Below are 57,671 nucleotides of genomic sequence, written 5' to 3'. Positions count from 1 at the left end.
ATGAAATTCGTTACCAAGAATAGGGGGAATTAGGAATGGCAAGACTTTACCCATCTTTAAAAGGGAAATTAGGAAACACGGAATATTATTTAACTGTCATGAAGGCTGCGGATGTTATTCGAGATATTCGATCAGCGGATGAACTTGCCGACTGGAAAGACTTTACAATTGAGGAGCGGTTACAACGAGAAATTAACTGGGGTAGAATAAAGTCAGAATTGGCTCCTTACTTAATAGAAGATGAAGACAGGTTTTTTGGCTCATTAATTGTTGATATCTACAACGATCAAGGTGTTGAGTTCGAGCCGCTTTCAGCTACATTTAAAACTAATAACAAATTTTACGAGAGTGCAGCACAAGTATTTGGTTTCTTGGTCATGAGTGGAGGCGAAAGTCTCTTTGCATTAGACGGACAACACCGACTTAAAGCGCTCCAAGTAGCGATTACGGGCAAAGGGAAGGATGGCGAGCTTATTGAAGACCTCGGCCATAACCCAGATCTAGGACAGGAAGACGTTACTGTCATCTTTATTCGCCACGAAGGGAATTCCCAAAAGATTCGAAAGATCTTTAATAAAATAAATAAGAACGCAAAACCGACATCTAAAGGTGATAATATCATTACCTCCGAAGATGACCCGTTTGCTTTGATTTCCCGCAAACTAATCGGCCCCGATGCACCATTGAAAGAAGCCCAGGTCAACTGGAGGTCTAATACATTATCTAAGACATCGAAGCAGTTTACGACTATCGGTACTCTTTATGAGAGTGCAGAAATCTTGCTTCGCAAAAAGAATTTAGTTAAAAATCAGTTGCCGAAAGACCTTTCAAAATACTATAACCATGTAAAGTCAGTATGGGAGCAGCTAGTTAAAGAGTTTGAACCGTTTACGGAAATGATCCATTCTACTGAAATTGGTAAATTCCGCGAACAGCTTCTGGTTGGTAAACCTGTTGGCCAGATGGCTCTAGTTGAGGCCATTCAAATCTGTTTTGAACACGAGTATGATAATTTGTCTAAGATTATTGCTTCTCTCAATAAGGTGAACTGGGATTCAGATTCCAACACGTGGCTTCATGTTATGTACGAGCCGGGTGGAAGGATAAAGGCTAACAGCACGTCGCGTAAGTTAGCGGCTCGTGTAATTGCCTATATGGTAGGTGTAAATTACAATGATGACGAAAAAGCACAGCTCATTACAGATTACCGGAATATTAAGAAAGAGCCTAATGCAATGCTGCCTGACCCTGTCGAGTGAGGTTAGAAAGGAGTTTTTTAATTAATCTGGGCAAACTTATTAAACGTAGCTTTGGAACTGAAGCCTCCAGTACATACCAGTAAAGCTGGGGGCTTAGCATATTAAGTGAAGGGGGCAAAAATGGAATGAAAGAATCGCTTCCAACCAAAAAGCGAAAAATAGTAAATAGCGCGATTGAATTGTTACTTCACAGACCTGAAGGAATGAGATTTTCTGAGTTGAAGAAAAAGATTAATGAACAACACTTTGAGATTGGTAACAGTACGATAGGTTCAACAATTGTTAGCCTTGAACAAGAAACTAAAGGGACCATAGTTAAAGTTGACAAAGGCTTGTTTAAACATTCAAGTTATGTCGACAATCAAAGTCTAGGTAATGAAGGATCGGTTGTAATACCAAATACTGAAGTTACAGAAAGAGAGCGGGAAGAGAAATTTTATGCTCCTTTTGCAGATTGGCTAACTGATGATATTGAAGAATGTACACATGCCATACCTTTAGGAGGAAAGCGCTTTAAAGACAAATGGGGCACTCCGGATGTTATAGGTATCCGTGAATCTAGAAGGGGAGCTGTTATCCAGTTTCCAATAGAAATAGTGGCTGCCGAAATTAAAGTAGAGACTAGAGATTTAATTACAGCTTTTGGACAAGCAAGTGCGTATAAACTATTTTGTCATAAGTCTTACATTGTTATTCCAAATTATGCTGATAAGGCAGACATTGCACGTCTTGATGGATTATGCCGTATTTCAGGAATTGGCCTCATATTGTTTGACTATAAGAACTCTGATAACCCTAACTTTGAAATACGGGTTCGTGCAAACAAAAATGAACCGGATATGTTTTATGTAGACAAGTACATAAATTTAATTGAAGATGACTTATTTCCACGAAATCAGAAAAGAAGATAATTTGAGGTGGTAATGTTATGGCATACGATTTGACAAATTATTTAGTCATTGGAGTGTCATCAAGAGCTCTATTTGAATTATCAGAAGAAGAGGAAATTTTTCAAACTCAGGGTCTAGAGGCATATTCGAAGTATCAAATAGAAAATGAAAACAAGGTTCTAAAACCTGGAATTGCTTTTAGTCTGATAAAAAGCATCTTACACTTAAATGAAATTGTTGAGGGGAAAAGAAAGACTGAAGTCATAATAATGTCTCGGAATAATGCAGATACAAGTCTTAGAATATTTAATTCCATCGAACACTATGGTCTTGATATTACACGAACGGCACTTACAAGCGGACGATCTTTAGCTCAATATCTTAAGGCGTTTGACGTAGATCTCTTTTTGTCCGCAGAAGAGAAAGATGTTCAGGGGGCAATAGATGCAGGTGTTGCAGCGGGATTAGTTTACAAAACCGACACCTCTTACGAAAATAACTCTACATCTGAAATAAGAATTGCATTTGATGGTGACGCAGTTCTATTTTCGGAGGAATCGGAAGAGATATATCAAACTCAAGGTCTTCCGGCATTTCTTGAACATGAGAAAAGGAATGCGGAAAGGCCCCTCTCTGATGGTCCGTTCGCTAAATTACTTAGAACTATTTCGTTTTTGCAGAAACAATTTGGTCCCGATAATAATCCAATACGTACAGCATTGGTAACGGCTAGAAATAGTCCGGCTCATAAGAGAGTAATATTAACATTGAGGGGTTGGGGAATAAGAATTGATGAGGCTTTCTTTCTTGGAGGGGCCCCCAAAGAAGGCGTGTTGAAGGCGTTTGGAGCACATATTTTCTTTGATGATCAAGATGTTCACTTGAATAGTTCATCTAGGGTAGTGCCATCAGCTAAAGTTCCAATTAGAACGAAGGGTTGAAATGTAAGCGGGCTCGATAAATGACCGTTGCTCTAGTGAATAATTAATTACTCAATTGCGAAATTTCGCTTTACAGAAATAGTTTAAATTGCTATTATGAATCCGTAAGACAAACCCCATCTACTGTCACACTAGCTGACAGTTTAGGCACTCTAGGAGGAGTACAAATGAGAAAATTTGAGATCCCTGTAAAATCGTTCAGACGGCAAGATGATCCTTTCGGAAGAGATGACCGAAAAAAGTATCGTTGCTACGTACACGTGAAAAGTGTGCCTAGCGATATCCCTATGGTAACAAACCCAAGGGATCAAAACTTAAAAACAGATGTGGCTAAAGCGATAGAGGACTCCCTGACATCCGACGACATGAACTTCTATAACTATAACAGAGGTTTGGTGTTATCAGTTAAAAGTGTTAGTTACAACTCTGGAACAGAGATGATGACTTTTATTATTGAAGATGAAGAGGTCCATGGTAATATCGACGGAGGACATACTTACAAACTAATCCTTAAACATAAAGCTAAAGATGTAAATCAGTATGTCGAGTTTGAAATGATGACGGGAGTGGAAGATGTCATTCTAGCTCTCGCCGCTGCACGAAACACCTCGGTCCAAGTAGATGAGAAATCTCTAGCTGAGCTGGAAGGTAAATTTGCTCCGATAAAAGACTCTGTCGGTGGAATGTCTTTTTATAACCGAATTGCTTTTAAGCAAAATCAATACAAAGGGCAAGGGATCAGAATCATTGACGCACGGGAAGTAGTTGCAATACTTACCATGTTTAACATTGAGGATTATTCGCAAAATGTCCATCCGACAGGGGCCTTTTCTAATAAAGCGAAAATTTTGGACAAGTACTTAGAGGATCAATCTCCCTTTGAAAAGATGCATAATATAGCACCTGATGTATTTGACCTCTACAATCAAATAGAGAATGATTTGCCGATTGCGTATAATGAGAATGGGGGCAGATACGGTTCTAAAAAGTTTTCGGGGTATAAAGATGGGAATGTTGTCGGTAAAGTAAAGTTTGGTGATGAGGAAATAACTTATAAAGTTCCAGATGGAATCATATACCCTGTTCTTGCAGCATTTCGTGCACTTATTGAAGAAGACTCTCAAACTAAAATGTATAAATGGAAGCAAGACCCGTTTGAGATTTATCGAAAGCTCCGTATAGAACTTGCATCGAAAGTAATAAAGTTCTCTGATTCTGTAAGTAATAATCCTCTGTCAGTAGGCAAGGATTCTAACGTGTGGGATCTCCTGCATATGACTGTCGAGAGAGCTATATAATAAATATAATTAGTCATAAAAGCCGTAACTATTACGGCTTTTATTGATTTTCAAAGGAGTTGCATGGAATGTTTGAAGTGAAAATTAAGCTCAAAGAGGTCATTGAAAATCACCCTAATAAGCTCACCCAAAAGGATCTCGCCAGAATGACGGGTATAAGAGAAGCTACAATTAGTGACTTTGCTCGTGGTTCCAGAACGGTTATTAATATTGAACATCTACAGAAAATAGCCAATGCTTTAAACATTACCGATATAAGGGAATTAATTGATCTGGTTGAAAAGGAGTAATAAGATCTAGCCTGTGTAGTTTCATCAATGAAGCTGGAGCTGTAGATGAGCGTATAATACAAGTAATGCGAAATTAATTTTTGAATGTCGCTGATCAAGAAATTTCGCCCTATAGATGATACGGTGAGCCTTATCATAAGTAGGGCTAGTATTTTGCGAATTCTAGCATTCCCTTTCGAAAAAAGTGTAAGGTCCCGCACGGAGCCTTCTTACGTTTTGAGGTTGTTAACTGTTTAGATCTATGGTAAGTACCGTCTGATACCATGTGTTTACGTTTGAAGTTCCTGCAAGGCTAGAGATCTAAAGCTGGCTTGTTTTAGTGCATTCATTACATGCAAGTAAGGATGCGGACCGCAACTTATGCGAGCAACACCTAATGCGACCAGTCTATGAAGAGAAGGCGATTCCGGGGATATCATCACGTTAACGGGAATTGGAGATTGCCGACACAAGCTCTCGATGTGCTTCTCGTTGCACAGACCTGGAACAAAGAATCCGTGAGCGCCAGCTTCTGCATAGACGTGTGCCCTTTGGAGGGCAGCTTCTACATGTGCCTTATTGTGCTCATTTGCAGAGGCTTGTAAGAAAATATCGGTGCGAGCGTTAATAAAAAGAGGAATCGACGTATGTTCGGCGGCAATTCGCACAGCTGCGATACGAAAGGCGTGCTCTTCTTCCGAATACAGTCCAGTTCCATCCATGCACTGATCTTCGATATTGATACCAACTGCTCCGCTCTCGATAATCTTTATTACGTTCTCCTTGACGATTTCTGGGGACCGACCATAGCCGCTTTCTATATCAATTGTAATGGGCAGATCCACGTGATTGTAAATCCGCTGAAGATTTGATAGGACAAGGCTGAAGGGGAGTGCCTCGCCGTTGTCGTATCCATGTGCAGCCGCTACTGACCAACTACCGGTAGCAATGGCCTGAGCACCGGCTTGTTGAACGGTCCGTGCACTTCCGGCATCCCATGCGTTGACGAGAACGAGCGGGCGGCTATTTCTAGCAATTCGTGAAATATCTTTGCTTGTTCAAGTTGATTTTTCATAAGCTTGATGTTCCTCTTTTCTCGTCATTTAGAAGCCATTCTTTGCGAGTGACGCCGCCTCCATATCCACCGAACTTGCCATTGGAGTTGATCACACGGTGACAGGGAATGACAATGGCCAATTGATTAGCGCCGTTCGCTTGCGCAACTGCACGATAAGCATTCGGTTTCCCAAGTGCCTTCGCGATGTCAGCATAGGAACGGGTTTCCCCTGGCGGAATACGTCTTAATGATTCCATACGCTTTGTTGAAAAGGCGATCCTACTAAATGGAGTGGAGTCTTGAAATCAGTTAACGTACCTTCAAAATATTGAGTGAGTTCTCGTTCCAGCGACTGAATCGGTACGGTCTGTCCGGGAATAATCGCAGCTTTCATTCTTTTCCTTAGCCGTTCAACTTCGCGTTCCAGTCCTCTACGATCGACGAATTCTAAAAGAAACAGCTTACTTTCGTCCGTTATTGCGATCATAGGTCCGAGCTGCGTGTCCAGCCAGGCTGCTTTGAAAATACGGCTATCGTCTAGACGCGTAGGAGGTGCGCCCATGATGCGAGAAAACGCGTCTCTGAATCCACTGCTGGAATCGTATCCTAAATCTAATTGCGTGTTAATTATGTTCTCCCCCGATCGGATGCTCTTCAAGGCTAGTCCCATTCGACGGGCTCTGGCATATTCAACGAATGTCATACCGAATCGTTTCTTGAATTGACGGCGTGCAGTAGATTCGTCGATAGACAAAGCCTTGAAATCTTGTCCTTTCCAGCGCTTCTCGGGATTCTGCTCAACCGCCTCGACAAGGAACCGCACGATATCCGAGACTTGATTCGGGTGTGACAAGGGGCCGCAACGCTGACAGGGACGGAAGGAAGCTAGGAGCGCCTGTTGCGCTGACTCATAGAATTCGCAGTTACTGAACTTTGGTTTCCTCGCCGGACAAGTCGGTCGGCAAAACACACCGGTGGACGTGACGCCCACATAGAAAACACCTTCGTATTCGGAATTTTTCTCAACAAGCGCATTATAATATTCGATTTTTCGTTCCTGGATAACGATCATGCTAACACCTACTAATCAAGAATAAGTTAATTATACCCTGCGATTCCGATCTTCGTAGCCGAAAATCAGGCATCTATTTTGGAGGCATGAAGTGGCCCAAAAGCTTGCCGTTACAGACAGTGCGGTGAACCGTACCATAAGTAGCGGCTAGTTTTTTTGGGGGAGTTCCTTACGGGGCATGGATTTGTATATATGTGCAGGTTTCGGGTTATGGTAGCCTTAGAAAGGTACTTTGGGCTAACGTATTTTGAGTGCACCATCCTCGTCACATCCCACGGAAGGAAGAGAGCTGAGTGAACGTAGGAAGCTGGCCAGCTGCGTCAGCTGTGTAGGAATACCAGCTCTTTTTGCAGATTCGGGACTGGATTCCGAGCCTCTGCATAAGCGGGAGCACTTTTTTGTAATTCATCCAGATCCCTTTTTCCTGCCACAGAAAAAGCTGCGGCTGCCTGTACCGTAAGTGCCGTCGTACTTCTTATACAGATTGCTTACCAGCTGTTTGTCTGCCGCATCCCGATCTTCGCTCTACCGATTCAACCAGGCGTTATAGCCGTTTTTGGAGACGCCAAACAAGCTGCAAAGCCGCTGGATCTACCTTTTTTCATTCATTTGCCGAATGAGCGCATACCTCGCTTTTGTTCCTCCTCCCTCCAGATTTTTAAGCACTTTTTTAGCAACTCATTCTTTCGCTGATCTTCATTTGAAATATTATGCGCTACACGGCGGCCGAACGCAGCGAAGCGGCAGTCAAAGGGACAAAATGAAAAGGGAATCGGAGTCTTATACGAATCCTGTGAAATGGCATAAACGGCTTAAAGATAGATGGGTATGTTGTATAAAAAGTTTTATTTTACTGGCTCGTGTTAATAGGAGGGAGGGCTTTTAAATGTTTTTCTCCTATTTCGATTCGATCGGTTTGGTTGAAACCGGATAGGAAGCAGTCCAATACTTTTATACAGGAGGTAACGAACAGTGAAACGATTCAATCCGAAAAAGAGCATCCGTACTACACTGGCGGCTACGGTCCTGGTAGCAGGACTGGTACCGGCGTGGGGAGGATATTCCGTACAGGCGGCTGAAAGTGACGAAGTTATTTCCGAAGTGGTCGAATCCGAAAATGCAGAGATGATTCCGCCCGGCGCTACCGCCTTCACGGATATTGCGGATAGCGAGTACCAAGAGGAAATCGAAGCCGCATTCGAGGCCGGCCTCATCAAAGGTTACAACGATGGTACATTCCGTCCAACCGAAACCTTGAGTCGTGCCGAGCTCGTGACTATTCTCGGACGTACGCTGGATGTTGAAGCCGACCCTGCGATACTTCCGTATGACGATACGGTGCCGACATGGGCCGCACCTTATTTAGCGGGACTAGAAGAGCGGGATCTGCTGGGCAGTTTCGCAAATAACGAAATGTTCTATCCGAGTCAAGCCGTGACGAATCAGGAAGCGGTTGAACTGATTTCGCTGGCAACAGATGAGACGGTGTGGATAATCGGAATGCCGGGCACTGCGTCCGATGCGATTACACGCGGTGAACTGACTGACCTGATGGTCGATCATCTGTTGGACTAACCGAGTTCGTTTGTTTGAATGACAAGCGCAGTTCACATTCGAACTTTGATTAAGCAGTCCGGGCAGTCCGCCTCCTTCGGAGAGCGGGCTGCCTTTTGCTTTGCGCTGGAGAGCATTTGTTTATACGGTAATAGAGGAAAAAGGAGGAGAAACGAGCTCAAGTATGGCGATAGTCCGCCCAAATCCCGCTTAATCGCGCGACCAGTCCCGCCGAAGCGAGAACAACTCCCGCAGCGCATCCGTCGATAGCTCGGTAATCCAGCTCTCTGAGCTGGAGATCACGTTGTCGCTTAGCTGCTGCTTGTTCTCCAGCATCTCGTCGATGCGCTCCTCGAGAGTGCCGAGCGAGATGAATTTATGCACCTGCACGTCGCGTGTCTGGCCCATCCGGTAGGCGCGGTCGGTCGCCTGGTTCTCGACGGCCGGGTTCCACCAGCGGTCGAAGTGGAATACGTGGTTCGCCGCGGTCAAGTTAAGCCCGACGCCTCCTGCCTTGAGGGAAAGGATAAACACGTTCGGCTGCTCGGATGCCGGAAGGTCGCGGGACTGAAACCGTTCGACCATCCGGTCCCGCTGCGTCTTCGGCGTGCTGCCGTTCAGGTACAGTACGGGCTCGCCCAGCTCGCGCTGCAGGACATCCTGAATCATTTTGCCCATGCCAATGTATTGCGTGAAGATGAGGCAGCGCTCGTCCGCCTCGCGCAGCTCCTTGACCATTGCCAGCAGCCTCTCGAGCTTGGAGGAGCGGGCGACGATCGCCTCCGTGTGTAGAGGGCCATCCTCCAGCTCCGTTCCCGTATCCTCATCCAGCAAAGCCGGATGGTTACATGCCTGCTTGAGACGTGTCAGCGCTCCGAGAATGGCGCCTTTGCGCTGGATACCGTCGAGCTTCTTCAGCTTCTCGAGCAGCTCCTTGACGCAATTGTCGTACAAGGCAGCTTGCTCGGAGGTAAGCGGAACATACGTCTTCATCTCGTTCTTGTCCGGCAGGTCGAGCTGGATGGCGGGATCCTTCTTCTTGCGCCGCAGCATGAACGGTTTTACCAGCCGCTTTAGCTCAGCCGTGCGACGCCCGTCCTGTTCGCGCTCGATCGGCGCTGCGAAGCGGTCCTGGAACGCCTTGGCGGACCCGAGGTAAGTGGGCACGGTAAAATCGTAGATCGACCATAGCTCCGCCAGCCGATTCTCGATCGGTGTCCCGGTAAGCGCAATGCGATGAAGCGCGGGAAAGCTCTTGACCGCGGCGGCCTGTCTGGTCCCGGCGTTCTTGATATTCTGGGCTTCGTCCAAACAGACGGCTCCCCATTGGAAAGCGGCCAGCGTTTCCTGATCGAGCGAGGCGGTGGCATAGGAGGTCAGCACGACGTCAACGCTGCGTGCCTCGTTCCGGAACGCGTCGCCGCTCTTACGCCCGGAGCCGTAATGCATGGCCACCTTGAGCGATGGAGCGAAGCGGGAAATCTCCTTCTGCCAGTTGCCGAGTACGGACGTAGGGCAGACGATCAGCGAAGGGAGCCGGAGCCCATCGTCCGCCTGCTCCTTGGCGTGCAACAGGTAGGCAATCAACTGGACCGTCTTGCCGAGTCCCATGTCGTCCGCGAGACAGGCCCCGAGCCCGAAGCGGCGGAGAAAGGCCAGCCAGGCGAATCCATCCTGCTGGTAGCTGCGCAGCTCGGCACGCAGACCGGCGGGCGGATCGAGCCTAGGCCATTCGCTCTGTTGATTAATCTTGGCGAACAGCCCGGTCAAATGCGCATTGAGTTCGACTTCGAGCTCAACGCGGGCGGAATCGGCCCCGTGAGTCTCTGCACTGGCGTCTGTTGCACCGCCATCCACCTCGCCCTGAGAGAGCAGATGCAATTGCAGCACATCCTGGAAGCTTAATCCCTGGCTCTTGTCCATGCCTTCCATCATGCGGCGGATCTGGGCGATCAGCGCCGGATCGAGCACGATCCAGCGGTCCCGGAACTTTACGAGACGCTCCCCTCGAGCCAGCAGCTCGTCGAACTCCTCCTCGTTCAGGTCGGCGTCGCCGATGGAGATGCGCCAGTTGAAGCTCAGAATCGCATCCAGACCGAACAAAGACTTGCCGCCGCCCCGTTTCTTGGATTCGTCCTCCGACTGCACCGCTGCGCGCAGCCGCGGCTTCTTGCGGCTAGCGGCTTCCCACCATGCGGGCAGCAGGACCTGCCATCCGGCTTCGAGCAGCCGGCGGCTGTCCTCGTTCAGGAAGCGCCAGGCCGCCTCGTCGTCAAGCGGCTTGCCGAGTACGTCCTCGCCGCGCGACAGCCGATCGCGCGGAAGGCTGGCCCGCAGCCGCTGCAGCCAACCGTCCGAGCGGCTCCGAATAGCGTCCGCCCATGCGTCCGGCCACTTGCCTGCCACCGAGCCGTCGTCGCCGAGCCGTACTGTTCGAAGCTTAGCCGGATCGCTCTTGTCCTGCAGCACGAGCCGCAGCCGCCAGCGGGAGTGCTCGTCGCCCTCCCACGGCTCCATTAGCTGCAGCAGGGGGCGGAACGGCGCGACATCCGCTTTCCAGCCGATCTGCACAAGCCAGGTCTCGTTGTCGAGTCCCGCCGTCGCGGCCGCTGAGTTCTCGCGCGCGAACAGAGCCGGGAATTCCCGGCGCAGATCCGCTTCGTCCGACTCCGTACCATAGAAGCGGCTCGTTACGGCCGCCGAGAAGGCCGCCATTAGCCCGTCGCGCGCCTCATCGCTCCAGCCGCCGCGCTCCAGGTCCAGTTCGTTGCGGCGCGCCTGTCCGAAGGTCGCGGAGACCGCCGCCGCATCCCAATTCCAGCGCAGGGAGCCTCTGCGGTAAGCCGCAAGGTCGGGTGCGTACAGCCCTTTCTCCAGGCACTCACCCAAGAGCGGCGCTAATGCGGCCAAGCGCGCGGCATCGTCTTCCCACTTCCACTCCATATGCGCCAGTAGAGGTCCCGATGCAAAGAAGGGGATGACCTCTGCGGCGGGCAGCACGACGGCCTCGAGCTCCCCGACTTTGACGAGCTCCAGCTCGGTGCCATAGAAGGACGGTTCGTGCCAGGCGAACAGGCGATGCTTCAATTGAAGTCCGGTCCATTCCCGCAGCGAATTCGGGTCCGCGAAGAACAACGCGTCACCATGCGACGTCAGCACCATTCGAACCGCGGTGGTATCCAGGTTATAAGCAGTCGTCTTCGTCATGGAATTAGTCCTCCTCTCCGCAGCTCCTCCTGGAGGGCTCGCAATCGGCTATGCCGGCTGGCGAATGTCTCGATGTATGCCTCCCACCGCTGCTCGCGCTTCAGCTTCTTATACAGCTTGGCCAGACGTTTGAGCAGCTTGATCGCCCGCTTGTAGCCGTCGCGGTTTTTTAACAACACGTATTTCTCGACGCCTTGGTGATAAAAAGGCAGCAGCGTTTCCGGCGCCTCCTTCTCGATGGGCTGCAGATCCTTTGCTCGAAAGTCGAGCGGATCGCTGCCGAGGCTAAGCTGGTAATCGATCCACTGCCTCCAACAGCCATAGCGCATTAGTTTCTCCTCGTACAAGCTGCTGCAGTAGGGAGGCAGGCTCGTAATCGTGATCCACATTCGTTCCTCGGCCTCCGGCAGTTGCTTGACGACGGCATCCCAATAGCGGCCATACTCACCTAGGCTGCCGGGACTGCGCCCAATTTGCTCGTTCGAGCAATGGCTCAGCCAGGCTTCAAGCCGGGTCCATTCGTCATTCTCCTCCAGCTGGCGCAGGAAGCGAAATACCTGCCCGGGCTTTAGCCCATGCCGCCCAGCAGAATCCAGCAGCCGCCAAGCCTCTTGATCCTCACCCAGCCAGAAATACATCCAGGCTAGGGCGACGAGCGGGAAGAGCTTGTTTTCCATGCCGGGTCCCTGGGATAGATGCGCCAGCTCCTCCTTGAGGAGACGAGGGCTGTCCGCAGCGGATGAAACCAGGATCTGCCACAGCTCCACGTAGATATCCAGATAGGCTGGTGGGGACCATGCATTCGCGGTTGCCGTATCACGAATATATGCAGCCGTCTCCAGCAGCCGCCCCTGCTGCTTGACCGCGATCTCCGGCGGCAAGTCGTTATGGATGTGACTCTCGATGGCATGCAGCGTCTCGGATGCCGCCATCTGGGCGAAGTAGCCCAAGTGGCGGCCGGTCGATTGCTTGCGGAGCAGGAACAGGCCGACGTTCAGCTCGAACAGCCAGGCTTCCTCGGGTGTGAACTCCGACATGAAGGGGCGCACCATGGAGCGGACCTCGGTGCCATAATTTATTTCGTACGGGGTGTCCGCCGCTTTCCGGGCGCAGGTGGCGATTAGATCCTGCCACTCGGCAACGCTCAGCCCGATTGGTGAATTCGAATCCATTATTGTCATGATGGAACCTATTCCTTTCTTGAGCTTGGCCGCTCGTGAATCGGTTCCTTCATTATAACGATAAATGGTCAAGTCGGCATACAGCCAAAAGACCATTGATCTAGAACCCATTAAAACATCGGCTTAAAAACGACCTAGAATCTCTAACTGGCGACACCCTATAAGTGGAGTCAGCCAGCATTAAAACATGCTGATGATGGAAAAATAGTAACGTCGAAACGTGGTTTGTCCGAATCCCCCGTTGAACGAATAATGTATTCCAAGCGAAACAGGACGTTGCCGCCATTTTCCCCAATTATAGGCAGTCTAATGATACAATAACGGGACAAGCAGAATTACGGCGGGTATGGAGGGATGCGCATGGAAAATGATCCGGGTCGAAACAAAGAGAATTCTCTATCTAATTCCGAAGATAATCAAGAACATGAGAATGACCACCCGTATGCGGACGAGGAGTGGGACTTTGAGTCGGAAGAGGAGGACGACGACGGGGGTTCATCGGCCAACCGACGGAAGTGGATCAAAAGGACGATCATATCCCTGCTCGTAGCCGCTCTAGTCGGAAATATAGTGGCCTTCTGGCCGCAAATCTACAACATGAAGACGCTCCCCCTCTTGTTCGGGTCGAAGAAATTATCCAGACAAGCTGAAATCCAAAGCTATAAAGAAGCGGTTGTTACAGTCAGCACGGACAACGGCAAGGGCACCGGGTTCCACATTAACGGCGGCTACATTGTGACCAACTATCACGTCATCGAGGATAGCGGCTATATTATAGTAAAATTCCCGGAACAAAGTCAGAGTTATAAAGCGGAGCTGTCGGGCAGTGATCCCGATCTGGATATCGCCATACTGAAGGCGGACATCGGGGATGAGCGGCTGCCGTTTATTGAAGTCGAGCGAGACAACATGCAGTGGGAGCCGGATGAACAAATCTACGTGATTGGCAATCCGCTTCATTTCACGCAAATCGTCATTGAAGGCGCTATTATCGGCTTGGTCCCGATCCAAGGCCGTCAGACGCCGGTCATGGCTCTTGATGCGCCGATCTATAGCGGCAATAGCGGTTCTCCCGTCATTAACAAGCGTGGCAAAGCCATCGCCGTTGTATTCGCTATTGCCGATGTCCAGCATCAAGACCAAATGATAAGGGCTGGCTTGGCCGTACCGATTGCCGACATGGAGACCCTGCTGCGAACTTCGCTGCCGCCAGTAGAATAAAAACGAAGTAAGGGTGGATAGTCATGAGCGTAATACGTTTGGAGAACGTCACAAAGAAGTATTCCAAGCGCTATATGATGGGTGCCGAGAGTCGATATCATGAGCTCGCCTCTAGCACGCATACTTTGTTTACCAAATAAACAAAGCGTGGTACGATGGAAATGAAGTTTAGCGCTGGAAACCGTTTTGTAAGGCTGTCACCTTTACCAAGGAGGAGATCCCTATAACGAAAAAACAAGGCTTCAATCCCTATCTCCCTTCGTGGGAATACATTCCTGATGGGGAGCCGCATGTCTACCATGACCGTGTGTATGTGTATGGCTCACATGACCGCTTCAATGGGCATGTCTTCTGTCTGAACGACTACGTCTGCTGGTCGGCACCCGTGGATGACTTGGCAGACTGGCGGCATGAGGGCGTTATTTATCGGAAAACGGACGATCCACTCAATCCAGATGGCCGGATGTGCCTTTATGCACCAGACGTTACACAGGGCTCCGATGGTCGTTATTATTTGTACTACGTACTGGACAAGGTCCCCGTTGTATCTGTCGCAGTTTGCGATACGCCAGCTGGCAAATTCGAGTTTTACGGTTATGTGCAGTATTCCGACGGCACGCGTCTTGGCGAACGGGAAGGCGATCAACCCCAGTTCGACCCGGGCGTCCTGACAGAGGGCGACCGAACGTACCTGTACACCGGATTTTGCGCCATTGGTGACAAGACCCGGATGGGTCCTATGGCAACGGTGCTCGGCGCCGATATGCTTACCATTGTTGAAGAGCCTGTGTTCATCGCCCCAAGTGAACCATACAGTCAGGGCAGCGGTTATGAAGGGCATGAGTTTTTCGAGGCGCCTTCCATTCGTAAAATAGGTGATACCTACTATTTCATCTACTCTTCGGTAGTCATGCATGAATTGTGTTATGCTACGAGTCAGCATCCGACCCAGGGCTTCGTCTACCAAGGCGTCATCATCAGCAATAATGATCTCCATATAGATACCTACAAACCGTCGAACAAACCGATGTATTACGGCGGCAATAACCATGGAGGCATCGTGGAGATTCTGGGAAAATGGTACATTTTCTATCACCGGCATACCAACGGTACGAGTTTTTGCAGGCAAGGCTGCATCGAACCGATTGAACTCCGGGCGGACGGAGCGATTCCTCAAGTAGAGATGACTTCTTGTGGGCCTAATGGGGAACCGCTGATCGGCCGCGGGGAATACCCGGCCTACTTGGCCTGTAATCTATTCTGCCAGGATGAAGAATTATACACAGGCACACATGGGGCCTGGATGGACGGCCGGTTCCCGAAGATTACCCAGGACGGTAAGGACGGCGACGAAGAAATCGGGTACGTTGCTAACATGCGGGACTCCGCGACGGCTGGGTTCAAATATTTTGATTGCCAGGGTATCCGTCAGGTCAAAATCAAAGTTCGCGGTTACTGCCGGGGTTATTTTGCCGTGAAGACAGCGTGGGACGGACCGGAGCTCGGCAAGATTTCAGTTGACTTTACGAATGTATGGACTGAATATTCGGCGGATATCGTCATACCAGATGGCAAGCAGGCCTTATATTTCACTTATTCGGGCATGGGTAATGCAAGCCTGGCTTCATTTACGTTAAATTAACGGTTGTTTATTCAGAAGCCTCTGGTTCGACGGTTAATTTGTACGACATATTGAAAAAGGATTAAGGCGTAAGGTGGCGACGATATTGAATCGGCGGCACCTTGTTTCATTTCACTGTTGTGCTTCTTCAAGAGGAGTGCCCGTAGGGCGAATTATCGAGGATTAAGGCACAGATAGCGACTGTTAAACATGCTAGAGCTATTATTGCTGAAAATAAATAGCCCCTTCAGCAGTTAAACCGCGAAAGGGGCAAATGAAGTTTTGCCGGTAAGCTAAATAAAACCGCCATTAGCACGGATTGTTTGACCCGTAACCCACTGCGATTCGTCACTCGCAAGAAAGAGGATCACGCCTGCAATGTCTTCGGTCTCCCCAAGACGTCCCAATGCGTTCATGTTGGCAAGCCTTTGAATTTCTTCTGTTGTTTTGCCAACCGTAAAGAGTTCGGTATTGACAGGGCCCGGTGCCACAGCATTAATCGTAATATTTCTCTTTCCAAGCTCTTTGGCCAATTGACGCGTGAATTGTTCGACGGCTCCTTTAGAGCCGGCATACAGACTGTATGCCGGGAACATCTGACCCGTCACCGAAGTGGAGAAATTGATGATGCGGCCATTGGGATCTAGATGCTTGGCGGCAAGCTGGCAGGAAAAATAGGTCCCTTTGACATTAATCGCAAACAGCTGGTCGTAATCCGCTTCCGTTATATCGTCAATAGGTTTTGTAATGATGATCCCCGCGTTATTCACCACAATATCAAGCTTTCCGAATGTTTTGAGGGTGTCTTGATAGAGTAACTCCAACTCGCTTAGACGGCTGATATCGGCCTGAATCGCTATTGCTTCTCCGCCGTTCCTTTGAACATTCTGAACGACCTCTGCCGCCTGATCCGAACGATTCGCATAATTGATGACTACCTTCGCGCCATGATTTGCTAGATTTTCGGCTATTGTCCTGCCGATTCCTCTGGACGCCCCGGTGATCAAGGCCACTTTACCGGTAAGCTTTTTATCCATTTCTGCTATCTCCTTTCTCTACAATATTTATTGGGGGGCGCGTTAAGCAACCGTGTAATCCATAACGACGATCCCTTCAACTAATGGGCCAATAGATTGCAATAATCCTTGATGCAAGGGGTGCTGAATATATTCCCGGCAAGCCTGTTGATCCTCAAATGTGACACGGATCCCCAGCGTAAAGCCCTGCATGTGCTCTATTTCCTCCGTAACGTTAATACCGGCGCTAAGATCTACGATACCCGGAATGTTCCCTTTAAGGTTATGCGCGCGTTTTACCGCATCTTCTTTCTCTATATTGGAAACATTGGACTTGAACTTCAAAAGCACAATATGTTCAAACATCTTTCTCCCTCCCAAGTTCCCGCTTATATTTGATTTTTCAGCTGTTTTATATGGAAAGTTTCTTCCATCCATTTCACGAAATTGTCGACTACGAGATCAAGGTACTTAATGGTAGGTTCGTCCGTCAGTTCGCCCTTTTCATTAATCTTCTCATGAACCAGGCCGATGTACACTTCATTTCCAGGCAGCAGCGGCGAGGAGATGCCGGACGAGAACAGAATGTCTCGCAGATGGCCCTGCGCTTTAACCGATCCCAACAACCCCATGGAGGAGCCCGCGATCCATGAGGGCTTCCCGATCATGACTCGATCCACGCGGGATAACCAGTCAATCGCATTGGCCATTACGCCGGGAATCGTCGAATTATATTCCGGAGTGATCCACAACACCGCGTCGGCAGCAGAGACCTTCGCTTTAAAATCGATAACCGGCTGCGGCGGAGTCGTCTCGATATCCTGATCGTAGAAAGGGAGCTCCCGAATGTTCAGCACATCCAACTGAAAATGGTGCTTATAACGGTTCTGAATAAAATGGGCTAACTTCAAGTTGTACGAATCTTTACGAATGCTCCCGACAATTGCAGCTACTTTCACTTAGATCACCTCAATAGATTTTTTTTGAAATGGAATTAAACATGTTCAACCGATCTGCCTCATTTATTCTTGCTATTCTCCCTAAGGAGGACATAGACTAGTGTACATGGGCCTACCAAGGTTAGGGAGAGATCTGGATATCGTAGGATTGGGAATCCCACGTTCATGTATGGATAGGAGGCATGGCGATCATGGCGAACAGATTGGACCGTTATGAGGAATTAGCTCGATTCTTGCGTTCACGCCGTGAACGAATGACCCCAAGGCAAGCAGGATTGCCGGAATCCGGACGCAGACGCACACCCGGACTTCGTCGCAGCGAGGTGGCTCTGCTGGCAGATGTAGGATTGGATTGGTACACCTACTTGGAACAAGGGCGTCATATCAACGTATCCGCCGATGTACTTGATCGAATAGCGGAAGGGCTTCGGTTAGATGAATCGGAACGAAGACATCTATACCATCTTGCCCGTAAGCAATTTCCCTTGGTCGATACGAAGCAGCCCTCTCAGGTAACTCCGGAACTTCAACGTTTTTTGGATAGTCAAACCTTGTCCCCTTCAAATGTCATGGATGCGCGAATGAACATCATTGCTTGGAATGAAGCCTACTGCGCATTGAATGGGGACCTCGCGATGATGTCGGATAGGGAACGGAATTTTGTCTGGATGACGTTTACTTCTCCCCGTTTTCGCTATGCCAAGGGAGACCAATGGGAATTGCATGCGCGACGGATCGCCGCTCATTTCCATGCAGGGTATGCGCGTCACGGCGACGACCCTTGGTGGTCCGAGCAGTTCGAGGCGCTGTCCCAGGTCAGCGGGGAGTTTCGGAAATTTTGGGACTCCCATGAGGTTCTCGGTGCCATCGATGCTCCCAAGACACTGCATTGCCCGAATCTCGGGATATTGAATTTTGACCTTGTGTCGTTTCAGTATTCGAACGATTCGAATTTGACCGTTTCCATCCATGTTCCCCATCAAGACGGTACAGAGGAGAAAATGCAGCGGCTGTTGATCGAATATCGGAGCCGGCATTCAGAGCCGCTTGAATCTTCTCAAAGAGATTAATAGGGAGGCGATCAGCCTTCTTTAGACATGAATCAAGGCACCCTAGCGGGTGCCTTTTGATTTCGCTCTATAAGCGATAAGGAGAACCGTATCACAAATATGGGCAAGTTTTTACCGGAAGGTGCTGAAGCGAATTAGGCTTTCTAGGTATGACTCCGCAATAGCAGGAGATTACGGCCTTCACGTTCAAGCTTTTCCGGCTGCTTTCTCCCAAAAAGCGCCTAAATTAACCGTTACAACTTCGGTAACCTCTTCCACCATCGACTCCAGCGCGCTGGCTTGAACCTCCCTGCTCCACTGCAGGGCCGACCCGAATATGCCCCAACTGACCACAAGCGCCATAGTTTCCAGCCTTTTTTGCTGGCCGCTCTGGTCAGGCCCCGATTTTAGCCATTGGAGCAGGAGACGATACAATTCCTTTTGCATGGCGTTCTCCAGCAACGGCTCAAATTGCTTGTCTCCCGGCGTAAGATACTGTCGAAATCGTACTAGAAATTGAAAGACGGTCTGAACTAGGACATACAGATTGTCCTGACTGAAGGCCGCATCATCCGGCAGTCTTTTTTTGAGAATGAGTTGAAATTTCTCCGTCATCCAATAAGCGAGAAAAGCGAGTTTGTCTTCAAAATGGGCATAGAAGGTTGCGCGGTTGACGGTCGCTCGATTCGCAATGTCGTGAACAGAAATGGAATAGATGTTTCTCTTTTCGTCGAGCAGATCGTTAAAGGCTTGAATAAACAACTGGCGGGTTCTCTTTACACGGGGGTCGCTTGGATTTACCGGCATGCCACACCACACTTTCTTCGGATCTCAAAAACAAACAAAACGGCGATTGTGTCGGGAACACAACGAAACCGGCCTTTTGCTGATTGTTGACCGGACTCTTATCCCTTATCTTTTACTTATGCGATATATGGTTACACAAATCCGTATTGTTAGCAAACTTCTTACAAAGAAGAAAGGGTGAGAGGAACATGATTATCGTTACTGGAGCGAATGGGAAGTTAGGCAGGGGCGTGGTCGAGCAACTGCTTAAGCTCATCCCGGCTGAGCAGATTGGTATCAGTGTTCGGGATGTGAGCCAGGCGCAGGATTTGAAGGAGCGCGGCGTACGTGTTCGTCATGGCGATTTCGCCCAGGCGGAGGGCTTGCTGAATGCATTTGAAGGCGCGTCGCAGGTTCTCCTTGTTTCAACCGGCGTTCTGGGAAATGCGGGGTTCCGTCAGCACCAAACCGCAATTGACACCGTAAAGAAATCCGGTGCCGGACGGGTTCTATACACGAGTCATATGGGCTCTTCTTCGACATCGTATTTTCCGCCTATGGTTCACCATGCAGCGACAGAGGATTTGCTTAAAGAGTCGGGTATGCGCCACACGTCTCTTCGCAACGGTTTTTACGCCTCCTCATTGGTTGGGTTAATAGGTGATGCCGTCAAAACGGGTGAGTTGATTGCTCCTGAGGACGGCCCGATTGCCTGGACTACGCACTCGGATTTGGCCCAAGCAACCGCAGTGATCTTAACTGAGAAGAACTGGGATGGTCCATCTCCGAATCTAACGGCCTCTGAAGCGATTAACATGGAGGGAGTTGCGGCGATGGTATCGGATATCGTCGGCAGGCCTATCGACCGAAAGGTCGTTACGGACGAAGCGTATCGGGCGTATCTGACTGCTCAAGGTCTTCCGGAAGTGCGCATTGCAATTACCTTGGGTTTATTCCAAGCCAGCCGTAACGGGGACTTTGTGCAAACCAGTAACGCTCTAGCTGACCTGATCGGGCGACCACCGTTGACGCTAAGAGACTTTTTAAAAGAGTCTTTACCTAGATAGACGCGCTGTGAATGCTTTTTCCGGTTATTCGTGCAAAGAAAGGGCCATCCCGCAAAGGATGGCCCTATAACTTGTCGTTACAGACAGCGCGGATAACCGTATCACAAGCTTGTAGGTTGCTGCAGCATTGATGCGACAGCTAATGTCATGAGATGCTGCGGAGGCAAACCCATCAGCACCCTTCCATAAAGCTCCAGTCCGGTAGAGGCGCCCCGGCGTCCTGCTCCCTGCCCTCAAAAATCCGTTAACATCTTCAAATGAAATGAAAATGGAATAAGGGAGACGACCTTGTGCTTGCAGAAAGAAAAGCCCCCGCGAATTGGTCATGACGAAAGGCCAACCAGCAAAAGGATGGCCTAAAAACTTGCCGTTACAGACAACGCGGAGAGCCGCAACACAAATAGAGCGAAATTATTAGATCAGAAAGCCCTTCAATCTCGAAGGGCTTTTTACATTCCTTGTCTTTAAGTAATTAAGCGAAGTTTTTGATAACCGTAACAATAACTATAGTAATAACAGCTGCCATTAACATTTGAAAAATAAATTTGGTTGTTTTAGAGTTCATAAGTGTTACCTCGCATTCCACTATTTATAGTTACTTGTCTAAGCGACGCTTTCCGTAGATGAATTTGGCCAGGATTACCGAGCCAATCGCCCATAGGAGCATATTTAGGAGATTCCACTTAATTTCTGCAAAACCGCCGCTGCCTTGTAAACTCACAAGTGCGGATGAGAAGTTTTCTGTAGGTAAATAAGAAATACTCTCTGCGATAATGGGGCTATTAAACATAGAGCTTAACATCGATCCATAGGTAAAGATGATGAGAATAGGCAATCCTACAATGGAGGTTTCCATGACCGTACGTGAGATGAGTCCAATAATGGTTCCTAACGATATGAATATGATCAGTGATAATAAAATCATAATAGAAAAGTAAAATAGTTCGGGAATGTTAATTCCGCTGATTAAGATAGAACCAATGACGACAATTAACGTAATAATCGCAGATAAAACGCTTTTGCCAATCATAATTTCCAGTGTTGAAGCAGGAGAGAGTAATAGGACACGCAAGGTGCTTCTTTCTTTTTCTTCTGCCATCATCGATGCTTGAACAAATGCGCCCGTCATAACTAATGCAAGGTTAATCGGCATACTCAGCATGCTGCTGTCATCCGTACTCATACGAGATAGCATGGCTGCAAAGCCTAATGGCAGGAGTATGGAAACTAATATGTATGAGTTTTTTAATAAGTCTTTCCAATCCTTCGTAATAATCGCTCGTATTCTTCTCATCGAAAATGTCATTGGAGCGCCCTCCCAGTTAGTTTGATGAATATATCCCCTAAAGTTGGTTCATTAGAATGAATCGTAAGCAGCTCTCCATTATTCATATAATCTCTGATAGCGTTAGACCCGGCCTCATCCAGACCTACGGTTACAGAGGTACCGTTCTTTAATCGAATATTAATGGTTGAGTCACCGTGTTTCACTCGCAGGCTTTGAGGTGTATCCAGCTCTACAATTGTTCCATTATGAAGAAATGCAACCTGATTGCAGAGATCCTCAGCTTCCTGCATGTCATGAGTGCTTAGAAAGATTGTAGTTCCCGCCTCATTCAGTTTCCGTAAGACCGTATGAATTTGCTGTTTATTGGTAGGGTCAAGAGCTGAGGTCGGTTCGTCCAGGAACAGAAGCTCAGGCTTATGTAAAATGGCCCGTGCCAATGTCACTCTTTGCTTCATGCCTTTGGATAGCTGCTTTACAGCTGTTTTCTTATCTTGAAGGAGATTTACCTCTTCGAGCACTTCTTCAATGCGCTTCACATCCACATTATATAACTTGCAAAACAGCTCTAAGTTATCATAGATCGTAAGTCGATCGTACAAACCGCTGTTATCGGTAAGAATACCAATCCGTTTCATTTGTTCGGGATTCTGCAGATTACGTACGTCGTTTCCGAACACTTTAACCGAACCGGATGTGTGTAAAAGTTGAGCGGTTAATATTTTTACCATGGTTGTTTTACCAGAACCGCTTGGACCAAGAAACCCAAAAATTTCACCACGCTTAATCTGAAAGCTGACTCCATTTAGAGCCGGCTTATTAGCAAATGCTTTCGTTAATTGGTTCACTTCAATCTGATATTTCATTTGGTCTGGCTCCTTTAGATGTTGTTCTCGTCTTGCAGCACCAACATTAAAGGAAATCCCGTAACCGCGCAGTATTTCAAGGATAAACAGAGTAAATAAAGGGTTGAATGATGCAATTTTAAGGGTGAATGATACAGCGTTTTGTACGACAATTTGGAGCTTTAGATGCCTAATATGGTCTTTAACTCGTCAAGCTTGCCTTTGGAAAGTGGTATCGAGCTTTTCTTGCTATCATCTAAAATAAGGCTGAAGCTGTTTCGTGTCCAAGTAATGACTTCACGTACTTTCTGTAAGTTGACGATGTAGGAGCGATGGCAGCGGAAAAAGCCGAATGCTTTTAGTTTTTGCTCGAGCTCGTTTAAAGTAAACGTGCAGGGGAATGTTTCTCCCTTCACATGCAGCATGGAGACTCCATCGCTGCTTTCAATGAAATTGATTTCTGTAGGGTCGAATAAGATGATCTTATCCTCCACCTTAGCAGGAATTTTTTCTACACGAACGGGTTGAGTTTCAATTTGGACCGGCGAAGCTGGCTGAATTGCAGCTTCAGATTGTGGCATCTGTTGATCGGTTACAAGCAGATGATTATCACCATCGTCAGGCTGTTCAATAGCAGCGGCAACAAGTTGGTTGTCAGTCTGGTTATCCGTTTCAGGCTGGTCGATAATTTCTATCTTTTTGAGTTCGTGTTCATTTAATCTGTATACCTCATTGGTAATAGAAATGGCATCAGCCAGATAGGAGGTTGTGATCAGAATGGCCTTTCCTTCATTACGAAGCTCAGAGATTAATGCCCGAATAATGATATGGCTCTCAATATCTACATTCTGTTCAGGTTCTTCTAATATAAGGAATGAAGGATTATGTATAATGGCTCTTCCTAGCTGCAAACGTTTCTGTTCAGAGAAGCTTAACGCAGAGAGCCTGCTGTTTCGATGATCGAGCAGCCCTATTCTTCGCAAGACTATATCAATCGTATCTGTTGTCCCATACAGATTTTTATAAAAAGTAAGATAGTCCTTCACTTTTAAGCCATTATAGATTCCATCGTTTAAGAGGGATATGCCTATTTTATGTGCCTTTTGTTTGAATTCATGCCGCAATTCAGCCGCCTCGAATAGTACTTGTCCGCTTGAAGCAGGAACGGCACCGAGAAGCAGCTGGATAAGTAAATTCCCTAACTCGTTGTTACATTGGATCACAACACATTGACCACTTCCAATCTCAAGATTAATCTCAGGAAGTAATAATGTGTTTCCTTTTCTCTTTACCAATTGACTGATCGTAAGTAATGACATCGTTTCTACCTCACACTCTAAGATAATTAACTCTTATATAAAAAATATCTTTTTAAATCCTTCATTTCCGAAAATAAACAACCAGTATATTGTGGTAATAGTATGAATGTCACACTAAACCTTATCATAAGTAGGGTATCAAAGGAATGATGAAGGCGCTGTATGGTGTGTTGGAAGGAAAATTATATGTAAGACAAAGCCGAAGAATTGAAGCTTTCAACTAGTCTCTTTTATAATGAAGATGGAGTGTAAAAACACTGCTCGGTCGGTAGTCCGGGCGCACAGGGAAGCTGTCGTTTCTTGTGTCAGTAACCTTCCCCCTCGGGATGTCCTTCACTCCAAGTAACGCTAGAGGGGGAGCAAGTATGAAGCTTACCGTTTTTTTTGATGAGGGCATGAAGTATTGGGTGGGTGTCCTAGAGCAGGAGGAGAATAGTAGGCTTAAGGTGTCACGGCACATATTTGGCAGTGAGCCGAAGGATGCCGAGGTCATGTACTTCGTTCAGAAGATCATGATGCCCTTAATTGAACGAGCCACTCAAACTTCGGAAGGCGGACATCGTCGGTTGAATCGGGGCAATCCAAAAAGACTGGCGCGCCAGGCAGCGAAGGAACTTGCTCAGCGAGGGGTTTCAACTCGGGCCCAGGAGGCCATAAAACTCGAGATGGAATGCCGGAAAAAACAGCGGAAAGAGTTCAGTCGGCAGCAGTTGGAGGAAGAGAAGGAACGGAAATATCAGCTCCGGATACAGAAAGCGAAGCTAAAGCGCCGGGGAAGATAGGCCAATCTCTCTTGATTCAATTTGGTGCTGATAAAAAGGAAAAGGGCTTAAGCAGAGTGGCTATATACGTCTGCCTAAGCCCTTTTTCTAAAACCAGAGTTTGTTCGGTTTAAAACGTAATGACTCTTAAACTCCGTAAAACTTGCCGATAAAGACAGCGTGAAGAAACTTATCATAAATAAAGGCAAGTTCTTGCTATCGCAACTTTTTAGGGCACAAATTGTTGCGAAGCTGTTTGCTGCCTCGCCTATACTTAAACTTGAGAGGGGGGATTAAGATGGAATGGCTGGAGCGGATGAACCGGGCGATAGACTATATTGAAGCAAACCTGACTGGGGAGATCGAGCTGAAGGAAGCGGCCCGCATGGCCTGCTGTTCGTCGTATCAGTTCCAGCGGATGTTCTCGTTCATTACGGACGTGACACTGGCAGAGTACATTAGGCGGAGACGACTGACGCTTGCCGCGCTGGAGCTTCAGCACAGCGGGGCGGAGAAGGTGATCGATGTAGCCCTGAAATACGGCTACGAATCACCAGTCTCGTTCGCGCGGGCATTTCATGCGCTGCATGGGATTACGCCAGCCATGGCCCGTCAGGAAGGGAAAGCCCTCAAAGCTTACCCCCGTCTGTCCTTCCTTATCTCAATCAAAGGGGCAGAGGCCATGAATTATAGGATTGAAACAAAGGAAAGTTTCGAAGTGTTCGGCATTGAAGGGATATTCCGCGTCGATGGGGGCGGGGAGGCGCCGCAGACACCGGCGAAGCTGTGGGAGCAGAGCCATGCGAACGGTGACGTGAAGCGGCTTGAAGCGTGTGCGGGTGAGGTGCCATCGTTCGTCAGCCGGGATTTGCATCTCGTACATGCAGTATGCAGCTACCGGAAAACCGAACCGGACACGTTTCCGTACATGCTGTGCGCCTTCAAAGGCGAAGGCAGCAGCGCGGACGGGTACACCACGGTAAGTATCCCGGCGCATACATGGGCGATTTTTCCGTCGGAGCCGCATCCGTGGGATCAATTCGGAACAACGATCGAAACGCTGTACAAACGGTTTTACACCGAATGGCTCCCCGCATCAGGTTATCAACAGGTGGACGGGTTAGAGTTCGAACTGACCGGTGATAAAGATGGGCTTAATTACATCGAACTCTGGTTTGCGGTACGTAAAGTGTAGTCGGGGCAGAGAGCTCAATTAAAGCCATCCCAGCCATTCCGGACGGGATGGCGCTTCAGCCCTAGAGCTGAAACTGGTACAAGCGCTGTGCCTGGCTGCGAGAGATCCATTTAGGGGCATGCTTCATGAGGTGATTTCGGATAGTGGTGAATAGGAAGCTCTCCGATTGTGCCACTTTTCCAATCTTCCAAGATTGATCAGCAATTTGTTTGATTCTCTTCCTTCGTCTGGCATCGTAATCTGCGAACGCTTCCTGGTAATTACGCTGTATGCGAAGGCAGTCGGCTAAAACAGACGCATCCTCAATCGCTTGGCAGGCTCCCTGCCCCATATTAGGGGTAATGGCATGCGCAGCATCGCCGATAAAAACAACCCGATTGGAGTAAAAGCGTTCCATCGGTGTAATATCCACGATATCACGGTGGATCATGTCATGGGATGCCGCTCTGAGCAAAAGGGTGGGTATGGGATCATGATAGTTCTGGAACAGGCGGTGAAGATCCTTCGTGGAATAATTGTCGATACGGGGATCGTTTTGGCGGGCATTGATAAGCGCATACCAATACACCTGCTTGTTTGGCAGCGGGACAATGCCGAAACGGCCTTTCGTTCCCCATGTTTCGATAAACCGGTTAGAGAGGCCTGGAAGGACGTCAGCCGGAACAACACCACGCCAGCAGGTATAGCCGGCATAGCGATACGTATCTTTTGGAAACAGCTGTTTGCGTACTTTAGAGTGGATGCCATCCGCGGCGACAACCAGGTCAGCGACCGCATGACTGCCGTCGCTGAACGCAACCCGAACGTGATTATCCTTGTGTTCAAGACGCGAGCAAGATTTTCCCCATTCTAACGTACCGGGAGCGAGCGCAGATAAGAGAATACGATGCAGATCCTTGCGATGGATGGAATATAGGCTGCCATAATCAGAAGGGACTGTAAGTCTTGAAATAGGCCGTCCCCGATCCGATAACAGATGGAATCCGTCGCCTGGATTACCTTGACGAATGATCTCGTCGGCAATGCGGTATGGCTGTAGCGCCTGCAAAGCATTCGGAGCGATAATGATACCCGCACCAGATACCGCTGGCCCGGTATTTTTTTCGTATAGTTTCACCTTCAATCCCATTTGCTGCAGGGTGATCGCGGAGCATAGACCTGCGATTCCGCCGCCTATAATCAGGATGGTCTGTGGCATCACTTATCTCCACCTCCTATGTACGGATCAATACCTTCCCATACGACATCCAATTGTTTTCGAAATGACTCGCTTATGGTTGTATGTTGGGCTTCCAGCAGGGCCCATGACAGAATGGTATGGAAATAGACACCGACAATTGTTGTGACGATGACATCCGTTTCCCAGCGGCTGTGCAGCTTACCGTCTTGTTTGGCTCGGTCGAGCATGGATGCCAGCTGCAGATGCAATTGTTGAACGCTCTTTGATTCTTTCCCGGCAAGAGAAGCCGACTTCATGATTTCTATTGTAGCCAGCTTCATGAGTTCGCTATGGGATGAGAAATGAAGAAGCAGATCGTTCAGCGCGTGCATAATTTGTTCTTTGGGATGACCGATATTCCGATGCTTCTCGATGCTCTGCTGCAGCAGCTCGATCTGGGATTCTCCAAGGTAAAGCAGTATGTCTTCTTTCTTAGCGAAATAATTAAAAAAGGTTCCTTTCCCAATGCCGCACTTGGCTGTAATCTCCTGAACCGTAACCTGTTCATACCCTTTATCATAAAAAAGCTGGAGAGCTTGTAGAAAAATGTGTTCCTTTAATTCCTTTTTACGCGATTCCCTCAGCATTATTTTGTCTCCCTCCTCAATATGACCACGGTCATTTTATGACTATAGTCATAGTAATGCTGATTTTTCTATTTGTCAAACGGGCATCAAAGCGGGCAGGCGTGCATATAGAATCACATAGATTACATAAATAAAGGCATCCGGGCGGATGCCTATTAATATAGTTCTATAAGCGTTGCACAAGTTTACAAATCGACCTTCCAGCTGCCCATCATCTTGGCGACTGCTGGGTCGTGATACGATAAGAATAGACTCTCCCGAGTATCGAGGGTAGAAATTTGCCCCATATCATCCGCGCTCAGCTCAAAATCGAAGATGTTAAAGTTTTCGACGATCCGCTCTTTGCGTACCGATTTGGGGATGACAACGACTTCACGCTGAACGAGCCAGCGCAGCACAATCTGGGCTACGGACTTGTTATGTTTCTTGGCGATTGAAGTCAGCAGCTCGTTGCCGAACATGTTGCCCCGTCCTTCAGCGAACGGCGCCCACGACTGGTGCTGGACCCCTTGCTCTTTCATAAAAGCGCCGCTCTCTGTCTGCTGGTAGAACGGGTGTGTTTCAATCTGGTTGACGGCAGGCACGATTTCGTTATTCACAATGAGGTCCATCAGGCGATCCGGCATAAAGTTGCTGACCCCGATGGCCTTGATCTTGCCTTCACGGTACAGCTCTTCCATCGCGCGCCAAGTGCCGTAGTAATCGCCGAACGGCTGGTGAATCAGGTACAGATCGAGATAGTTGAGCTGCAGCTTCTTCAAGGATTTTGCAAATGCCAGCTTGGCACTCTCGTAGCCGGCGTCCTGAACCCAGATCTTGGTCGTGATGAACAACTCTTCACGCGGCACACCGCTACGCTTGATCGCGCGTCCGACCGCTTCCTCGTTCAGATAACCGGCGGCGGTGTCGATCAGGCGGTAACCGGCCATCAGTGCTTCATACACGGCGTTCTCGCATTCAACAGCATCCGGAAGCTGGTAGACACCGAAGCCGAGAATCGGCATTTTCACACCGTTGTTCAATGTTACAGTTTGCATGGCAATTCCTCCCACTGTGTAAGTGTATAACAGCAGCCGCCGCGCATCCCGAATGATTGGGGTTTCAAGTGGAAATTCCCATATGCGGCTCAGCTGTATTACAATAAGCTTAATACCTTCGTGTTACACGAAGGCAAGAGGCTGTTATTCTTTTTTTTTCCAAGGGGGATTTCACATGTATACGGTCAAGGAAGCCGCCCAGATCACGGGATTTACCGAGCATGCCGTACGCTATTACACCGATAAAGGCTTGGTGCCAAGCGTACAGCGCAACCCGAATAATATCCGGATGTTCGACGAAGAATCGATCAATTGGCTCCATGGCATCAAATGCCTCAAGCAATCCGGGATGCCGATCGAAGTCATTAAGATGTATATCGATTTATGTCTCGAGGGGGATTCCACCATTCCACAGCGCTACAAACTGATGATGGAGCATAAAGAAGCCGCGCTCGCCAAACTCGAAGAAGCCAAACGGCACGTGGCTCATTTGGAGGAGAAGACAACCCTGTATCAAGCCATTCTGGATAACCGGGCCCCAGACACAACCAACCCCGCCAATTGGGAGAGAATTCAGCATATGCATAGTGATGTCTTTTACTCAGCCGCTGCTCGTAAGGGATAGGCAAGTAGAGGGGATCGGGTATTTCGGAGATTGTGGAAAAACGGGTGCTATTTCCTTCCTTGCTCATTTTTTTGATAGGAGTTGCGGCAGGAGGCGTAATGTTTCTTAACTTTATATGCGATGGAAAAAAATATCTCACAAGTCGGTCTGTTTTTTGGATCAGGGAGAGCGTTTGACCGATACGGACCTTCTATGATTCTAATGGTTCTTTATTCAAAATATCATCAACAACATCTCTTATTGTTCTGTTTTCCAACTCATTTTCCAAAGCCCGTTGAGCGGCAGTAAATTGAATTTCAACGGAACTTTGAATGTTTCTGCCTACGGGACAATCAGGATTAGGTTTGGCGTGGACGGTAAACAATTCATCTTCCTGTACAGCGTTTACCGCCCGATAGACATCCAGCAAGGTTATTTCCGAAATGTCCTTAGCTAGTTTTGCACCAGCAATTCCAGGCTGTACATTAACCAGTCCAGCCTTTTTTAACATTCCTGTTATTTTTCTTATAACGGCAGGGTTGGTGTTTACACTCATCGCGATATTCTCAGATGTATTGACCTCAGTTTTATCGATTTCCAACAAGGCAAGGATATGGATTCCAACGGAAAATCGACTGCTAATGCTCATTTTTTGATCACCACTTTTTATTATAAAATTTTGTGTATAACGTTGGTGGAGTTACTACTAAACTCACTACATGCACCAATGTTAGATATTTGTCTGGGTTCTGTCAAACCTAGATTCATTATAAGAACTTTATTAAACCGGAATAAATGCTAAGCCATATTATACTGTTTGACAGATGGCTAACCTGTAACTATAATGGTTACATGTAATTATAATGAATACAGGTTGGATTGATTAAATACTTAGGAGGAAATAAAAATGAAGATTGGTGTTATTGGAGCAAGTGGTAAAGCTGGGAGTCTTATTCTTAATGAAGCGGTTGAACGAGGTCACATCGTTACAGCGATCGTTCGTGATACGGGGAAGGTTCAAAATCAAAGTGTAACTGTATTGGAAAAGAATATTTTTGCCTTAGAGACCGAAGATCTAAAGGATTTCGATATTGTCGTAAATGCTTTTAATGCCCCATCTGGAGAAGAACATCAACATGTTGAAGCAGGAAGGGTGTTAATTGAAGCACTTAAAGGTACGCCATCGACAAGATTAATTGTTGTTGGAGGAGCAGGCAGTTTGTTTGTAGATGAAGCGAAGACAGTAAGAAATTTTGATACTCCTGATTTCCCCGAAGAATATCTTGCAACTGCCAAAAATATGGGACAAAATCTTGAAGAACTAAGCAACTCAAACGGAATCCAATGGACATATATCAGTCCAGCAGCTTTTTTTGATGAGGCAGGAAAACGTACGGGAACTTATCAAAAAGGTGGAGAAAAGTTACTGTTCAATTCAAAAGGTGAAAGCTATATCAGCTATGCCGATTACGCAATCGCTGTCTTGGATGAAATCGAAAATCCACTTCATATAAACGCTCGGTTTACCGTTGTTGCTGAATCGGAATGACAATGAAAGATAAAGAGACCTTGCGCTAATAATCCCATTACGGGAGAAGTCCGTCCATTTTTAAGCATACGATTTCACAAACTGGCGAAGAGGCTCCTACCTTGATCTAACGGATTGAACCGGATGGGCGCAGGGAATTTCCCTGCGTCCTTTTTTTATTGGTCTAAGACGGATGGAGTCCTCATATAGGAGGAATTCGCTTGTTAACGGGTTATACTGCATTGGAATCAGCACTAAACTAGAGGCAGGTGCGAACATGATTCAGTTAACAAAGCGCCAGGCAAGGCAATTTCTGTTGTTGAAGCATGGGCTTTTGGGCGAATATAAATTTAGCGGGAAGCAGGGCGTATTAGACTTTGTTCGGCAGGCCAGCTGCATTCAATTCGATCCAATCGATGTATGCGGCAAAAACGCGGAAGTGGTGTTACAGTCGCGAATCAAGGGATTTACCAAGGGAATGCTCGCCGAGTTGCTGTATGAGGATAGAAGCCTTGTCGATTAAAAGAATCTGGCCATTATTTCTGTCGGGGAATTCGACGGGTGAGCTGATTATCCATCACAAGAAAGGTACCCGAAGATATTATGATATCTCCGAGAAGTACATACAGCCAAGTCTGCTGAATGCGTCAGAGCCGCTGGAGGTTGAGCTAGAGCATCATAAGTGGCGGGTGCTGCGTCGAATCGGCTCTGTTGGTCTTTTTTTTGGAATCGCGCGTCAGATGCATGGCTGAATATATGGGGATTGAAAGCAGCACAGGTGTGACACGATTTCTTCAGAGTTTATAAACTGATATTTCCGATTGGCTTTAATAACCTCTTCAACAATTAGCGCCCGCGGGATTGTACCACTGAGGAAGTTATTGACTCCCTTAACCCCTGCGTGATATATTGTGCATACACGATATGCACAATATGAGGAGGGACAAAGGAGATGCTTGCATTAGACGTTCGAAACGTAAGCAAGAGCTTCCCCAATTTTCAGCTTAGGAATGTATCATTCCAGCTAGAGCAGGGCTATATTATGGGCTTTATCGGCGCTAACGGCGCAGGTAAGACCACAACGATCAAGTCGATTTTGAATATGACCCGTTTGGATAGCGGCGAAGTTCATATTCTGGGGAAAAGCATGGCTGCACATGAAATCGAGTTGAAGCAGGAAATCGGATACGCCATGGGGGGCGTTGATTTCTACACCCGAAGCAAAATGAAGACGCTGACCGACGTGGTCAAGAGGTTCTATGCCAACTGGGATGATAAGACATACCGCAACTATATGCGTGCATTCAAGCTGGATGAGAATAAAAAAATCGCCGAGCTGTCAACAGGGATGAAAGTGAAATATAACCTGGCCATTGCCTTATCGCATGGGGCCAAGCTTCTCATTCTTGATGAACCGACCAGCGGGCTTGATCCCGTTGCAAGGGACGAACTGCTGGATATTTTCCAAGGGCTCGTCGCTGACGGTGAGATCAGTATTCTATTCTCGACGCATATTACTTCAGATTTGGAGAAATGCGCGGATTTCATAACCTTCATCGCAAATGGGCAAATTATCCGCAGCGGTGAGAAGGAAGAGTTCAAAGAATCTTATCTTCTGTTAAACGGTGCTGAAAATCAGCTGAACCAGGTGAAGGACCGGTTGATTTCCTACAAGATCAATTCATTTGGATTTACGGGGTTAATTCAAGCGGACGATTTTGATCCTTCCTGTGGCATAAAAGCTGCGACACCAAGCCTTGAGGAGATCATGGTCTATTTCGCGAAGAAGGAGGATCAGTATGTATAACTTGATTATGAAGGATGTAAAATTGGGCGTGCCCTTCATCTTTTTCTTATTTCCTGTATTAATGGGCGCTCTAATGCTCATCCCCGGCTGGATTTACTTTATCGTCCTGCTGTATTTCTGCTGGATTACCGTTCCAAACTTGTTCAATCAATTCAAAGCGCAGAATGATTTGATGTTTACATCGATGATGCCTGTAACCAAACGAAATATGGTGAAAGCAAGGGTACTCGTTATTGTCGGCTTGGAGCTCCTGCATATTTTGATTGCCGCGATCTTTGGTGTGTTTACGATGCTCTTATACCCGAATCTCACATACCTTTTCTTTCCGCCGAATATAGGCTTCTGGGGGCTTGGCATGATGATGTTTGCGATTTTCAACATTATCTTTATTCCTATCTTTTATAAGACCGCCTATAAATTCGGCTGGGCGCTGTTCTTTTCTGTTATGGCTGCCATGCTGTTCGCCGGAATTGCCCAATGGGTTGGCATTCAACATCCTGTTGTGAATGATATATTTTATGGCACAGGTGCAGAACAAGTGGCGCTTCAAGCCATCATCCTGGTCACTGGAATAGTGATTTTCGCGGCATTTTCCATCATTGCCTATCGACTCGCGTTCAGACGATTCCTGCGAGTGGAAGTTTAATGAATATTGCTATCTCGAACACATCGGAAAAACCGATATACCAGCAGCTGTTTGAGCAGCTAAGCGCCCAGATCCTGAAAGGCGAGCTGGAAAACGGCTACTGTCTTCCGCCAATCCGGCAAGCGGCCCAGGAGCTTAGCGTTAGCGTCATTACCGTCAAGAAGGCATGGGAAGAACTAGAGAGACGCGGGCTGATTCATACCATAACGGGCAAGGGATGTTTTGTCGCCGAACTATCCACAGAGCGGAAGCAGGAAATACGCAGCGGCATGATTCTGGAGCAAATGGTTCACGACATCTCCTACTACAAGTCCTTTGGTCTTACCTTGGATGAAGTGATGGAGATGTTGAAGAGGATATATTAAGTATTGATTTTTTTTCCAAAGCAGGTTATTTTAGAGACAGCTTAGCGATAAGCGAGTTCCTCACACGAAGGGAGATGTGTTTTTATGGCAGCGACTTATATGGTGGTCCGGTCTTAAAACTGAATAGTAGGCATACGCGAAAAATGCGGGAATACCCGTGTTATTTGGTATGCCAGTCAAAGTAACCTTTCGTGAATATTGCTGTTTGCAGGATACGATGAAGGTCGTATCCTTTTTTGCGTTCTGATGCCGCGCGACAGCAGCTTCTTATGAGGCTGCTTGTCCGCGGCATTTTTGCGTCCAACAAACAATAGTAGAGGAGCTATCCAACATAACATGATGAATTTGAAAACTTATGGCTGCACAGAAATAGAAGCAATTCCTGATGGACTACTGCCCGGCAGGGTGACGGAGCTTCGGCGTGAGCGCTTCACGGTCATGACGGAGCGCGGCGAAGTAACGGCGGTACTCAAAGGCGCCTTCTATCACAGCGCGGAAACTCGCGCAGACTTTCCGTGTGTCGGTGATTTTGTCCTGCTGCATTACAACGAGAGCGGAGATTCGCTCATCACTGCGGTGCTGCCCCGCCGCTCCAAATTCTCACGCGCGGATTATTCAGGGCATGACGAAGGCCGTGCCAAAACGGTGTTGGAGCAGGTTGTCGCAACCAACTTTGACTATGTGTTTATCCTTTCTTCTCTGAACTTGGATTTCAACGTTACCCGCATTATGCGGTATCTGACACAGGCGAAGCAGAGCGGTGGCCAGCCAGTCATCATTCTGACCAAGGCTGATCTCGCCCCGGATTATAATCTCCCGCTTGCAGAAGTCAGACAAAGCATCCCTGATGTGCCGGTTCACGCGATCTGCAGTCATACCGGTCTAGGATTAAGCGAGCTTGATTCCTATTTGAGGCCGGGTAAAACAATCGTCTTCCTCGGCATGTCCGGGGTCGGTAAATCATCTTTGCTCAATGCGTTGATGGAACAGGACGTCATGAAGGTTCAGGCGATCCGGGAGGTCGACAGCCGGGGGCGGCATACGACAACGCACCGTCAACTGTTCATGCTCCCCTCCGGCGCGATGGTCATCGATACGCCGGGTATGCGTGAACTGGGGCTTTTTGATGCCGACGAAGGCATCCGTGCAGGCTTTGCTGATGTGGAGGAATGGTTCAGGCAATGCCGGTTTACGGATTGCCGCCATCAAGCCGAGCCGGGCTGTGCTGTTCTCGCCGCGCTTGAGGACGGCTTACTGCCGCGCGAGCGGTGGGAGCAGTATGCTGCCCAGCGGCAAGAGAACAAGGTTGTCCAGGATAAAACGGGCTATCTCATCGACAAGAGAGCTCGTAACAAAACGGTTGCCATGCGGAGCAAGCAAACGAAGAAGAGCGGGGGCGGAAAAAATAAATATTAAATTGGATAAGCTGAACGATGTCTTAAGCAGGCGGCTTAAGACAGATATCATCTCGGCCGAATGCCAGACCATGCCGTTACAGGGCGGAACGGTGGGGAATGTGTACCTGGTAACGGGAATCGCCGAAACCGCGGATGGTGAACAGCTTCCGTACCGGATCGTGCTGAAAGTCCAGAAAAAATGGGAGCGTTACGGCGATCCGGATTCATGGCGCAGGGAATATGATCTCTATGCGTCTGACCTGGGAGCGACATTCTCGGATACTTTCCGCTGGCCGACATGTTATCACGCTGAAATGAACGCCGAAGATAATGAATTCCAGTTGTGGCTGGAATATATCGATGGCGTAACCGGTTTAGACTTGACCGGAGACATGATTGAACAGGCCGCGCTGGAGTTAGGACGCTATCAAGGCAAGCTGTATGCGGAGCAGCCCGCCGTGCTGCAAAGTCTGACCAACCTGAGCCATGCGGATCTCATGAAGAATACGTACTATCATTACCGGTCATGGCCAGTCGTCTATGAGTATATACGCTCGGAAGAATGCGAATTTCCGCAGCATGTGCGGCAGATGCTCATCGGCATCGATGATCATGCAGACGAGATAGTTGCCCGTATCGAACAATTGCCTCTCGTGCTGTGCCACCGGGACTTCTGGGTGACCAACCTGATCTATGCAGACGGGAAAATCGCGCTCATCGACTGGGATACATGCGGATGGGGCCGCCTGGGCGAGGATCTCGCAAGCCTGATTGCGGATGAAGCGGATATCGATCACATGGTTGAATACTACAAGCGATGCGTCCCCGCGTATTACAAAGGCTTTTCGGAGCATGCGGATGTCTCCCATATTACCGATCCTTGCGTCTATGAGCTGATTCTCCTCCTATTCGGGTACAGGCTTGTGGAGTGGTATCTTCACACCGAGGACGATGACGAGAAGACGAAGCATGTCCGTACGCTCCAACAAATCTATGAAATGAAGATCAGCCCTGTGCAGGGTTTACGGCGTCGCATCGGAAGCTCTTAGAACATTCATTCTCTCCTGTAAGCTCTCCAAGACTTCTCTGGGTATTTCATTAATCTTGATATCTCCGCCCAGGAATAGCAGCCAATTGGTCATTTCGGTCAATTCATCGGAATGATGAACATGGATGAATGTCTTTAATATAGCCGTACTCTGATAAGGACTCGTGTAGGAGAGTGTCATTTTTAACGGGTGGTATTTTCTGAACTGGGCAATCGCCTTTGGACCTGCTGGCTTCCTCCTGCTTGCTTAGCTGTTCTACGATCTTCTTCTTGCTTATTCTTTTCTTCTCAGGGTAGGGGTTGACGTCGGTGAGGTTATCGACTGGAATAATCCGCCGCTTCCGCTCCTCCAGGTCGAAGCCTTCAATCTGCCATGAGCTCTTCTCACGATACAGATGCAGCAGATAGAGGGGATACGAATTGATTTCCCTCCCTTCCTGGGCGGAAACCACCAAGCAGCTGTCCTTAAGAAGGTTTTGGATGAGTCGCTCCAACATCGGATGAGGCAGGTCAGACAGATCAAGCAAGTCGGGGTTGTGGGGGTTGGTTCCTTCAAACAGCAAGATTTGATTCAGCAGAACAAGATCATCTTGCTGGTTTTCCGAGATGAGTCCGAGTAATTTTTCAGCTAAAGATTGGCGGCTCTTGAGATAGGGCAGTTGTTGATTTCTAGTGGCCATGAAGGCAATAAATAGAGCTTTGATCTCATTATCCGTAAAACGGACAGTCGGCAGGACAGAATTGTTCATGACATAATAACCACCGTCCCTGCCGACTTCAGCGACAAGCGGCATTCCCATTGCTTCAATCTCCCGGATATCTCGAATGGCCGTGGATCGAGAGATGTTGAATTCCCGCATGATTTCAGAAATGGTAAAGTGGGAGCGGTTGTTGATGTACCGCATCATGACGTTTACCCGTTCAACTTTTTTCATGGGCCCCCCTAATCAGTATCATATTTTGACATGATTAACAATTATGATAAACGTATCAAGTGAAAAGGACAATCACTTGAACATCTCAAAAAAAGGAGCTTGAATGATGGCATCGTATACTCTTGAGGAAAAAGAGAGCTTCACTGTTACTGGTATTGGAACGGAGCTGAAGAGCGATTACACGGACTATGCAGGCATAAATAAGGAGAAGGAAAACTTTTGGCGGGCAGTTGAGCAGGATGGAATGCTTGACGCTTTAAAGGCCGTCGCCGCGAATGACTACATCTTTGCCGTGAGCGAAGCGGTAAATCACAAGATGATGTATTATGCCGGTGTCATGACTGAAGCATCGGTACAGGGAGAACACAGGGTGATCCAATTCCCTAAGGGACCCTATCTGGTCGTGAAAGGGGAAGGGAAGACGGCTGAAGAGTTGAGCAACAAGCTTACTGGCATCGCGTTCGGCCAGGTTTTACCGGCAGCTGAGAACTTTGCTTATGTTGGCGGGCCCAATGCAGCGGTTGAGATGGGACAGCGAGATGGCATCGTATTCGGGGAAATGTGGATTCCGGTTGTGAAGAAGTAGACGAGATTAAAGGAGAATTGAGGATGTCCTATAACATTGACGTTCACAATGTGTCTACGGTTGACTTAGTAGGACAATATTAAGTCATCGAGTGAGATGAAGCTAAACCCCTACTCCGAATGGAGAATAGGGGTTTAGCTATTTTCTAGAATGTAATAATCACATTACCTCTTTTTCGTTCGGTCTCTACATACTTGTGGGCATCAGGCAGGAGTTCCAGAGGATATCGGCGATCAATTACGGCGCTCAGCGTTCCACTTTCTGCGAGTTCCATGAGGAATGCCAAATTTGCTTTGTTTTGCATAAGGCCAGCTGTAGCGAAGGCGGCTCGTTTTCCTTTAAACAAGGAGGTCCACATCATCTGGATAACGATAGACAGCTTGGGTACGGTAGTCAGATAAATTCCCTTGGCCGTAAGTACACGCTTACATGCCGAGAAGGAACGTTTGCCTACAGCATCGAATACGACATCATAAGCTTTGCCCGCCTTCATAAAATCCTCCTGGGTATAATCAATGATGAAATCTGCGCCTGCTTTTCTTACCAGACCTGCGTTACCGGCAGAGCAAACACCGGTTACTTCAGCGCCATAGTATTTGGCTAATTGCACAGCGTAAATGCCCACAGCCCCCGACGCACCATTAATCAGCACCTTCTGTCCTTTCCGCAGCTTTGCCTTATCTCTTAGAAACGTCAACGCGGTGGCACGTTAAAAAGGACAGGGGCTTTAGGACGGTGCTTGCTTCAATGGGAGCTCCGGATAATCGGCTTCCACATCCTCAAACACTGCTTTAGCCCATTGACTTCGTTTATTCAGACACCGGTCGAATAGATTCTCAATCTCCTTAACGTATCCTACCTTCTGAAAGCATTTACTGAACACATCCTTGATCCGATGACCTTCGTCAAAGATAACGGCTTCATATTCTGGAAACAGTCCATACATCCCTTTTTGCTTCAGGTAAAAATCAGTAAAGAACAAAGTATGATTACTCACAATGATATCCGCTGCCTTCAGCCTGGTCCTGGCCTGCTGAATGAAACATGACTCAAAGTGAGGACTTTCTTCGGATAAACAATCATTTGAGTCTCCCTGGATCTCTCGCCACAGCTCGCCTACAACGTCATAAGACAGTTCGTTCGGGTCCCCGACCTCAAGCGTATCTACATCCTGCATTAATTGAGATACGGTTTGATAATGAGGGGTCATATTCATTTGGGCAGCTGCAAAAGCATCATCCAATCGCCGTTAACAGATGTAATGGCTCCGGCCCTTTCCAAGTTCATAACGGATCTCCAGCCCTAAATCCTCAAGTACACGTTTAACAAGCGGTAGATCCTTCTGTACAAGTTGGTTCTGCAGCGTGACGGTAAAGGTACTCAGTACGATTTTTTTGCCGTATACAGCACTGCAGAGAGATGCAGCTATCGCATAACCCAGTGACTTACCCGTACCGGTTCCGGCCTCTATCAAGCCATGCTTCCCTTCAAGCAAACATCGGCAGACATTTTCAGCCATCCGGATCTGAGGGATACGTGGCTCATACGGTGGAAAGTACTTGGCCAATATCCCGTTCTCTTCAAAAACTTCACCTATCATTAAGGAAATATCCTTCATTTGGTCCCTCCGTAACTGGGTTTAATCTACCTTATTTTTTAACGGCATAAACCGCCTGGCGTTCACATATGTAATAAATCATCTGATCATCGACCAGCATTCCCTTATCCGTATAGCCATCAAGTAACATGACAATAAGTGAACCATTGGTAGTTAGGTTGTAATACACTTTAATCCGTCATAATTCAATCAACTTTGTTTCGTAAGACACTTGTTTTAAACTGCCCTCTAGAATAAAATGGAATGGTAACTAGATGAACAGGAGGAAATATATGAAAAAATTACTATTAATACTAGGCATAAGCCTGATAGTCTTACCCAGTATGACTAGTTGTTTGAACAACTCGTCAACAGCAAATGTACCCTCCGTCCAGGATATTGTTGAAACTGACAACCAAATAAGCTATAAAGCTTACACAACGTTTTTGGACGATTTTACAAACAATATTGTTATAGAAGGTTTCACGCTTACTCCACCCCTTAAAACTATATTTTTAATAGACAGAGATCTTACTTTTAACAAGAAAGACACCATTACCCTTGAGGGTGGGAAGAACGATTTTAATCCAACACAGCAATTATTTATTTTTGAAAATTCCGACAAGTCTGTACAGTTATACGTAAGAATTGCTTATACAAATGTAGAGATGGGGAATCAATTGGTATCCTGGGAAGTCCCTTCGGGACATGAGGGTGTCGATCAGGAACTGGTAAATAAAACGGATATGGCAACTTACACATATAGAAACCTTATTATAACGGTAACTCAAAACTCGAAAACACAAGCAGAATTGGATCTGACAAAAGAAGCCGTAAGGTCGGTGCTAGTTATTCTAGAAAAATACTATAGTGGAAATAAATAGGTTGAATTAATGGTAGAAAAGGTATAAGATGGAATTGTAGGTAAAATAAGGAGGATGAACTTAATTGAAAAAATTCTTAAGAAGGACCTCTGTCGCTGCCCTCGCCGTTTTCGCTTTGACTACCTTTAGTGCATATGCAAGTGAGATCCCTAGCCATGTACAAGATATGGCCGACTCGAAAGTATCCCAAAAGCAACCCATCCCTGAAATTAGAGCTTGGGAAACAGACATGAACGGGAACAAACGGGAAGTTGTCCCACTATCAAAACGTTCTCAACTAAGTCAAAAAGGGGTCAGCATTATGGCTCCCCCATCCGGTGATGGCTATACTTATTCTTTTGATAGCTATCAACCTAATATCACAACAAGAGACTGGCGCTACAAGAACCTGGGAACTTTTCGCTATGTAAACGGTCTTTCTACTGTAGCAACTATCCAGTATGAACAACAAAACAGCACAACAGGAACTTGGAGTGTAGGTGCTAACATTAGTGGAAGCACAACAATTAAAGCTGCATTCCTGGGTAAAATTTCTGTTGAGATCGGCGGCTCTTGGGATACATCTAGGGAATGGACTAAAGGCACAAAATATGGCGCATCCCAACCGATTCCGGCAAAAACGACGGCATATTTAACAAATTACCAAGTAGCTGCCAATTCGAAGGGAGTATTAGTCTGGAAAAAGTACGCTCCAGGCGGCACATCTCAGGTAGGACAGTATACGGAGACTGCTGGTGGATATGCAGTATCAAAGAGTGATATAAATGTTGAAGTTACATCCACTGAACCTGTGAGGTAAGTTGTATAAATAGAAGGCGCAACTGACAATGTCAGTTGCGCCTTCTTATAACTTCACGTCCGTTTTTCTTCTTCATTCTGGCTGCCTACTGCTTGCTTATAGTCCTGGGATAAAACCGTGTACAGATTCAGATCATCAATCACTTGCAGACTTCCATTTTCGGTCCGTTCCATAATCTCTGCTGGCTCATCTGTGTTCACCTTATAGATCACATAAAAGGATCGGCCCTCGTATTCCAGCTCGGCAAGAACCTCAAACACGAATGGCCGGCCTTCTGGAACGTCCTCAAGCTCGATTTAGTACTTTTCCATCTGCTTATTCCTCTTCCGTGATAATGTATTTCGTTTTCATGCCTCGGCCGCTATCTACACCTAGCAGTTCCTTAGCTAAGATATACCGGCGTGAAGCGTCAACATAAGCCGCCTGATGCCTCTTGGCCTGCTGCATGTATTCCTTTGTTCCTGGTGTAGCTACACCCTTAAACGGTATGTCATACTAGGGGCTGGTTTGGACACCTTTTGCTTCCGGTACCCTGAAGTAGAGGACAAACTGAAGATTTTTGAAATTGATCATCCGGCTACACAGGAGTATAAGAAGAAACGGATAGCCGAGAGAAATATAGTTGTTCCAGGCCATCTTCATAGCATGTTGGAAGGCGCGGGCCTTCACATATATGAACACTTAGCACCAGTGGAGATCAATGAACAGTTCTTTAGAGATCGGACGGACGATTTGACGGCGTTTGAGACCATACACTTCATACATGCCATTAAGAAATAAATATGCAGCCGCTCAATTTAGCTGAATTGGGCGGCTGTTTATGGTGATCTTAACCGATACGCTTCACAAGCCTCCTGGCAGCATTATGAGCAGGTCAGGTGCGGAAAAGGATGTACGGACCAGACGCCAGCCGTATGTTATATACTTAAGGAAAAAGATAGTCAGGGGGATATATATTGGCTGTTGATCATCAAATGTGGGTAACCCTATGCTTGTTGGCTTTGGCATCGGCTTTGTTCATCTCAGGAAAGGTTCGTTCGGATATGGTTGCCATCGGCGTGCTGATCGTACTTCTTGTCACGGGCATACTGACCCCGCCGGAAGCCCTATCAGGGTTCTCCAGTACGGTTGTGATCATGATGATTGGTTTGTTTGTAGTTGGTGGAGGCATCTTTCAGACGGGACTCGCCAGAATGACGAGCAATAAGCTGCTGCAGCTGGCCGGTACGAACGAGACGAGTCTGCTCATTATGGTGATGCTTGTAACCGTAGTGCTTGGCGCTTTCGTCAGCAATACCGGTACAGTAGCCGTCTTAATGCCGATCGTGATTAGCTTGGCCATGAAGGCCGGTACGCACCCGGGCAGACTGCTTATGCCGGTAGCCTTCGCCAGCAGTCTTGGCGGAACCTTAACGCTGATTGGCACGCCACCCAACCTGATCATTCAAGATACGCTTACGGGTTCAGGCTTCGAGAAGCTGTCATTCTTCTCATTTGCCCCGGTTGGACTTGTATGTATAGGAACAGGGATCGCAGCTCTGCTATGGCTCCGTCGCTTTCTGCCGCAGAATGAGGAAGGAAGCAAACAGGAAACAGACAGTCTTTCGTCTCATGAGCTTGTCCGCCGTTATCAGATGATTCACAATTTGTTTCGGGTGCAGGTGAATGCAGACTCCCCGCTGGTGGTGAAGAAGCTGTCGGAGCTGGAGATTCCTGCGCGCTTTGAGGTAAATGTCATTGAGATTCGCCGGAAATTATCGTTGAAAAATCAGTTTCTCAAAACGGTGGATCAGGAGGTTGCGGGGCCGGGAACGGTTGTGCAAGAAGGAGATATACTGTATGTTTACGGTCCGTACACAGAGGTGAGGCGGTTCGCGGAAGCCTGTAATTTGACGATGCTCGATCGACAAGTCGAGGAGCGTCCCCCTCAAGATAGCACAGAAGCCTCCTATGTGACGGATGCAGTAGGTGTTGCGGAGCTGATGCTGACGCCGTATTCGCGGATCAATAACCTTCCCGTAAGCAGGTCCAGATTTCGTGAGAAATATCGTGTCAATATTGTGGGCATCAAGCGGAAGGAGCAGTATCTGCTGCATAATTTAAAAGATATAACGATGCGGGATGACGACATTATTCTCATCCAAGGCAAATGGAAGGACATCGAGCTGCTGGCGTCCGATCAGGAAGACGTGGTGGTGATCGGGCAGCCGATGGAGGAATCCCGTAAAGTGACAATGGACCGCAAAGCCCCAATTGCTGCCGGTGTTATGCTGCTGATGATCATTCTGCTCGTGACCGAGCTGGTCCCGGCAGTCGCAGCCGTTATGATTTCAGCATGCCTGATGGTACTGCTGGGCTGTGTGCGCAATATGGAGGAGGCGTACAAGACAGTGAATTGGGGCAGTGTCGTCCTGATCGGCGGCATGATTCCGATGTCGATTGCGATAGAGAAGACCGGAGCAGCGGGTCTGCTGTCGGAGGGGCTGGTAGGTTCACTGGGCAGCTACGGGCCGATGGCGCTATTGGCCGGCACCTATTTTGCTACATCGGCCATGACATTGTTTCTCAGCAATACGACCTGTGCGGTGCTTCTTGCCCCAATTGCACTCTCAACTGCTGTGCGGATGGAATTAAGTCCATATCCGTTCTTGTTCGCAGTGGCGATTGGAGCGGGCATGTGCTTCGCCGTGCCGTTCTCGACACCGCCAAATGCGATGGTGATGGCTGCCGGCCGTTATAAATTTATGCATTACCTGAAAGTTGGCCTTCCACTACAGCTGATCATCGGAATCGTGATGGTGATGGCGATTCCATTATTTTGGCCGTTTTAAATCCTGGAGCAGCCGGTCACCGGTTGAGCGGACGGGAGTGGTGCGGTCCAAGCATCACGTTTGCCTTTATAACCTAATTACGACATTGCCTCTCTTCCGCTCCGTCTCTACATACCTGTGGGCATCTGGCAGCAGCTCCAAAGGGTATTGACGATCGATCACGGCATGCAGCGCTCCATGACTGGCAAGTTCCATGAGAAACGATAGATTCGCTTTATTTTGCATAAGGCCGGCTGTTGCAAAGACGGCCCGTCTGCCTTTCAACAGGGAAGTCCACATCATCTGCACAATGGTAGACAGCTTGGGTACGGTAGTCATATAGATACCCTTGGCCGTAAGCGCGCGCTTGCATGCCGAGAAGGAGCGTTTGCCTACAGCATCAAATATGACATCATACGCCTTGCCCGCTTTCGTGAAATCCTCCTGCGTATAATCGATAACAACATCTGCCCCGGCTTTCCTTACCAGATCAGCGTTGCGGGCAGAGCAAACGCCGGTTACTTCAGCGCCATAGTATTTGGCTAATTGGACAGCGTAGATGCCCACCGCTCCCGAGGCACCATAAATCAGCACGTTCTGTCCCTTCTGCAAATTTGCCTGATCTCTAAGAAATGTCAATGCGGTGGCACCCCCGTCGCAGACGCCGACGGCTTCCTCAAATGAGATGTGGTCTGGTATAACCGCAAGGGGGCTCTCTTCGGAGAGACACTTATACTCGGCATAAGCACCGAAGCTTTTGACGCTCATTCCCAAGACACGATCTCCCTCTTTAAAATGCTCTACATTTCTGCCGACCGCTTCCACCTCTCCGGCCAATTCGCAGCCTCCAATCGCATATTTCGGTCTTGATAATCCGTATATCCATTTAATCATAACCGGGTCGCCTTTTCGAAAAGCAGAGTCCGACGGCCCTACTGCGGCAGCTCGTATTCGTATGAGAATGTCCTTGTCTCCGGGCGAGGGTTTCGCAATTTCTTGCGGGACAATGACCTCGGGCGGACCATACGAGGTTTGCATCATGGCTTTCATGGGTTTGCCCTCCTGTATGTTCAGTTCGTTTTTTATTTTGCAATCGATACTCTGCAACAGTCCTTTACAAAGGCGGCCTAACGGGAGAAGATGAATAGGAGGAAGAGTGGAAGAGAAGGAGTTGAAGGATAGCGGTTATGAAAAACATTTTATATAAGTATATGTCAAGGTGGACTTCTCTTACCGAGGGAGATCAGCAGGCCATTATAAATGAAATCCAAGTAGAAGAATTCCGCAAGGGGACTGTTCTTATTAGACAAGGAGATGTCCCGGCAACCTGTTATTTTATCCTGAAGGGCTGCGTAAGGCAGTATGCAATCGATGAAGAGGGAAGAGAGATTACATCCAATTTCTACACCGAAGAACAAGCTATTGCCATCTTCAATCATCATAAACCAGACAAGTTATCCGACTACTCCTTCATGTGCGTTGAAGATGCGGTAATGGTCGTTGGCGACCTCGAATCAGAAGAGGATATGTACCATAAGCATCCTCAACTGGCGACAATGACCCGCATGATGATCGAGGAGAATTTAGGTCAGGTACAGGAGGAATTCGCTGCTTTCATCGCTTCTTCGCCGGAGGACCGCTTCAAGACGCTGATCAGGAAACGCCCATCACTCATCGACCGGGTACCTCAGCATCAACTGGCCAGTTATCTCGGCATCACGCCGGAGTCACTAAGCAGAATCAAGAAGAGAATTCACCAAGACCTTCGCTAATCTGCTCACTTATCTCTGGTATGCATCATCCCCCTCAAGGTCACGTCATGATTACATGGTATCTGAGGAGATGATTACGTGCATTGACTTAAATCAAGAGACGAGCCTGGGACAGAAGAGTCTGAGTTGGATATACATGAGGCACTGACTAAAGGGAATTCACAGTAAACACATCGGATAAATAAAAAAATCGTTGACAAACTACAGAAGGGCTTCTACAATGTGTGAAAAAAGAGGCTTTGACTCGGATAATAAAAAGATAAATTGACTGGTCAACCAGAGATTGAATGTGTGCGTGCATCTGCGCCCATGCTCAATCTCTTTTTTTTATCCGGCTGAGGTCCATATCCACAATAAATTGACAGGCAGAGGTGTTGAAAGATGAAACAGACAGCGCATTACCGCAAGTGGATTGCTCTACTCCTGGCGATTGTCGTGGCCGTGCCGTTCCTGCCCTCGAGCAAGCTGCTCGCATCAGGCCCCGTGCAGGGAAACAGCACACACCAACTAAAGTATTTTCAGGACCGGTTCCCGGCTTTAACGGACCCGAATCATGTATTTGAGACCGTAACCTATTATGAACTGGATTATTTGCTGAGGAATGCGCCTGCTGGAGCCAATGACAACTATGTCATTCTGTTCGGCGGATCCTGGCAGGCTGAAACCCAGGCCGCGATTCCACACATTAACGAAGTAGCCAAGGAATATGGTGTGACATCAATTAAGACGTTTGATACAAGGCTGGCGGGTCCCGACATTGCGCTTGATATTGCAAAAAACGATACGCCTTACGGGAATTATACGAGGCGTTATGTGGACCTCGGCTACCGGTATTTAAAAAATATCAACGACCATACGGCCGGTGTATTAGGCAGCCACACCTATAACTACGGCACGGCTTCGGAGCCTGACAACCAAACCGTAAATGTTGTGGACGCTCCGTTCTTGTTCATCTACAACAAAGGGAATGCAGACGCTCCGATCATTGCTTCTCTAGAAGGAGTAGCAAGTGCCGGCGGGCTTGAGTAGCTGCAGAACGGTACCGGAGCAGATGCATACAAGGACGCGCTCCGCGGAGTATTTGACACCATCTCGGAGCCGGGCACGAAGAATGCCCGCTACCGGTCGCTGACCAACCAGGAGTACATAATCGGGTCCTACAATGAATTCCGGCCTGGTCTGTTCGATCAGAATGATCCTCCGGCTGTCATAGACTCGGTGACGCTCGACGAACTGAAATATGTGCTTGCTCAGGAAGGCACGTTTGTCGTTCTGGTCGGATGTGCCTGGTGCCCGGATACGCAGGGCAAGGTTAAATACTTAAACCAGGTAGCTAATGAATACGGCGTTGATAAGGTGTACAACTGGGACTTTAAGCTGGACGGGGGAGTCGGCGGGCTGACCTCAACGACAATCGCCAATCCCCGAATACCAACCGAGAGTGGTACGGCAAACCTGCTGCACGCGAGAACCTCTGATGTGGCGCTTACCCATATTTTTACGGACTGGGTGAACGGCTATCTTCCTAACCTTGTTTCTCAGAACACCAAGCAGAACAATGGAGCAGGCCAACTGGTTGCCGGGACTCATCCGGTTACATTACAGCCAGTCAGCTCTCAGCGGATTCAAGCTCCGTATGTGTTCGTCTATGATAAGCGGAATTACAACGAGCAAGGAGTCTGGAAGCCGATTCTAGGGCATGTCGAGCTGATGGGCAATTTCAACATTACCGGCGATCCGGCAAGCAAAGGGGCCCAGCTGCGTATCAACAGTCTGCGCTCGCTCTTCTCCCGTATCGAATGGCAGCCCTCTGGATTAGTCGGTGAAGCACCGTCGCAAGCGGGGCTGAACAACGGACAAATTACGGGCATCAGCAAGAAGTCGCTGGAATACCGGTTGAAAGGACAGACGCAGTATACCGCGGTGCCGAGCAGCGGCAATGTCATTACGGGACTTGCGGCTGGCACATATGAGGTGCGATATACGCAGGCAGTACGCGGCTTTGATACGTCGGACAATGCGGCCGGTGAAGCCGCAAAGACGGTCTACGAATATGGTCCGGCGGTCGAGGTTATTGTTCCAGAAGGTCCGTATGCAGGAGGGGACAGCGGCGGCAGCAACCCTGGCAACGACAGCAGCCCCGTCCATAACCCAGGTAACAACTCAGGTACGAACAGTGGCAATAGCGGCAATGCGCAGCCGATTACAGCTCCAGAAGGGCCATCCGGCGAATCTGGGGTGACGAGGATATCATCCGAAGTGAACAGCGAGACGGGGAGAGCCGTCGCATTGGTTACACAGTCTGCGGTCCATTCGCTGCTTCATGCATTAAAGCAAGGCGGACAGCCGGCAGCCAAGTCGCGTCTTATTCTGGAGGTGGACCATCAGGGGTCGGCAGGCAGCGTTCAAGTAACCGTTCCGAGAGAAGCGTTCAATGAGCTGGCGCAGAATACGAACTTCGAGCTGAAAGTAGACGCGGGCTTCGCCAGCATCGTCCTGGACGCGGAGGCGCTGAAGGTGATTAATGCGAACCGCGATTCCGGCAGTATCAGTATTATCCTCTCAAAGTCCGAGCTTCCAGCGGAGGCGAAGGAGGTTCTTGGCGATCGCCCTGTATACGATTTGTTGGTTTATGCAGGCCAATCCAACGTTTCAACATTTGGCGGCTCTCAGGTGCTTGTAGCGTTCCCTTACTCACCAGCGCCAAACGAGAATCCGAACGCCATTATCGTCTACTACGTGACCGAAGATGGCGAGCTTGAACTCGTGAAGGGACGATTCCATGCGGCAGCAGGTTCGGTAGAGTTCAGAACAACGCACTTCTCTCAATATATTATTGGCTATAACAACATTGATTTCGCAGACGTTCCGGCAGCGGCCTGGTATGCAGACGCGGTTACGTACCTCGCTGCGCGCGGCATTACAAGCGGAACGGACGATACCCACTTCAGCCCAAGCGGTAAAGTCACAAGGGGCCAGTTCATCGTACTGCTGCTAAAAGCGTTGGATATCTCGCCTGATGCTCCAGCCGCAAGTAATTTCTCAGACGCAGGTGACACCTACTATACCGGTTATTTGGCGGCAGCGAAGCGCCTTGGCATTGCAAACGGTCTGCAAGGCAACCGTTTTGCGCCGAATCAGACGATTACACGCGAAGAATTGTTTACCTTCCTGTATCGAGCGCTGCTTGCGGCTGGAGAGCCGGTCGCTGTGAATACAGGCACGGCAGCTTCCTTGTCCGGCTTTGCCGACCAAGCTGAGGTTTCGGCCTTTGCGCGCGAAGCAATTCAGGCGCTGGTAGAGGCCGGTATCCTAGCGGGGTCGAATAACCGCCTGCTTCCGACCGGCGTGACCAGCAGAGCGGAGGCGGTTCAAGTGCTGTACAATCTGCTTACTCATTCGTAAGGAATGCTGAAATTCGAGCTCAATCCATGAAAGTAATGGAAATACCACCTACGGAAAGGACGATTAATTAATATGAAGCAAATGGCATTTTCCAAGCTGACCTTGACAGTGCTGTCTGTCGCAGCCGCTTTGGCTGCCCTCACGTACTTGGCCTATGTTTCGAAACCGGAGCCGATTTCTGCTCAGACGCTTGTATCGGAGGGAGCGGAGGCAAGCACGGAGAACGGAGCTTCCGTTCAAGCCGGTGCGGCAGCAGCCGCAGAGCAGACGGCTGAGCCGGCCGGACACCTTACCTCCTCCGCAGCAGACAGCAGCCTGGCAGTCGTTGAAGCAGCAGTAAAAGCAGAAGACGCTGCACCGTTAACTAGCGGATCGACAGACGCTGCGGCTGTTGAGCCTCCGGCCGCGGCAGAGACTGTTGGTGAGCCGGCGGCATCTGCTTCTGCTAAGGCGCAAGCATCAACACAAGCTGCTGCACAGGCCACATCGACGGCTGCACCACAAGCCTCGGCTCCGGCATCAGCCCATTCGGAGCCGCCAACACAGTCAAAGGCAAATCCTGCAACGCCAACCCCGGCTCCTGCGCCGGCGAGCACACAGCCGTCAGCACAGCGGCCTTCAAATCAGCAGGCCAGCACGGCGGCCGACTCGAAGCCCGTGGCGGCTCCTTCTTCGCCTGCGGTAAAATCAGCGCCGGCTGAACCGCCAGCCCCGGCAGAGGAAGCGGTTAAATCATCCTCAAAAGGCTTGAAGCTGCCGGCCCGTTCTTCGGTGTCCCAGCCGGTTGTCGTTGAGACTGATAAGCCAGCTGCGTCCAGCCCAAGCGCTTCATCTAGTACAAGCGCTTCATCCTCTCCTGTTCCGGTCAGCGGTACGAGCGGCGGGCAGGAGAACTCCTCTCCGTCTCCGTCCGCGTCAGCCCCTGCTTCGCCGCCTTCTGCTTCTCCGGCAGCACAAGACGAATATTGCGAGGAAGAGTGCTAAGACGAAGGAGATCACATTTGTGCCGCCTGCATGCTCATGCATGCAGGCGGCACAAGTCCCGTTCAGGGAATGAGCAGCCATTGCGTCTGCTCGTTTTTCAGTTTGCCTATCCATAACGCTGCAATTCGGAAAGGAGGGGTCAAGCTGGACTATCTATTGGCATTTGCGGCAGGGCTCTTGTCCTTTCTATCTCCTTGCATTTTGCCGCTGATCCCGGCTTATATCAGTTATATTGTTGGTTCTTCGCTGCCTGACATACAGTCACAGAGGAACCGGATCTCTGCATTTATGAAGACTGTGTATTTTGTCCTCGGTTTTTCCCTGCTGTTTGTGCTCATGGGATTGTCGTTCAGTTCGCTTAGCGCGCTGCTGACAGAGCACCTGAGATGGCTGCAACAGGCAGGAGGAGTGCTTATTATTATGTTCGGCCTGCATATGACGGGAGTCTTCAGAATGAAGTTTTTATATGCCGAGAGAAGGTTCACCACCGCCGGAGGGGTTCGTGGCTATGCGGGAGCTTTCCTGCTGGGAACGGCATTTGCGGCAGGCTGGACGCCGTGCATTGGACCGATCCTGTCTACCATCCTGATTTATGCCGGAAGCCTTGGCACGGCCGGGAAGGGGGCAGTCATGCTGTCGCTTTATTCAGCCGGGTTAGCGGTTCCGTTCCTGCTGTCTTCCTTGCTGCTCGAGCATGTCCCCCGTATCCTCAGGAAGATGTCCAGGTTTACCCCGGTAATTTCCGTGTTTAGCGGAGTGCTCGTTATACTCATGGGGATTCTGGTCTTTACCAACAGGCTGGAGAGGCTGGGCCAATACTCGGGGTTGTTCAACCTATAGGAGGAGCCGCTAATGAATAAGAACTTGGCCGTACTGCTTGCCAGCGTGCTTCTGGCGGCGGCTGCAGTTTTCGTAACCACCCGGTATGAGCTGTCCGGCGATGCTGCCGCCTCTATGGGAGCGGTAAATGTGCCGGCAGTAGCCGGTGAACATGGAGCGCTTGGGTTTACACTCAGCAGCTTGGAAGGCATACCGGTTTCACTGTCCGATTACAAGGGCAAGACTGTGCTCTTGAATTTCTGGGTGACCTGGTGCAAATGGTGCAAGCAGGAGATGCCTCACATGCAGAACGTGTATGAGACTTACAGCAGCGATGACTTCGTGGTGCTCGCCGTGAGCGTGGGGGAGGAGCGCGGTAAGGTAGCTGAGTTCATACAAGAGCATGGGTACACCTTCCCGGTTCTGCTCGACCCGGACAAGGCGGTTGCCCAAGCCTACGGTGTCAGGCCGATTCCCGTATCCGTCTTTATTGGCAGGGACGGCCGCATTGCCTATCAGAAGCTTGGCTACATGGATGAAGAAAGCATCGCCTCGCAGGTTGAGGCGCTCGCAGCACATACAGGAGGAGAAGAATATGAACAACATTGACAACAATCTGATTGATGCTTTCCAGACGAACTGGTACAGCTTCTCGATGGCCGTTATCGTTTTTATACTACTATATGTTCTCGCACGCAACCGAATCGGCTTCGGCACAAGAGTGCTGGTCGGTATGGTGCTTGGACTTGCGGCTGGCGTACTGCTGCAGAGCTTCGAGCTCGAGGCAAAAGGCATCACCACGTTCGGCAGCATCTATATCAGCCTGATCCGCATGCTCGTTATTCCGCTTGTATTCGTGCTTGTTCTGAACAGCATTTCGTCGCTCACCAACCTGGAATACTTACGAAAGATCGGCTTTAAGACCATTGCGTGGTTTCTCGGCACGACAGGCGCCGGCGCGATTATCGGTCTTGTGGCAGCAAGCCTGATGAACATAGGCAGCGGCATGCATGTTACGCTGCCGGATGAGTTCCAGGCACGGGACATTCCTGCATTCTCCGAAGTTATTCTGAGTATGGTTCCCTCCAACCCAGTTCAGGAGGCTGCCGAAGGAAAGGTTGTGCCGGTGCTCATCTTTGCCATTTTCCTTGCAGTTGCCATCATTAAAGTGGGGGCAAGGAACCCGGACAAGGTGAAGCCGGTCAGGGACCTTATCCAATCGTTGACGGAGGTTATGCATCAAGTCGTAAAATTCATCATTCGTCTGACGCCATATGGCGTATTCGCTTTGATTCCGGGCATCTCGGCTCGTTACGGATGGAGCACGCTGCAGGAATTAGGCGGCGTTATCGTAACGTCCTATGCCGCTTTGATTCTGCATTTCGTAGTCGTATTCGGCGCGTTGGTATGGTTTGTCGCCCGCGTTAATCCGCTGCGGTTCTTTAATAAAATATATCCGACCTTGGCCGTCGCCTTCACGACACGAAGCAGCTACGCGGCACTGCCGGTTAACCTCGAGGTGATTACGAAGAGGCTGCACGTCTCTCCGCGCATCGCCAGCTTCGTGGCACCGCTCGGCGCTTCGATTAACTTTAACGGCTGCGGAGGGGTGTGGTCGGCTATTGTCGCCGTATTTACCGCAAGCATCTTCGATATTACTCTGACGGCAGCTGATTACGTCCATCGGCGTTGCCGGCGTTCCCGGTCCGGCCGTTATATCGACGACGGTTGTGCTGACCGCCCTTGGCTTGCCGCTGGAGGGCATGGCCATCGTGGCCGGCGTTGAAGCGCTAATCGACATGGGCCGGACGGCTGTTAATGCTTCGGGCACCTCGGTGACCGCTTTGCTGGTTGCGAAGTCAGAGGGAGAGTTCGACCGAGAAGCATTCAATAAGAATGAAGAGGCGATTGCGGGATAGGGATTCGTACCCTCCTGGAAGAAGTCCGGAAAGAAACCAGGTGGTAGAGTAAACGCATGACACATGAGACGAGAGAGGGAGCGATGAGACGAAGGCGTGCAATGTGGAATCTATAGAATAAGGAAGACACGATCGTTTCCGTCCTGGTCGACAGAAAGCCGATCTAAGACAAGGCACCCGCTTGGGTGCCTTGTCTTTTCGATTTTTCATTTTGCGGCTGTGGCCGTCAAGAATGAATCCTTCCTAACACAATATCGATCGCGCCCGGCCTGCTTCGCCTGATATAAGGCTAGGTCCGCAGCCTCAATCAATTGTTCAAACTTGCCGCTGCCCTCAGCCTTACTCACTGCAAATCCACAGCTCGCTGTAACGAAGCCCGAAGCTCCAGGGGCCTGATGAGGGATGCTGCTGGCGCGAACTTCCTGAATAATATGTTCAGCTAATTGCTGGGCGGACTTGTAATCCCCCTTGTACAATAAGGAAAATTCTCCGCCTCCATACCGGTACGCGCTCGCGCCCTCCCTGGACGCCGTCCTGTCAAGGACACCAGCAATACGCTTGAGACAATCATCGCCCGCTAAATGTCCGTAATAATCGTTATATTTCTTAAAATGATCAACATCAATCAGGTATAAATAGAGGGAGCCGTTTCCTCCCTTCTCGTTCAGAAGCTCTTTAGCTGCCGCTTCAAAGGCTCTGCGATTTGCGATACCCGTCAGCCGATCAAGAAGAGACTGCTTCTGCAGCTCCTTATTTGCCTCTTCAAGCTTGACTGTGCGCTCGACAACCTTCTCTTCCAGCGTATTGTTCAAAGCCTGCAGCTTGACCGCCAGATTCTCGGCTGAAGCGTATGCCCGCGAATAACTCAGCCCCAGAATAAAAGAATTTGCCAGGACATACACCAGCAAGCCAAGCGGAATGTAGTATCCGGTTGTTAGCAGCTCGCGGTTATACAATATATCGTTAAGGACCGTCGCTGCCAAAAATATGGCGGCTCCGAGCGCAAGCGCTGCTCCTTCCTTCCTTCGCCAAGCGGCCAGCCCAAAAGCGACCACGCACGATATCGTTATAAGCATAATAACCAGCTGAAACCCTGCGAGAAGTCTCAAGTAGAGCCAACCAGGTCCAGCCATGCGCAGCACGCCGTAAAGAACAGACAATGCAAGCCCGGGCACAAGATTCCATTTCGAATATTCCTTTGGATACAAGGATCTGGTGAACAGGGAGAAGGAAATGAGAGCAATCGCCATGGTCGTGTACTCGATCCGTACCGTTGTATCCCAAGGGAAGTCCGGAAGCAGGACGAACAGCGAGGTTTTCCCTGTAACGAGACTCCTAAGTGATATAGAGATACAGAACAATGCAAAGTAGAGAGGGGAGAGGTTCTTGCTCCGAGCCGCAAACAATCCCAGATGATAAAGTCCAATAATGAACAGTGCACCGACAACGAACATATCCAGCGAGGCAGATCGCACAATTTCACCCTGCAAGGCGGTCATGTGTCCAAGACGGATGCTCTCCGTCAAGCCCCCGCGCGGATGCTCGTAGTTAGCCACGTGGACGACGATATCAAGCGTCTTTGACGGCTGCGGGATTCGGAACAGCCGGTCACGCTTTGTCGGAAATGATTCCTCCTTATTCCGGGCGATGCGGCCGTTCTCTCCCAGCTGCTCGCCATTAACCCAATGGAATACGATGTGGAGATGCCCCCTACATATAATCCCAAGTCCTCGTATTCTTCTCCAAGCACGACCTGAAGTCGATAAGAACCATAACCGTGTCTGACAGATTGGTCCTCATTCCATGAGCCGGGAACCTTAAGATTGCGGCTTGGCAGCCCATGAGGAACATCAGAGGGATGAATAAATTGTCCCCAAAAAAATGCCTATTCTCCATCCAACTGAATGGAATGCTCGGGGGCCTTCATGATATGCATGACACCATCCGACGCCTTGGGGCGCGGCGCCGGCTCACTAGCCATTACTGTAGGACAGAATATTGTCAGGAGTATTACCGGTACCAGGAGTCGAATAAGTAAGCTGCGCATGGGTGTAACTCCTTCCAAAAAATATGTCGAATATGTAAGTATATGTTCAGAACTATTCGACATTTAGGACTCATTTCCTCCCCCATGCCTCTAACTCTTATCCCATACAATGGAATATAGCAGGCAAGAGTAGGAAAAAAACGAAAAGAAAGGGCTGTCCCGGCTGCTGCCGCTGATGGTTTGCACATAGACAGATGAATGGATTAAAATTAACCTAAACAAATCTATCAACATAGTTGTAAATTTGTTAATGACTAATAAGTATATAACAAAGAAGGTACCTGACAAATGAATCAGAATCAGATAGGGAAGTTATCGATCTTTGCCATTACATGGCCGATTTTCATTGAGTTTGCGCTTCAGATGCTGATGCGCACGACGGGTACACTGATGCTGAGCAGGGTTTCGGATGATGCGGTCGCCTCTGTCGGCGTAGCGAACCAGATCATTATGTTTGCCATACTGACCTTTAATTTTATCGCAGTAGGGTCCGCTGTCGTTATCTCGCAATACCTTGGGGCGAAGAAGAGCACAGAGGAAATCAATAGTGTTGTCGGCTCCTCCCTTGGGATCAATATCCTGTCTGGTATTATCATGAGCCTTGGCGTGATTGTGTTCAGCGGAACGCTGCTGAGTGTTTTTGGCCTAAAGCCGGAGTTGTTTGCCATGGCCCAAGAGTTTCTGTACATTGTTGGCGGCGCGCTCATCCTGCAGGCCTTGATTACGGTTACGGTAGCGATCATCCAATCTCATGGTCAAACCAGATATACGATGGCCGTGACGCTTGGCATGAATGTAGTCAACATTGTCTGTATCTATCTGTTTGTTTTTGGCCCCTTTGGCATTCCGAAGCTTGGCGTGTTAGGCGTCGCCTTATCGACCGTCATCAGCCAGCTGCTGGCTTTGATTGCCCACTTGTTCGTCCTGCGCAGAATCGTTGGCGTAAGGGTGGGGATCGGGCATTTGACCAAATGGAAGCTTGAGCATGTGGCGAAGGTGCTGCGAATCGGGGTTCCTTCTTCAATGGTCAATATCTCTTATAACGCCAGCCAGTTTGTGACGACGGCGTTCGTGTCCTCTCTGGGAGCGCAGATGCTCACAACGAAAATCTACACCCAGAACATTATATTTATTGTCATGATCATAGGCATTGCCATGGGGAGAGGGCTGCAGATTGTTGTCGGGCATCTGATTGGAGCGGGACAGATAGAGGAAGCTTACAAGCAGACCTTCTCCACGCTAAAGGCCAGCCTGGTCATTTCATTGGCGGGCGTAGGGCTGATATGTCTTTTCCGCGTTCCGCTGCTGGATCTCTTCACCGATTCCTCGGACATCATTCGCATGGGCTCTGCACTGCTGCTGTTGGGCTTCCTGCTGGAGCCGGGAAGGAACTTCAATATCTTGTTTGAAAGGGCGTTACAGGCGGCTGGCGATGCACGGTTTCCGATGATATCCGCCCTGCTGGTCATGTGGCTGTTCAGCGTTCCTTTAACCTACTACCTGGGCATCCATTTGGGCTTTGGCTTAGTTGGGATTTGGGCGGCATTTATACTGGATGAGTGGGTGCGCGGCGCTGTTCTGTATGTGCGCTGGAAGAGCAGAGTCTGGGAGAAGAAAGCCCTGGTTAAGCAGCAAGAGGCCGTAAACAGCTAACGTTAAAAGGCCAAGTTTATCTTGGAAAGCCAATATGTAGAGTAAGGCTAGGGCCACCCGGGAAGGATGGCCTTCTTTGCTGATCACTTTAATTACCTGGCGCTGGCCTCTTGAGGCATCACCACAAAGCCTGCTGCATTCCGGGATTTCAGAATAGCAATCAGCTGGTCATAAAGTGGGGATGGGCAAGTGATCTGCATGATGACCTCAGCCTTGCGTTTCGAGATAAGCTTCACTTTGCTCCTGTGCTTCAGTGCCAATTCGATGCCCAGCCCCAGAATGAAGCCGCCTCCCAAGCCAATCAGCCCCCAGATGATCGGTCCCCAGTACATCACGAAGCCATAGATTGCTCCCAACACCGCTAAGAGGGTTGCACTTACCATTGCTCCGTCCAAAATGCTTCGGCCGTCGACTCGATGAATTGAGTCCAAGATATGAGTTTTGGAATCGAGGTTCTCAACAGGCAGCGCTACGACATTACAAGGCGGCACGCCCAACAGCTCAATCTCATGGATCACGATCTCCACAAAGGGGGAGTGATCGAAGGTGGCAAGTATTTGTTTAGTACCGTTATCAGCCTCATTCCGATGTCCCAAGTTCTCCGCCCTCACTCTAAGGAAACGAATTTGTTCAATATCAAATAGGGTATTGTTTTCGGTTACTGATACATATGCCTGATAGACCGCAAAGCCGTACATGGAAGGGAGGAAGAGAAACCACTGCCAGTCAACGATCTCATGAACAAGGTGAAAATTCCCAAGGAACGAGTGGAGAAGGGAACGGACCGCCACGGCCTTATAGCAGATTGTAATCCACCAGGCTAGGATGAAGGTGCCGACAACCGTACTCCCTCCGTATAATTGCCCCAATCCGGGTGAGAAAACTGACCAGATCATACCGACCCATGGATTTTTTTTGTCCAGAATCACGATATCAAAGAAGTTGACAGCAGAAGGTGCGATGGGTGCATCTTCGACCTCGGATAGGATGTGGCTCTTCTTGATTTCCACAGCGCAGCGGTAACTATCCCATACGCAGTATACATATACGGCTATGTATAACAGAGCCCAATCCTGATTAATGACAGATGCCGCTTCCATATACCTGCCTTGAAAGGACAAGGCGATGGAGAGATTAAGGTTCGACATGTTATTCACAACAAGCTCCCACACGATCAGGATAAAACCGTGCAGGTACTTGCCGACGAACATGTGCCCAAAGCCCGGAAAACAGAGTGACCAGAGGGCACAGACCCAAGGGATGCGGGGATATACGGAATTGACCCCGAATACGGAAATCTGTCCTTTCGGATAACGGGGTCTTATATCAGCAGACAGGAATTTCCGATGCGGCATCTTCATCTACTCCCAC

Annotated in this window: 54 protein-coding genes and 4 pseudogenes (1 of these 58 only partly in view); 35 read left to right on the top strand and 23 right to left on the bottom strand. The window is 48.8% G+C overall.

Going from position 1 to position 57,671, the window contains the following annotated elements; translation table 11 throughout:
- The 6 genes from DNH61_RS07230 to DNH61_RS07205 form a co-directional block, all read left to right on the top strand.
- Window positions 1-23, top strand: partial view of a GIY-YIG nuclease family protein gene (locus DNH61_RS07230; protein WP_111145988.1) — the end only. The gene continues 283 nt to the left of window position 1, outside the view; 23 of the gene's 306 nt are visible here — the last part of the coding sequence; the start codon falls outside the window, past its left edge; it ends in the stop codon at window positions 21-23.
- Window positions 24-35: 12 nt separating this feature from the next.
- Complete coding sequence (locus tag DNH61_RS07225) at window positions 36-1,259, top strand: DNA sulfur modification protein DndB (RefSeq protein ID WP_111145987.1); 1,224 nt, start codon at window positions 36-38, stop codon at window positions 1,257-1,259.
- Window positions 1,260-1,384: 125 nt separating this feature from the next.
- Entirely contained in the window at window positions 1,385-2,170 is a 786-nt protein-coding gene (locus tag DNH61_RS07220; protein WP_111145986.1) for a hypothetical protein, read from the top strand.
- Between the two features lie 17 nt (window positions 2,171-2,187).
- Window positions 2,188-3,090 (top strand): 5'-nucleotidase, encoded by a 903-nt coding sequence (locus tag DNH61_RS07215; RefSeq protein ID WP_111145985.1) that lies wholly within the window; start codon window positions 2,188-2,190, stop codon window positions 3,088-3,090.
- A 167-nt stretch (window positions 3,091-3,257) separates the two neighbouring features.
- Window positions 3,258-4,388: an AIPR family protein gene (locus DNH61_RS07210; protein WP_111145984.1), complete on the top strand. Its 1,131-nt coding sequence runs from the start codon at window positions 3,258-3,260 to the stop codon at window positions 4,386-4,388.
- Window positions 4,389-4,456: 68 nt separating this feature from the next.
- Complete coding sequence (locus DNH61_RS07205) at window positions 4,457-4,678, top strand: helix-turn-helix domain-containing protein (protein ID WP_111145983.1); 222 nt, start codon at window positions 4,457-4,459, stop codon at window positions 4,676-4,678.
- Between the two features lie 269 nt (window positions 4,679-4,947).
- On the opposite strand, the gene DNH61_RS07200 is transcribed toward DNH61_RS07205, so the two are convergent.
- Together DNH61_RS07200 and DNH61_RS07195 are read right to left on the bottom strand one after the other, a co-directional pair.
- On the bottom strand, window positions 4,948-5,694 hold the full coding sequence (locus DNH61_RS07200; protein ID WP_245948007.1) for an isocitrate lyase/PEP mutase family protein: 747 nt from the start codon (window positions 5,692-5,694) through the stop codon (window positions 4,948-4,950).
- A gap of 34 nt (window positions 5,695-5,728) precedes the next feature.
- Window positions 5,729-6,786 (bottom strand): annotated as a pseudogene (locus DNH61_RS07195) (bifunctional transcriptional activator/DNA repair enzyme AdaA).
- A 972-nt stretch (window positions 6,787-7,758) separates the two neighbouring features.
- Between DNH61_RS07195 and DNH61_RS07190 the strand changes: the two are divergent.
- Window positions 7,759-8,361, top strand: coding sequence for an S-layer homology domain-containing protein (locus DNH61_RS07190; RefSeq protein ID WP_111145981.1), 603 nt, complete (start codon window positions 7,759-7,761; stop codon window positions 8,359-8,361).
- A gap of 189 nt (window positions 8,362-8,550) precedes the next feature.
- Here the strand turns inward: DNH61_RS07190 and DNH61_RS07185 are convergent, their stop codons facing one another.
- Both DNH61_RS07185 and DNH61_RS07180 read right to left on the bottom strand, forming a co-directional pair.
- Window positions 8,551-11,547 carry a DEAD/DEAH box helicase gene (locus DNH61_RS07185; protein ID WP_111145980.1) on the bottom strand — a complete coding sequence of 999 codons (2,997 nt, stop codon included), beginning with the start codon at window positions 11,545-11,547 and terminating at the stop codon, window positions 8,551-8,553.
- The gene (locus DNH61_RS07180; RefSeq protein ID WP_245947996.1) at window positions 11,544-12,824 is read right to left on the bottom strand and encodes a hypothetical protein; all 1,281 of its coding nucleotides are present in this window, start codon (window positions 12,822-12,824) and stop codon (window positions 11,544-11,546) included. The genes DNH61_RS07185 and DNH61_RS07180 overlap by 4 nt, the downstream gene beginning before the upstream one ends.
- 264 nt (window positions 12,825-13,088) lie before the next feature.
- Between DNH61_RS07180 and DNH61_RS07175 the strand changes: the two genes are divergently transcribed.
- Together DNH61_RS07175 and DNH61_RS07170 are read left to right on the top strand one after the other, a co-directional pair.
- Window positions 13,089-13,949: a S1C family serine protease gene (locus DNH61_RS07175; RefSeq protein ID WP_111145979.1), complete on the top strand. Its 861-nt coding sequence runs from the start codon at window positions 13,089-13,091 to the stop codon at window positions 13,947-13,949.
- Window positions 13,950-14,166: 217 nt separating this feature from the next.
- Window positions 14,167-15,591 carry a family 43 glycosylhydrolase gene (locus DNH61_RS07170; protein WP_220036925.1) on the top strand — a complete coding sequence of 475 codons (1,425 nt, stop codon included), beginning with the start codon at window positions 14,167-14,169 and terminating at the stop codon, window positions 15,589-15,591.
- 272 nt (window positions 15,592-15,863) lie between these two features.
- Here the strand turns inward: DNH61_RS07170 and DNH61_RS07165 are convergent, their stop codons facing one another.
- The 3 genes from DNH61_RS07165 to DNH61_RS07155 are packed head-to-tail and all read right to left on the bottom strand — an operon-like array spanning window position 15,864 to window position 17,545.
- Entirely contained in the window at window positions 15,864-16,607 is a 744-nt protein-coding gene (locus tag DNH61_RS07165; protein WP_111145977.1) for an SDR family oxidoreductase, read from the bottom strand.
- A gap of 42 nt (window positions 16,608-16,649) precedes the next feature.
- Window positions 16,650-16,952, bottom strand: coding sequence for a Dabb family protein (locus DNH61_RS07160; protein ID WP_111145976.1), 303 nt, complete (start codon window positions 16,950-16,952; stop codon window positions 16,650-16,652).
- 23 nt (window positions 16,953-16,975) lie between these two features.
- On the bottom strand, window positions 16,976-17,545 hold the full coding sequence (locus DNH61_RS07155; RefSeq protein WP_111145975.1) for an NADPH-dependent FMN reductase: 570 nt from the start codon (window positions 17,543-17,545) through the stop codon (window positions 16,976-16,978).
- Between the two features lie 191 nt (window positions 17,546-17,736).
- On the opposite strand from DNH61_RS07155, the gene DNH61_RS07150 reads away from it, so the two are divergent.
- Window positions 17,737-18,615 carry a helix-turn-helix transcriptional regulator gene (locus tag DNH61_RS07150; RefSeq protein WP_111145974.1) on the top strand — a complete coding sequence of 293 codons (879 nt, stop codon included), beginning with the start codon at window positions 17,737-17,739 and terminating at the stop codon, window positions 18,613-18,615.
- A 186-nt stretch (window positions 18,616-18,801) separates the two neighbouring features.
- Here DNH61_RS07150 and DNH61_RS07145 read toward each other — a convergent pair whose 3' ends face one another.
- Complete coding sequence (locus tag DNH61_RS07145; RefSeq protein WP_245947995.1) at window positions 18,802-19,356, bottom strand: TetR/AcrR family transcriptional regulator; 555 nt, start codon at window positions 19,354-19,356, stop codon at window positions 18,802-18,804.
- Window positions 19,357-19,589: 233 nt separating this feature from the next.
- Here DNH61_RS07145 and DNH61_RS07140 point away from each other — a divergent pair, with 233 nt between their 5' ends.
- Window positions 19,590-20,447, top strand: a complete 858-nt coding sequence (locus DNH61_RS07140; protein ID WP_111145972.1) for an SDR family oxidoreductase — start codon at window positions 19,590-19,592, stop codon at window positions 20,445-20,447.
- A 595-nt stretch (window positions 20,448-21,042) separates the two neighbouring features.
- On the opposite strand, the gene DNH61_RS07135 is transcribed toward DNH61_RS07140, so the two are convergent.
- The 3 genes from DNH61_RS07135 to DNH61_RS07125 all read right to left on the bottom strand — a co-directional run bounded on the left by DNH61_RS07135 (window position 21,043) and on the right by DNH61_RS07125 (window position 23,896).
- Window positions 21,043-21,753 carry an ABC transporter permease gene (locus DNH61_RS07135; RefSeq protein WP_111145971.1) on the bottom strand — a complete coding sequence of 237 codons (711 nt, stop codon included), beginning with the start codon at window positions 21,751-21,753 and terminating at the stop codon, window positions 21,043-21,045.
- Entirely contained in the window at window positions 21,750-22,598 is an 849-nt protein-coding gene (locus DNH61_RS07130; protein WP_111145970.1) for an ABC transporter ATP-binding protein, read from the bottom strand. Before DNH61_RS07130 ends, DNH61_RS07135 begins: the two co-directional genes overlap by 4 nt.
- 161 nt (window positions 22,599-22,759) lie before the next feature.
- The gene (locus DNH61_RS07125) at window positions 22,760-23,896 is read right to left on the bottom strand and encodes a LytTR family transcriptional regulator DNA-binding domain-containing protein (protein WP_111145969.1); all 1,137 of its coding nucleotides are present in this window, start codon (window positions 23,894-23,896) and stop codon (window positions 22,760-22,762) included.
- A gap of 365 nt (window positions 23,897-24,261) precedes the next feature.
- Between DNH61_RS07125 and DNH61_RS07120 the strand changes: the two genes are divergently transcribed.
- Both DNH61_RS07120 and DNH61_RS07115 read left to right on the top strand, forming a co-directional pair.
- Window positions 24,262-24,678: a YjdF family protein gene (locus DNH61_RS07120; RefSeq protein WP_111145968.1), complete on the top strand. Its 417-nt coding sequence runs from the start codon at window positions 24,262-24,264 to the stop codon at window positions 24,676-24,678.
- 277 nt (window positions 24,679-24,955) lie between these two features.
- Complete coding sequence (locus tag DNH61_RS07115) at window positions 24,956-25,852, top strand: AraC family transcriptional regulator (protein WP_111145967.1); 897 nt, start codon at window positions 24,956-24,958, stop codon at window positions 25,850-25,852.
- Between the two features lie 61 nt (window positions 25,853-25,913).
- Here DNH61_RS07115 and DNH61_RS07110 read toward each other — a convergent pair whose 3' ends face one another.
- The 3 genes from DNH61_RS07110 to DNH61_RS07100 form a co-directional block, all read right to left on the bottom strand.
- The gene (locus DNH61_RS07110) at window positions 25,914-27,050 is read right to left on the bottom strand and encodes an FAD-dependent oxidoreductase (protein ID WP_111145966.1); all 1,137 of its coding nucleotides are present in this window, start codon (window positions 27,048-27,050) and stop codon (window positions 25,914-25,916) included.
- Entirely contained in the window at window positions 27,050-27,658 is a 609-nt protein-coding gene (locus tag DNH61_RS07105) for a TetR/AcrR family transcriptional regulator (protein ID WP_111145965.1), read from the bottom strand. Before DNH61_RS07105 ends, DNH61_RS07110 begins: the two co-directional genes overlap by 1 nt.
- A gap of 185 nt (window positions 27,659-27,843) precedes the next feature.
- Window positions 27,844-28,695 carry an aldo/keto reductase gene (locus DNH61_RS07100; RefSeq protein WP_111145964.1) on the bottom strand — a complete coding sequence of 284 codons (852 nt, stop codon included), beginning with the start codon at window positions 28,693-28,695 and terminating at the stop codon, window positions 27,844-27,846.
- Between the two features lie 175 nt (window positions 28,696-28,870).
- Here DNH61_RS07100 and DNH61_RS07095 point away from each other — a divergent pair, with 175 nt between their 5' ends.
- Window positions 28,871-29,320 (top strand): MerR family transcriptional regulator, encoded by a 450-nt coding sequence (locus DNH61_RS07095; RefSeq protein ID WP_111145963.1) that lies wholly within the window; start codon window positions 28,871-28,873, stop codon window positions 29,318-29,320.
- Window positions 29,321-29,510: 190 nt separating this feature from the next.
- Here DNH61_RS07095 and DNH61_RS07090 read toward each other — a convergent pair whose 3' ends face one another.
- A complete protein-coding gene (locus tag DNH61_RS07090; RefSeq protein WP_111145962.1) occupies window positions 29,511-29,948 on the bottom strand; it encodes an Rrf2 family transcriptional regulator in 438 nt (145 codons plus the stop codon).
- 258 nt (window positions 29,949-30,206) lie between these two features.
- Here DNH61_RS07090 and DNH61_RS07085 point away from each other — a divergent pair, with 258 nt between their 5' ends.
- The 8 genes from DNH61_RS07085 (at window position 30,207) to DNH61_RS07055 (ending at window position 36,091) form a co-directional block, all read left to right on the top strand.
- The gene (locus DNH61_RS07085; protein ID WP_111145961.1) at window positions 30,207-30,848 is read left to right on the top strand and encodes an NAD(P)-dependent oxidoreductase; all 642 of its coding nucleotides are present in this window, start codon (window positions 30,207-30,209) and stop codon (window positions 30,846-30,848) included.
- A 256-nt stretch (window positions 30,849-31,104) separates the two neighbouring features.
- The gene (locus DNH61_RS26735; RefSeq protein WP_245947993.1) at window positions 31,105-31,350 is read left to right on the top strand and encodes a winged helix DNA-binding domain-containing protein; all 246 of its coding nucleotides are present in this window, start codon (window positions 31,105-31,107) and stop codon (window positions 31,348-31,350) included.
- Complete coding sequence (locus DNH61_RS26730) at window positions 31,340-31,579, top strand: hypothetical protein (RefSeq protein ID WP_245947991.1); 240 nt, start codon at window positions 31,340-31,342, stop codon at window positions 31,577-31,579. Before DNH61_RS26735 ends, DNH61_RS26730 begins: the two co-directional genes overlap by 11 nt.
- 200 nt (window positions 31,580-31,779) lie before the next feature.
- Window positions 31,780-32,634 (top strand): ABC transporter ATP-binding protein, encoded by an 855-nt coding sequence (locus tag DNH61_RS07075; protein ID WP_111145960.1) that lies wholly within the window; start codon window positions 31,780-31,782, stop codon window positions 32,632-32,634.
- Window positions 32,627-33,280: an ABC-2 transporter permease gene (locus tag DNH61_RS07070; RefSeq protein WP_111145959.1), complete on the top strand. Its 654-nt coding sequence runs from the start codon at window positions 32,627-32,629 to the stop codon at window positions 33,278-33,280. The genes DNH61_RS07075 and DNH61_RS07070 overlap by 8 nt, the downstream gene beginning before the upstream one ends.
- On the top strand, window positions 33,280-33,645 hold the full coding sequence (locus DNH61_RS07065) for a GntR family transcriptional regulator (RefSeq protein ID WP_111145958.1): 366 nt from the start codon (window positions 33,280-33,282) through the stop codon (window positions 33,643-33,645). Before DNH61_RS07070 ends, DNH61_RS07065 begins: the two co-directional genes overlap by 1 nt.
- Before the next feature lie 336 nt (window positions 33,646-33,981).
- Window positions 33,982-35,061 carry a ribosome small subunit-dependent GTPase A gene (rsgA, locus tag DNH61_RS07060; RefSeq protein ID WP_111145957.1) on the top strand — a complete coding sequence of 360 codons (1,080 nt, stop codon included), beginning with the start codon at window positions 33,982-33,984 and terminating at the stop codon, window positions 35,059-35,061.
- Window positions 35,051-36,091: an aminoglycoside phosphotransferase family protein gene (locus DNH61_RS07055; RefSeq protein ID WP_111146052.1), complete on the top strand. Its 1,041-nt coding sequence runs from the start codon at window positions 35,051-35,053 to the stop codon at window positions 36,089-36,091. Before rsgA ends, DNH61_RS07055 begins: the two co-directional genes overlap by 11 nt.
- On the opposite strand, the pseudogene DNH61_RS07050 reads toward DNH61_RS07055, so the two are convergent.
- A pseudogene (locus DNH61_RS07050) lies at window positions 36,065-37,025 on the bottom strand (helix-turn-helix transcriptional regulator). The gene DNH61_RS07055 and the pseudogene DNH61_RS07050 overlap by 27 nt on opposite strands.
- Before the next feature lie 106 nt (window positions 37,026-37,131).
- Here DNH61_RS07050 and DNH61_RS07045 point away from each other — a divergent pair.
- Window positions 37,132-37,611, top strand: a complete 480-nt coding sequence (locus DNH61_RS07045) for a GyrI-like domain-containing protein (protein ID WP_111145956.1) — start codon at window positions 37,132-37,134, stop codon at window positions 37,609-37,611.
- A 145-nt stretch (window positions 37,612-37,756) separates the two neighbouring features.
- On the opposite strand, the gene DNH61_RS07040 is transcribed toward DNH61_RS07045, so the two are convergent.
- The 3 genes from DNH61_RS07040 to DNH61_RS07030 all read right to left on the bottom strand — a co-directional run bounded on the left by DNH61_RS07040 (window position 37,757) and on the right by DNH61_RS07030 (window position 39,229).
- Window positions 37,757-38,263 carry an NAD(P)-dependent alcohol dehydrogenase gene (locus DNH61_RS07040; protein WP_281272372.1) on the bottom strand — a complete coding sequence of 169 codons (507 nt, stop codon included), beginning with the start codon at window positions 38,261-38,263 and terminating at the stop codon, window positions 37,757-37,759.
- Window positions 38,264-38,338: 75 nt separating this feature from the next.
- Entirely contained in the window at window positions 38,339-38,827 is a 489-nt protein-coding gene (locus tag DNH61_RS07035; protein WP_146240960.1) for a hypothetical protein, read from the bottom strand.
- A 33-nt stretch (window positions 38,828-38,860) separates the two neighbouring features.
- Complete coding sequence (locus DNH61_RS07030; protein ID WP_111145954.1) at window positions 38,861-39,229, bottom strand: hypothetical protein; 369 nt, start codon at window positions 39,227-39,229, stop codon at window positions 38,861-38,863.
- 272 nt (window positions 39,230-39,501) lie between these two features.
- Here DNH61_RS07030 and DNH61_RS07025 point away from each other — a divergent pair, with 272 nt between their 5' ends.
- Entirely contained in the window at window positions 39,502-40,092 is a 591-nt protein-coding gene (locus DNH61_RS07025; RefSeq protein WP_111145953.1) for a hypothetical protein, read from the top strand.
- A 64-nt stretch (window positions 40,093-40,156) separates the two neighbouring features.
- Window positions 40,157-40,891 carry a hypothetical protein gene (locus DNH61_RS07020; protein WP_111145952.1) on the top strand — a complete coding sequence of 245 codons (735 nt, stop codon included), beginning with the start codon at window positions 40,157-40,159 and terminating at the stop codon, window positions 40,889-40,891.
- 53 nt (window positions 40,892-40,944) lie between these two features.
- On the opposite strand, the gene DNH61_RS07015 is transcribed toward DNH61_RS07020, so the two are convergent.
- Window positions 40,945-41,151: a hypothetical protein gene (locus DNH61_RS07015; protein WP_111145951.1), complete on the bottom strand. Its 207-nt coding sequence runs from the start codon at window positions 41,149-41,151 to the stop codon at window positions 40,945-40,947.
- A 220-nt stretch (window positions 41,152-41,371) separates the two neighbouring features.
- Here DNH61_RS07015 and DNH61_RS07010 point away from each other — a divergent pair.
- Window positions 41,372-41,671 (top strand): annotated as a pseudogene (locus DNH61_RS07010) (class I SAM-dependent methyltransferase); the annotation flags it as partial.
- Window positions 41,672-41,865: 194 nt separating this feature from the next.
- Window positions 41,866-43,722, top strand: a complete 1,857-nt coding sequence (locus DNH61_RS07005) for an SLC13 family permease (protein WP_111146051.1) — start codon at window positions 41,866-41,868, stop codon at window positions 43,720-43,722.
- Between the two features lie 66 nt (window positions 43,723-43,788).
- Here the strand turns inward: DNH61_RS07005 and DNH61_RS07000 are convergent, their stop codons facing one another.
- On the bottom strand, window positions 43,789-44,751 hold the full coding sequence (locus tag DNH61_RS07000; protein ID WP_111145949.1) for an NAD(P)-dependent alcohol dehydrogenase: 963 nt from the start codon (window positions 44,749-44,751) through the stop codon (window positions 43,789-43,791).
- Window positions 44,752-44,888: 137 nt separating this feature from the next.
- Between DNH61_RS07000 and DNH61_RS06995 the strand changes: the two genes are divergently transcribed.
- The 7 genes and pseudogenes from DNH61_RS06995 (at window position 44,889) to DNH61_RS06965 (ending at window position 52,600) form a co-directional block, all read left to right on the top strand.
- The gene (locus DNH61_RS06995; RefSeq protein WP_111145948.1) at window positions 44,889-45,473 is read left to right on the top strand and encodes a Crp/Fnr family transcriptional regulator; all 585 of its coding nucleotides are present in this window, start codon (window positions 44,889-44,891) and stop codon (window positions 45,471-45,473) included.
- 381 nt (window positions 45,474-45,854) lie between these two features.
- Window positions 45,855-46,502 carry a hypothetical protein gene (locus DNH61_RS06990; RefSeq protein ID WP_111145947.1) on the top strand — a complete coding sequence of 216 codons (648 nt, stop codon included), beginning with the start codon at window positions 45,855-45,857 and terminating at the stop codon, window positions 46,500-46,502.
- 189 nt (window positions 46,503-46,691) lie between these two features.
- A complete protein-coding gene (locus DNH61_RS06985; protein ID WP_111145946.1) occupies window positions 46,692-48,878 on the top strand; it encodes an S-layer homology domain-containing protein in 2,187 nt (728 codons plus the stop codon).
- A gap of 72 nt (window positions 48,879-48,950) precedes the next feature.
- Complete coding sequence (locus DNH61_RS06980) at window positions 48,951-49,862, top strand: hypothetical protein (RefSeq protein ID WP_111145945.1); 912 nt, start codon at window positions 48,951-48,953, stop codon at window positions 49,860-49,862.
- A gap of 30 nt (window positions 49,863-49,892) precedes the next feature.
- Window positions 49,893-50,702: a cytochrome c biogenesis protein CcdA gene (locus DNH61_RS06975; RefSeq protein ID WP_342771378.1), complete on the top strand. Its 810-nt coding sequence runs from the start codon at window positions 49,893-49,895 to the stop codon at window positions 50,700-50,702.
- A 12-nt stretch (window positions 50,703-50,714) separates the two neighbouring features.
- The gene (locus DNH61_RS06970; protein WP_111145944.1) at window positions 50,715-51,290 is read left to right on the top strand and encodes a TlpA family protein disulfide reductase; all 576 of its coding nucleotides are present in this window, start codon (window positions 50,715-50,717) and stop codon (window positions 51,288-51,290) included.
- Window positions 51,277-52,600, top strand: a pseudogene (locus DNH61_RS06965) (dicarboxylate/amino acid:cation symporter). The gene DNH61_RS06970 and the pseudogene DNH61_RS06965 overlap by 14 nt, the downstream one beginning before the upstream one ends.
- A gap of 206 nt (window positions 52,601-52,806) precedes the next feature.
- Here DNH61_RS06965 and DNH61_RS06960 read toward each other — a convergent pair.
- Window positions 52,807-54,156: a sensor domain-containing diguanylate cyclase gene (locus DNH61_RS06960; RefSeq protein WP_146240959.1), complete on the bottom strand. Its 1,350-nt coding sequence runs from the start codon at window positions 54,154-54,156 to the stop codon at window positions 52,807-52,809.
- Between the two features lie 779 nt (window positions 54,157-54,935).
- Here DNH61_RS06960 and DNH61_RS06950 point away from each other — a divergent pair.
- Complete coding sequence (locus tag DNH61_RS06950; protein WP_111145941.1) at window positions 54,936-56,300, top strand: MATE family efflux transporter; 1,365 nt, start codon at window positions 54,936-54,938, stop codon at window positions 56,298-56,300.
- Window positions 56,301-56,392: 92 nt separating this feature from the next.
- Here the strand turns inward: DNH61_RS06950 and DNH61_RS06945 are convergent, their stop codons facing one another.
- A complete protein-coding gene (locus DNH61_RS06945; RefSeq protein WP_111145940.1) occupies window positions 56,393-57,655 on the bottom strand; it encodes a hypothetical protein in 1,263 nt (420 codons plus the stop codon).
- Window positions 57,656-57,671: the final 16 nt, after the last annotated feature.

The organism is Paenibacillus sambharensis, from assembly GCF_003233845.1.
Taxonomy (GTDB): Bacteria; Bacillota; Bacilli; order Paenibacillales; family Paenibacillaceae; genus Paenibacillus_I; species Paenibacillus_I sambharensis.
This window is presented reverse-complemented; position numbering and strand designations above follow the sequence as displayed.

Bases quoted from the DNA above. Each gene is read 5' to 3' on its own strand.
- rsgA (WP_111145957.1), top strand. From the start codon at position 33,982: ATGATGAATTTGAAAACTTATGGCTGCACAGAAATAGAAGCAATTCCT.
- DNH61_RS26735 (WP_245947993.1), top strand. From the start codon at position 31,105: ATGATTCAGTTAACAAAGCGCCAGGCAAGGCAATTTCTGTTGTTGAAG.
- DNH61_RS06980 (WP_111145945.1), top strand. From the start codon at position 48,951: ATGAAGCAAATGGCATTTTCCAAGCTGACCTTGACAGTGCTGTCTGTC.
- DNH61_RS06975 (WP_342771378.1), top strand. From the start codon at position 49,893: ATGCTCATGCATGCAGGCGGCACAAGTCCCGTTCAGGGAATGAGCAGC.
- DNH61_RS07045 (WP_111145956.1), top strand. From the start codon at position 37,132: ATGGCATCGTATACTCTTGAGGAAAAAGAGAGCTTCACTGTTACTGGT.
- DNH61_RS07105 (WP_111145965.1), bottom strand. From the start codon at position 27,658: ATGCTGAGGGAATCGCGTAAAAAGGAATTAAAGGAACACATTTTTCTA.
- DNH61_RS07030 (WP_111145954.1), bottom strand. From the start codon at position 39,229: ATGAAGGATATTTCCTTAATGATAGGTGAAGTTTTTGAAGAGAACGGG.
- DNH61_RS06945 (WP_111145940.1), bottom strand. From the start codon at position 57,655: ATGCCGCATCGGAAATTCCTGTCTGCTGATATAAGACCCCGTTATCCG.
- DNH61_RS07005 (WP_111146051.1), top strand. From the start codon at position 41,866: ATGTGGGTAACCCTATGCTTGTTGGCTTTGGCATCGGCTTTGTTCATC.
- DNH61_RS07085 (WP_111145961.1), top strand. From the start codon at position 30,207: ATGAAGATTGGTGTTATTGGAGCAAGTGGTAAAGCTGGGAGTCTTATT.
- DNH61_RS07180 (WP_245947996.1), bottom strand. From the start codon at position 12,824: ATGGTCTTTTGGCTGTATGCCGACTTGACCATTTATCGTTATAATGAA.
- DNH61_RS07205 (WP_111145983.1), top strand. From the start codon at position 4,457: ATGTTTGAAGTGAAAATTAAGCTCAAAGAGGTCATTGAAAATCACCCT.
- DNH61_RS07125 (WP_111145969.1), bottom strand. From the start codon at position 23,896: ATGTCATTACTTACGATCAGTCAATTGGTAAAGAGAAAAGGAAACACA.
- DNH61_RS07160 (WP_111145976.1), bottom strand. From the start codon at position 16,952: ATGTTTGAACATATTGTGCTTTTGAAGTTCAAGTCCAATGTTTCCAAT.
- DNH61_RS07100 (WP_111145964.1), bottom strand. From the start codon at position 28,695: ATGCAAACTGTAACATTGAACAACGGTGTGAAAATGCCGATTCTCGGC.
- DNH61_RS07210 (WP_111145984.1), top strand. From the start codon at position 3,258: ATGAGAAAATTTGAGATCCCTGTAAAATCGTTCAGACGGCAAGATGAT.
- DNH61_RS06995 (WP_111145948.1), top strand. From the start codon at position 44,889: ATGAAAAACATTTTATATAAGTATATGTCAAGGTGGACTTCTCTTACC.
- DNH61_RS07075 (WP_111145960.1), top strand. From the start codon at position 31,780: ATGCTTGCATTAGACGTTCGAAACGTAAGCAAGAGCTTCCCCAATTTT.
- DNH61_RS07220 (WP_111145986.1), top strand. From the start codon at position 1,385: ATGAAAGAATCGCTTCCAACCAAAAAGCGAAAAATAGTAAATAGCGCG.
- DNH61_RS07090 (WP_111145962.1), bottom strand. From the start codon at position 29,948: ATGAGCATTAGCAGTCGATTTTCCGTTGGAATCCATATCCTTGCCTTG.
- DNH61_RS07175 (WP_111145979.1), top strand. From the start codon at position 13,089: ATGGAAAATGATCCGGGTCGAAACAAAGAGAATTCTCTATCTAATTCC.
- DNH61_RS07095 (WP_111145963.1), top strand. From the start codon at position 28,871: ATGTATACGGTCAAGGAAGCCGCCCAGATCACGGGATTTACCGAGCAT.
- DNH61_RS07150 (WP_111145974.1), top strand. From the start codon at position 17,737: ATGGCGAACAGATTGGACCGTTATGAGGAATTAGCTCGATTCTTGCGT.
- DNH61_RS07115 (WP_111145967.1), top strand. From the start codon at position 24,956: ATGGAATGGCTGGAGCGGATGAACCGGGCGATAGACTATATTGAAGCA.
- DNH61_RS07225 (WP_111145987.1), top strand. From the start codon at position 36: ATGGCAAGACTTTACCCATCTTTAAAAGGGAAATTAGGAAACACGGAA.
- DNH61_RS07130 (WP_111145970.1), bottom strand. From the start codon at position 22,598: ATGAAATATCAGATTGAAGTGAACCAATTAACGAAAGCATTTGCTAAT.
- DNH61_RS07165 (WP_111145977.1), bottom strand. From the start codon at position 16,607: ATGGATAAAAAGCTTACCGGTAAAGTGGCCTTGATCACCGGGGCGTCC.
- DNH61_RS07065 (WP_111145958.1), top strand. From the start codon at position 33,280: ATGAATATTGCTATCTCGAACACATCGGAAAAACCGATATACCAGCAG.
- DNH61_RS07120 (WP_111145968.1), top strand. From the start codon at position 24,262: ATGAAGCTTACCGTTTTTTTTGATGAGGGCATGAAGTATTGGGTGGGT.
- DNH61_RS07140 (WP_111145972.1), top strand. From the start codon at position 19,590: ATGATTATCGTTACTGGAGCGAATGGGAAGTTAGGCAGGGGCGTGGTC.
- DNH61_RS06970 (WP_111145944.1), top strand. From the start codon at position 50,715: ATGAATAAGAACTTGGCCGTACTGCTTGCCAGCGTGCTTCTGGCGGCG.
- DNH61_RS07215 (WP_111145985.1), top strand. From the start codon at position 2,188: ATGGCATACGATTTGACAAATTATTTAGTCATTGGAGTGTCATCAAGA.
- DNH61_RS07000 (WP_111145949.1), bottom strand. From the start codon at position 44,751: ATGAAAGCCATGATGCAAACCTCGTATGGTCCGCCCGAGGTCATTGTC.
- DNH61_RS07185 (WP_111145980.1), bottom strand. From the start codon at position 11,547: ATGACGAAGACGACTGCTTATAACCTGGATACCACCGCGGTTCGAATG.
- DNH61_RS07035 (WP_146240960.1), bottom strand. From the start codon at position 38,827: ATGAATATGACCCCTCATTATCAAACCGTATCTCAATTAATGCAGGAT.
- DNH61_RS06950 (WP_111145941.1), top strand. From the start codon at position 54,936: ATGAATCAGAATCAGATAGGGAAGTTATCGATCTTTGCCATTACATGG.
- DNH61_RS07070 (WP_111145959.1), top strand. From the start codon at position 32,627: ATGTATAACTTGATTATGAAGGATGTAAAATTGGGCGTGCCCTTCATC.
- DNH61_RS07110 (WP_111145966.1), bottom strand. From the start codon at position 27,050: ATGCCACAGACCATCCTGATTATAGGCGGCGGAATCGCAGGTCTATGC.
- DNH61_RS06990 (WP_111145947.1), top strand. From the start codon at position 45,855: ATGAAACAGACAGCGCATTACCGCAAGTGGATTGCTCTACTCCTGGCG.
- DNH61_RS07025 (WP_111145953.1), top strand. From the start codon at position 39,502: ATGAAAAAATTACTATTAATACTAGGCATAAGCCTGATAGTCTTACCC.
- DNH61_RS07135 (WP_111145971.1), bottom strand. From the start codon at position 21,753: ATGACATTTTCGATGAGAAGAATACGAGCGATTATTACGAAGGATTGG.